Raw genomic sequence first — 55089 nt, 5'->3', positions numbered from 1 at the left:
CCGATGTGGGCGCTGCCATCAGCGTTCGCGCCAGCTATACCGATCAGCAGGGCACGGCCGAAGCGGTCACGTCTGCTGCCACGGAGAGCGTGGCCAATGTTAACGATGCACCGACAGGTGGCGTGGCCATCAGCGGAGATGCGGTAGAAGATCAGACACTGACCGCCTCTAACACACTGGCGGATGAAGATGGCCTGGGCACGGTAACCTACCAATGGCTGCGCGATGGCAACGAGATCACCGACGCCACCGGCGAAACCTACTCCCTGACCCAAGCCGATGTGGACGCTGCCATTAGCGTGCGTGCCAACTACACCGATCAGCAGGGCACGGCCGAAACTATTACATCGATGCCAACGTCTGCTATTAGTGCTAATCCTGATAGCGATAATGACGGCATTTCGAATGAAGATGAAAGTCGCGTACCATCGCTGGATGGAAGCACTATAGGTGATGGCAACGGCGACGGCACTCCTGACGCCGAGCAAAGCAATGTCAGTTCTATACCGTTTTTATTGACGTCGACGGCTGTCTCTAATCCCGCAGATGCCCCTGAAGCGTTTATCACCCTGACGTCGAACGGCAGCCGTAACGTCGAGAGCGATGATGACTTACTAACGTTGCGTAATGTGCGACAGTTGGATGCACCGAATGACCGACCAGATGACCTTGATATGCCATTTGGTTTAATCGCTTTTGAAGCGGATATAGAAACCGTTGGTGGGTCTCATGTGTTTTCTCTGTTCGTCGACGATGATGTTGAGGCCAATGGTTACTGGAAGCAGAACGCGGCTGGAGACTGGGTAAATCTGGCTAGTGCAGCCTTTGGCGGTAGTCTGACAGGTGAAGGTAATAAATTACGCTTTGATTTTGTCATTGAGGATGGCGGTGAGTTTGATTCTGATGGCGTCGCCAACGGCGTTATTGTTGACCCTGGTGCCATTGGATTCCGTTTACCGGAAACCCCCGAGGATCCAGAGCCTATACCGGATGTCGATGATGGAGGGGTAAACAGCGCACCTATTGCGCGTGACGATGAATTTTCGAGCCGGTTTGGTTGGTTATTGCGCGGGAACCTGTTGGAAGACAATGGCAACGGTATTGATCAGGAGATTGATGGTGATGATTTCTCAATCACTGATATTGATGGTCAAGAGGTTCTTTTTGATACCGCGCTTGTTTTGTCATCTGGTGCGACTCTCACCGTTCAGGAAAATGGTGATTTCCTCTACGACCAGAGGGGGGCTTTTGTGCCCTCACAAGTGGTAGACCGCGTCAGCGATACCTTTGAATACTCGATTGAGGACTCGCAGGGAGCATCAAGCACAGCGACAGTTTCTGTTGAACTGGGCAATGTCACGGACACGGTCGAGATCTCAGTGCTTCAAGCATTATATAAAGTCGCGTTTGATCGAGAGGCGGATGCTACAGGGCTTGATTACTGGTCTGGTGTGCGTGAAAAAGGTGTGAGTATGTTTGATATTGCTGATTTCTTCATCGAATCGGAAGAGTTTACCGATGATCACGGAAATCGCTTCAGTGATGATGACTATCTGACCCTGCTATATGCCAACGCCTTTGATAGAGCTCCTGATGCTGATGGCTTTGCGTACTGGTCAGATGTACTTGAAGAGCCGACGGTTGATCATGGTGATGTGATGACCTATTTCGCCACTTCTGAAGAGATGCAGGTGAAACATTTAGCGGAAGGTTTTATTTTCGCCTGATGCATTGACGTTAGGCTGAGCACTAGCGGCCACCCTTCGCCTTCGGGAGAGTGGCCGCTTTTTATGTGTATCCGTTTTTGATGCTTTTGGCAGTAATGTGCCAAGCCCGATACTCATGTCTCCGTCGTTGGTCCGATGACATCATAGAACGCCGTACCTAAATCACCTGACCAAGAAAGGGTAGGTCGCTAAAGGAATTGATACTGCTGACATGGGGACGTTAATTGTGCAGGGGATAGTGGAAGCGCAGCCGATTATCTATGAAGATTTTCTGCCGGTCAGCGCGGCGGGCATTTTTCAGTTGAACCTGGGCGGTGCAGAGCGCGAAAACCCCTCTAAAGCGAAGGTGCTGGCAAGTTTATAAGGTGAAATTTTCGCTTAAACCCTGAAAGCTGGCGGCACAAAGGTGTGCTACCAGCGATTTTTAATCCGTAAAAGCTAGAATGTGCGCCAGACTGATTTTTGGCGCACATAAAGCAATAACATGTTACCAATAACGTCTAGCAGTATACCCAATTATCTGAATCCTAAATTAGTATTACAATCTAGATATCTGCCTTGCTGTTGCTATTAATAAATCCGATAAATTCTGTTCCAGCTCCTCAGGCATGCTCCGTGCTCGAGACATTGAGATACTGACAGCTGCTCGCGGTCGGTTATGTCTATCTAAGATAGGCACCGAAATTGATATGTCGGATAGAAAATATTCCTCTACCGATATTGCATACCCTTGGCGCCGAAATCTTTCTAAGCGATCCATTATCGCAGGTACTTCGGAGATGGTATTGGGTGTATAAGCCTTTCGCTGAGTTTGCTCCAACAGAGTAAGGGCCTCTTTTTCATCTAATTGCGACAGCATTGCCAGCCCTGGTGCCGTGCAAAAAGCCGGGAGTCGCGATCCGATAGTGATATCGGTATCGAGCATGTTTCGGCTCAGCAGGCGAGATAGATACACCACATCCTGTCCATCCAAAATCGTAAGGCTGACTGAGCCTTCTGTTTCTTTGCTCAGGTTCAGTAAGTAGGGGCGAACCTTATCGACCAATGGATGCGCATGAAGGTAGTGCGCGGCAATATCTAGTGTGCGCACGCTAGGTTCGATCAGTTGTGTTTCCTCGTTGCGCTGCAAGTAGCCTAGCTGCATCAACGTGTGTACAAAGCGCTGTGTTGCGCTTCTGTCCATGTCACAGCGTTCTGCAAGGTTCTTGATGCTCATCGCTGGATGCTCTGCATCGAAAACCTCAAGAATCCGAAACGCTTTAACCACGCTCTTGACCATTAAATGGTCCACCTTTTTCTTTTCGTTCAATTTTTCACCTTTTAATTGAATGGTCTCTGCGCAAGAAAATCATTTTTGTATCTTGATAGCTTTACAGTGAGCATATATCGGCTATATTGATTGTATATTGATCATTGATGATCGCATTGTAATCATTCTAAGGGCAAATAGAGAGATAATCATGTCTGAACATATTCTCACCAGCAAGCAAGGTCGCGTAGGTGTCATCACTTTGAACCGTCCAGAAGTTCTTAACGCCTGGCATAGTGAAATGCGTCAGCAACTTATCGCCGCGCTTGAGGAATTAACAAATGACGATTCGCTCGGCGCAATCGTGCTGACTGGGGCGGGCGAGCGAGCCTTCAGCGCTGGTCAGGACCTCAACGAGACCCGATCTTTTGACTCCGAGCGGGCCAAAAGCTGGGTTGGCGAGTGGGAGATGCTCTACGACAAACTACGCAGCAGTCCTAAGCCCATCATTGCTGGCCTCAACGGAGTCGCGGCTGGTTCGGCCTTTCAGGTAGCTCTACTGTGTGACTTCCGCATCGCCCATGCCGACGTTCGTATGGGGCAGCCCGAAATTAACTCGGGAATCGCTAGTACTACCGGCCCCTGGATCATGCGCGAACACCTGGGGCTAGCTCGAACCATCGACCTGACCCTAAGTGGTCGCTTGATGAATGCCGACGAGTCTTATGCTCTCGGTTTGATCAATCGACTGGTCGCAGCCGATCAGGTTATGGCTGAAGCGCTAGCGCTGGGTGAAGAGCTCGCCGGCAAGCCTCCTGTTGCAATGCGCCTGGATCGTCAGCGTTTTCAAGAAATCACCGAGCCTGGTTTCCGCGACTGCCTTGAGGCGGGGGTTCGCATTCAGGGGGAAGCTTACGCATCGGGAGAGCCGGCACGCATGATGGAACTCTTTCTCAAGCGTTAAGACGGTAGAAAACATAGGCGGTAGAAAACATAGATTGAACAACTGTCGCTTGAGCGACGCGTGAGAAGCAAAGGACATTCGGATTGCTATGATATTCAACCTCAACGATCCCAGTTTTATTCTCGCGCTGCGCGATATCGCAACGCGTGAGCCAGAACGCTTATTCGGGAACTTCGATCAACGTCCCTTGACATTTGGAGAGCTCGATCGTCAGGCCGAGGCTCTCGCCGTCCATCTTCGCAGGGAGCTGGGCATTCACCCTGGTGAGCGTGCCGCGGTAATGATGAATAACGGGCCGGAAGCTATCGCTATCCTGTTCGCACTGGCCAAAGCTGGCATCATTTGGGTGCCAGTCAATGCCCGTCAACGCGGCAATGGCTTGAAATATATTATCGAGCATTGCGCCCCTGCGGTCCTGTTCACCGATGCTGATCTGTGGCCTGTCGTTGTCGACAGTGGAGCGGACTTCACGGGCAAGACGTTGCTGCTGGGCGGCGCTAAGGACACAGTATCAGAGCACTTGGAAGGCGAAAAAAGACTAGACGCACCGGCGCCTGCCATGCGGGAACTATATGCTTTGATGTACACCTCAGGCACGACGGGAAAGCCAAAGGGAGTACGCGTTACGCATGCGATGATGGCGTATGCCCTGAAGAGCGTTGAGCTACTTTGCTCAATCAAACCGGGCGACGTCTTCTTCCAGTGGGAGCCCTTCTACCACATTGGCGGCGCCCAAATGCTGTTGCTGCCGCTGTTCTTCGATGTACGGCTCAGCCTGACCGAGCGCTTCAGCGCCAGTCGTTTCTGGGAACAGGTTCATGTAAGCGGTGCGACTCATATCCATTATCTGGGTGGCGTCCTGCAGATCCTGCTGAAGCAGCCGCCTAGTAAACTGGAGTCTACCCACAATGTACGTATCGCCTGGGGTGGGGGATGTCCAAGCGACCTCTGGTTAACCCTTCAGGATCGTTTCGGCTTCGAGATCCGTGAGTGCTACGGAATGACGGAAGCCTCAAGCCTAACCACCTTCAACGCGGCAGGAAAGCCAGGGTCGGTGGGGCACGCCGTTCCCTGGTTGGACGTCGCTATTCACGATGATAGTGGGAATCCGTTAGCGCCAGGCGAGCCGGGTCAAATCGTGGTCCGTGAAACGCAGCCAGGTGTGCTATTCGATGGTTACTTCCACAATGCTGAGGCTACTGAGAAGACACTAACGAAGGGCTTGCTGCAAACCGGCGACCGCGGCTGGCTCGATACGGACGGGTTTCTCTACTTTCTCGGACGTATCACCGATAGTGTGCGCTGCCGAGGAGAGAATGTCTCGGCCTGGGAGGTGGAGTCGGTCACCCAGCAGCATCCCGATGTTGAGGAGTGCGCGATGATAGGCGTTGCCGCTGAGATTGGCGAGCAGGAAATAAAGCTTTTCCTGAAGCCGAAGGCTGGTCGTGATATCAAACTACGTGAACTGCACCTTTGGCTGAAAGAGCGCTTAGCCTCCTACCAGTGCCCTAGGTACCTTGCCATCGTGGAGGAGTTCGAGCGGACTCCCAGCCACCGCATCGTCAAGCATTGCCTGCCTAAGACCCTACACGAAACTTGGGATAGTCAACGTCTTCACTAAAAGTGATCTTGAGGAAAATATGAACAATAACGACAAGAGAAAAGTTCCGTCCACCGTTCCTACAACTAGAAAAAAGGAGACCAACAGCATGATCCATGTATTGCACAAGACTGCTTCTATTACGGCGTTATCTCTAGCAGCCAGTGGCATTGCCTACGCCGATGTCTGGGATTTACCTTCCCCGCAACCGGCGGACAACTACATTACAGAGAACGTAAGCTGGTTCGCCGATCAAGTACGCGAAGTTACCAATGGAGAGTTGGATATACGCGTTCATCCGAGTGGATCGCTATTTCCTGGCGATCAGATCAAGCGCGCTGTCCAGCGTGATCAGGCTCAGATCGGTGTTCACGTACTTTCCGCCCATCAGAACGAAAATATTCTTTATGGTATAGACTCAGTACCTTTTTTGGCAGATTCCTTCGAAGAGTCCGCACAGCTCTGGGAAGTGACTAAGCCAGCACTGGATGAGTTGATGGCGGAGCAAAACTTGCAGTTGCTCTATCACATCCCTTGGCCTCCTCAGGGTATTTTCTTTGACCGAGAGATCGACACACCCGAGGATGCAGAGGGGTTAAATTTCCGAGCCTATAATACGGCTACGGCGCGTTTTGCAGAACTGATGGGTATGACGCCAACCTTGATTGAGGAAGCCGAACTTTCACAGGCAGCCGCCACTGGCATGGTGCAATCACTGATATCTTCTGGAGACCCCGTTTACAACCACCAGTTATGGGACTACCTCCCTCACTTTTACGATGCCAAAGCGTGGCTCGTGCTTAGCCACGTCTTCGTCAACAAGGACCGCTGGGAAGCTCTTGACGAGGAAATCAAAGAGGATGTTCTGGCCATTGCCACAGAAGCCGAGCAGCGCGGCGAAGAGCAGGCCAGAGAGCTCACCGATGAACTCAAGAGCCGGCTGGGCGACAAGGGGGTTGCGATCAACCAGCCCAATGAAGACCTGCAAGCGGAATTTAACCGTATTGGCGAAGCTATGCAGGAGGAGTGGCTAGAGAAGGCTGGCCCGCAAGGCCGGCAACTGGTAGAGGAATATCGTGCCATGCAATAACGGTACGATTCACGTCCTCATTCCGAAGAATGGGGACTTCGCTTGGCTGGTTGAACTGGGGGCTGCTCCTATGAACACCTTCTCTTTCCGTGCAGCCAGATGTCTGGAAACGCTCTATCGCGTCTTCGGCTATCTTGCCGCGCTATGTATTTTTATCATGCTGATAGTGATCGTTGCTCAGGTGGTACTGCGTTGGAGTGGCACGACTCTGCCTGGCGCTACCAATTACGCTGGCTACCTGATGGGTGCCAGCACGTTCCTTGCTGCGGCCTATACCTTTCACGAAGGCGGGCATATCCGTGTTGGTCTTCTGGTGGAGCGACTCGGGCGCTTTCGCCTCATTGGCGAGCTGTGGTGCCTCTTGGTCGCAAGCGGCATTGCTGGCTTTATCACGTGGCACGCTTTCGATGCGGCCTACTGGTCCTATCGGTTTGGTGACGTCTCATCAGGGCAGGATGCGACTGCGCTTTGGATACCTCAGTCGCTGCTCGCGCTCGGTTCCACAGCATTTACGATTTCAATTCTTGACCATTTCGTGCGTACCCTGGCCACGCTGTTTTGTTCTTCGGCTGCCAACCGCCACGGAATTCATCCCATGAGGAGTCTCTGATGGACTTCACCGAACTGGCCATTGCGCTGCTGCTCATTCTCTTCTTGCTGCTGGGCTCTGGCGTCTGGGTGGCCCTGTCCCTGGTCGGGGTAGCCATCGTATGCATTGCGTTTTTCACTGGTCGCCCTATCGGGGCCTCAATGTACAGCACTTTGTGGACGTCTTCGACGAGCTGGACGCTAACGGCCCTTCCACTATTTATCTGGATGGGAGAAATCCTGTACCGCACACGGCTCTCCGAAAGCCTTTTTCGAGGTCTGAGCCCCTGGCTCAGTTGGCTGCCAGGTCGGCTAATGCATACCAATGTCATCGGTTGTACTTTGTTTGCCGCAGTCTCAGGCTCTTCTGCTGCTACCCTGACGACGGTAGGCAAAATGTCTATGCCGGAACTCAAAAAGCGTGGCTACTCAGATTTCATGAGTGTAGGGACTCTGGCAGGCGCTTCTACCCTTGGCCTTATGATTCCACCTTCCCTAACCATGATTGTCTATGGCGTGATTACCAATCAATCAATACCGATACTATTTATCGCGGGCATACTTCCCGGGCTGATATTGGCCACGTTATTTATGGGATATGTCGTTGCATGGGGGATATTGAAAAAGCCTAATATTGACCAAGAGCCAGCTATGACAATGAAGCAGCGTCTTTATGAGTCGCGACTACTGATACCCGTTGCGTTGCTGATAATTACCGTGATTGGTTCGATGTACTCTGGTCTTGCTACTGCGACTGAAGCAGCTGCACTCGGGGTTGTCGGCGCTTTGTCACTTGCGGCAATACAGCGCAGCCTGACCTTCTCCTCGCTGGTGGAAAGCCTAATTGGAGCCGCTAAGACTTCTTGTATGATTGCGCTCATTTTGGCAGGAGCGTCGTTTCTAACTCTAGCAATGGGATACACGGGGTTGCCTAGAGGTTTGGCTGAATGGGTGGGCACACTCGATCTAACGCCTTTTATGCTTCTGATGGCATTAATGGTTGTTTACATTGTGTTGGGATGCTTCTTGGATGGTATTTCAGCCGTGGTGCTGACTATGGCTGTGGTCACCCCCATGTTGAACGAAGCAGGTATCGATTTGATTTGGTTCGGTATATTTGTGCTAGTCATGGTAGAAATGGCTCAGATTACTCCACCAGTGGGCTTTAATCTCTTTGTAATGAAAGGCCTAACAAATCATAGCCTCGGCTTTATTGCCAAAGCAGCCGCCCCAATGTTTTTAATTATGGTTTTTATGGCGCTATTGCTAATTATATTCCCTGCACTTGTAACCTTTCTACCCAGCTATATGAACGAAGCAAAAATGTAAACGGGGAAATTTAGTTGTAGCCAACTACGGTCTGAAATGGTATCAATGCAGGCTTTTAGGCCTGCATTGATGGATTTTTTTGTCTTAGTTAAATTATTATTTTCTCAGATCTTGTTTTGTTTAAATGCCAGGATGTTAAATGATATTAGTTTACGTGTTAGTTTCATTTAATATCCAACTGAGGCTGATAGCCAAAATTTTTAAGGGGCACTGGGTGCCCAGGTGACCGATGAGCTATCGCTCTATGCTGAGCGCGAAAACGCCTCTAAAGCGAAGGTGCTGGCAAGTTTAAAAAATAATCCATCGTTAATTAAAGAACGGCAGCACAGGAATGTGCTGCCGTTTTGTTAAGTAATAACACCGTGATTAGATCAGCACTCGGAGGCACTGACCTGCATGATACAGCGAGAAACCACTCTCATAGGCGCAGCTCCACAGTGGGCGGGCTTTGATGGGGGTGGGCTGTGACAACGGCAGCGGCAGTAGGCTGTCATCCTCGTTTGCAATGTAATGGGCAAAACCCTGCCCAACCACCGTGCCGGTAGTGATGCCGCGTCCGTTATAACCAGTGGCTGACAATATTCCAGGGGCCGGTTCAAAAATACGTAAGGTGTGGTCCGGTGTGAATGCGATCTTGCCGGTCCAGGTGTATTCCCAACGCACGTTGCCAAGCCCAGGGAAGTAGTGATTTTTAATGGTATCGGCCCAGCGGGTTAAGTAAGCTAACGGCTTGCCTTCACCTTTCCCCAGGCTGCCCAACAGTAAGCGGCCTGCCTTATCTCGGCGTATGCTGCTAAGCACCGTGCGGGTGTCCCAAGCGCCTTGTTTTTCTGGAAGAATTGCATCGGCGGCTTCACCGGTTAGGGGTTCTGACGCCAGCTGATAATAATGGCCGGTAAAGAAGTGTTGTCGAACGTGGTTCCAGTCGTCTTCGGTATACGCATTGGTCGCCATGACGACTTTGTTCGCGGTTACGCTGCCATTTTGAGTTAACACCCGCCAGCGGTCTTCCTGTCGCTCGATGCCTGTTACGGGGCTTTGGCAGTAGAGAGTGGCGCCTAAGTTTGCAGTAGCGCGGGCGAGTCCTTGTGTATAGGCGCATGGGTTGATAGTGCCCGCGCGCTTATCAAGCAGCGCTGCATGTATCTGAGCGGTTCCCGTCATCCGCTCGCATGCTTCGCCTTCGATTAACGTCACCGGCGCCCCACGGTTTTGTAACTGGTCCCGGCGGCGAGCAAGCTCTTGGCAGCCTTTGGTGTTATGACCAAGGTGCAGGGTGCCCGTACGCGTTGCCTCACACTCAATGGCATAGCGCTCAATAATGTCGAATACTTTTGCCGGGGCGCCGCCTAAAATAGTATTAACGCGTTCGCCTTTTTCTTCACCTAGTGCGGCCACAATGTCGTCGGGTGGAATCCAAAGCCCAGCATTAACCAAGCCAACGTTGCGGCCTGAAGCACCCGTGGGGATATCTCCCGCCTCCAGCAACATTACCTTGATGCCTTTCTCGGCCAAATGTAACGCGGTGGACAAGCCCGTAATACCGCCACCAACAACACAGACTTCGGCCTCTTCCTGGTTCGCTAACGCAGGATAGTGCAATGGGGCTTCCGCGCTCGTTTGCAGCCAAAGGCAGCGCTCGGAGAGGGTCGTTTGCATCTTTATAGTACCTCCTGAAAAGAAGCGCAGGCCGGCCATAGGCCGACCTTGAATGGCTATGAAGTAAGTTGGGAAGAGTAGGTGGTTTGGGGAGTGTGGGGCGGATTTTTAGCCGCTTTCTCAGGGGCTTCACGGGGAATGAAACGGCCGGTGAGCGCCCACAGCAAACCAAATAAAGGGGATAGCCAGCAAGCAAATGCAAAGGGCGCATATGCTAGCGTGGGTACGCCAATTGTCGAGGACACAAATCCACCGCCCATGTTCCACGGAATCAATGGAGAGGAGAGCGTGCCATTGTCTTCAATAGTGCGTGACAGCGTCGAAGTCTTATAGCCCATGGCTTGATACTGGCCTTTCAGCAAGCGACCGGGCAGCACCAGCGTTGTATACACATCGCCAATAATAGTGCTTACCGCCAGCGTAGTGCCGGAGCTTGTTGCTACTAAGCTGAAGCGCCCTTTAATAAGCCGCATCAGCTGCTTAATAATCGCATCAACGGTGCCATAGGCTTCCAGCATGCCAGCAAAACCCAGCGCGAAGAACGTTAGCGTTACTACCCAGGTCATGGAGAGCACACCACCGCTGCTGAGCAGAGCATCAATCGCCGGATTACCGGTATCACTGTTAAAGCCATTTTGCATGGCATCAAACACTGCATGAACGGTCTCGCCCTGAATGCCGATAGCCACTAAGCCGCCTATCGCAGCGCCGGTAAAAATAGTCGGGAAAGGCGGGAATTTGGCAAGCGCTAATCCGATCACAACAAAAGGCGGGATCAACGTTACCCAGGAGAGCGTAAAGGTGTCATCAAGTGCCTGACGGAACGTTGCAATATCGGTACTTCGTTCAAGCTGGCCGCCATAGCTAGTGCCGAGCCATAAATAAAGTATCAGCGCGACGATCATAGCGGGCACCGTGGTGGCCATCATGCTGCGTATATGGCTCCATAAATCGGTTTCACACACGGCAGGAGTTAAGTTGGTAGTCTCTGATAAGGGCGACATTTTATCGCCAAAGAACGCCCCGGATACCAGTGCTCCGCCCGTTAGATACATGGGGATGCCCAGCCCTTCCCCGATGCCCATTAGGGCAAGCCCGAGGGTTCCTACTGTGCCCCAGGATGTGCCTGTGGCAAGGGATACCAAAGCACTAACGACGCACGTTGCGACGAGAAAGTAAGAGGGGGAAACCAACTGAAAACCGTAATACATCAGCGTGGGAACGGTGCCGGAAAGAATCCAGGTGCCAATGACCATACCGACCGCTAATAGAATAAAAATAGCGGGCATTCCCAGCTTAACCACCTCAAGCATCGAGGCTTCCATTTTTTGCCAGGGTACGCCACGGATGCGTCCGCACAGGGCGCAAATCATTATTCCGAAGGCTAAAGGAATATGCGGGGTAAAATCAGAGAATATAAAAAATTGCAGAATTAGAATGGCAGTAGTGGCCAGCAGTGGTAATAGCGCCATCGCGAGGCCCGGCGTCGGGCCGATTTGGACATCGTCACGCATACATCACCTTAATTTTTTTATGTTTTTAGTAAGGGCCCTACAGGGAAGGGCCCTTATAGAGGGGAAGGGTTAGTCGAACTTAATGCCTTGAGCTAGTGGGAGTTCACGAGAGTAGTTCACGGTGTTAGTTTGGCGACGCATATAGCTCTTCCAAACGTCGGAGCCAGACTCGCGACCGCCACCGGTTTCCTTCTCGCCTCCAAACGCACCGCCAATTTCAGCACCGCTAGGGCCGATGTTGACGTTGGCGATGCCGCAGTCACTACCAACCGCAGAGATAAAGGTTTCGGCTTCGCGAACATCGGTGGTGAAAATGCACGATGACAGACCCTGGGGGACGTCATTATTGGTAGCAATAGCCTCATCCAGCTCTTTGTAGGTGAGGACATAGAGAATGGGCGCAAAGGTTTCGTGCTTGACCAGCTCGTTTTGCTCGGTCACTTCAACAATGGCGGGCTCGACGTAGTAGCCTTCACCACTGTTGGCGAACTCTACACGGTTGCCACCGAACACTTTTGCACCTTGCTCACGCGCTTTAGCCAGCACACTTTGCATCGCATCAAAGGCTTGGTGATCAATCAGCGGACCAACCAAGTTACCTTCAAGCGGGTTGCCGATAGATATTGCGCTATACGACTTCTTCAGACGCGCTAAGATTTCGTCTTTAATGGATTCATGAACAACTAAGCGACGCAGTGTCGTGCAGCGTTGCCCAGCCGTACCTACCGCAGAGAACAGGATGGCGCGAGTCGCCATATCAAGGTCGGCACTGGGCGCTAAGATCATGGCGTTGTTGCCACCCAGCTCAAGAATGCTGCGGCCGAAGCGTGCAGCGACTTGTGGGCCTACTTCGCGACCCATGCGAGTACTGCCGGTAGCGCTGATCAGCGCAACGCGGGCGTCATTGACCAACTGCTCGCCAGCGGCACGCTCACCAATAATCACCTGGCTCAGGTGCTCGGGGGCTTCATCGCCGAACTCTTCAATGGCACGCTCCAACAGCGCTTGGCATGCCAGTGCCGTTAACGGTGTTTTTTCGGACGGCTTCCAAAGCAAGCTATTGCCGCATACCAGCGCTAAGGCTGAATTCCATGCCCAAGGGGCGACGGGAAAGTTAAACGCCGTAATTAGGCCAATCGGGCCTAACGGATGCCAGCTTTCGCGCATATGGTGACCGGGGCGCTCGGAAGCGATGGTCAGCCCAAACAGTTGGCGAGATTGACCAACGGCGAGGTCACAGATGTCGATCATTTCCTGAACTTCGCCAAGCCCTTCCTGGAGAATCTTGCCGCACTCCCAGGTAACCAACTCGCCAAGTGCTTCTTTGTGCTGGCGCAGTTGATCGCCAAACAGGCGAACCAATTCACCACGACGGGGGGCAGGCACGCTTTTCCAAGCTTGAAAGGCTTTTTCTGCGTTCGCGATAGCGGTTTCAACGTCGCTGCTAGAAGCCGTTGTAAGACGGCCAATTTCGCTACCATCAATCGGTGTGGTAACAACTAGATCGCCGCCTTGATACAGCTCTTTTGCGACACCCATTTTTTCCATCAGGGAATGAATCATTGCTTCACCAAATATTGAATTGTGAGTAAATTGGTTACAGGGGCAGTATTGCCAAGCATGAGGCAGCTCATCAAACGATGTTTGTGAAAAACATCATTCCTTAATTTCACCAAGTGGGAGTGCTATGCGTCGTCGAAACTTACCTTCTTTGACCAGCCTGAACTGTTTCGAGGCCGCGGCAAGGCATCTCAGTTTTACGCGGGCTGCGGATGAGCTGAGCCTGACGCAAAGTGCGGTGAGCAAGCAGGTGTCACAACTGGAAGTTACCCTGCAGCATCCGTTATTTAGGCGGGTGAGAAAGCGTCTGCACCTGACGCCAGAGGGAGCGGTATATCTCGGCGAAGCGCGTAAAATATTAGCCCAAGTCGAAATGTCCACGCGTTATATGCAGTCTTACGGCGTAGAGGCAGATGTGCTGAATATCGCCACCTTGCCCACCTTTGGGGCGCGGTGGCTTATCCCCAGACTCAACGGGTTCCGCTTTAAATATCCCAATATTAATCTCAATATTGCTAACCGCACCGAACCGTTTGATATGCAAAAAGAGCGTATAGAGGCGGCGTTCTTTTTTGGTCATGGCGTATGGCCGCGGGCGGAATGTATTAAGTTGCTGGATGAAGAGGTGGTGCCTGTCTGCTCGCCTTCCGCTATGGAGCAGACAACCGTTCGCGATCCATTAGATTTAACAGACATGGTGCTGTTACAGGTTTCTACTCGGCCCGAAGGGTGGCATGACTGGTTTGAAGCACAAGATCTCTATACGGAACACAGCTATCATGGCCCAAGATTTGATACGTTCTATATGGCGTTAAGAGCGGCCCGCGCTGGCTGTGGCGTCGCCCTAGTACCAAAGTTTCTTGCTCAGGAAGAGCTTGATGAGGGGAAGTTAGTCATTCCTTGGCAGTTCTCACTTAAGAGTCAAGATGCTTATTATATGGCGTACCCAGAGCATATGGTTGAAGTTTATAAACTGCGCGCTTTTATTGAATGGATTCGTGAGCATTTAGATTGATAACGATTAATCTAAATGCTTTGTTGACGGTGGTTTAAGGATGGCTGCTTTTTTATAGAGTCATCTAAAAATAATATGCTAAGTCATTAACCGCTATCTTATAAAGAGGGCTAAAATGTCAGGCTTAGCCTAAGCATATCTTTGTGCTGAATTCCATTTTCAATGATAGGCTCGGGATAGTTCTTCAAGAAAAAGTCTTTATCGATGTAATCAACCCTAAAGCCCTGGCGTTGGTAGAAGGTCAGTTGATAGCCGAATGTACCCGTTCCCACCTCTAGGCGCTGTGCGCCTGATTCCTTCACTTTTTCGATAACATATCCGAGCAGTTGGGTGCCAACACCATGCTGTTGAACCGCTGGTGAAACGGCAATGTTCATCAGTTCCAGTGCTCCCTTATAAATAGGCTTGATAACACAAGCGCCGACTATCGCCCCTTTGTCGTGGGCTGCGAAGCACCTTGATTGATATAGGTACCTTTTAATGGCCTCCTCGGACGGGTCCGCTAAAAGAAGTAGCTCCATTGGTACTTCAGAGGGTGTTATCTCAGCGATTTGCAACGCAACCTACTCCTCTCGTGTTCAGAATAATTTACATTCTATTTTTGTATGAATGTCTTTATGTGAGCGTTTGGGTGATTTTGACTTTAGGGCGTGTGTTCTGATTTGGATAGGCACACGTGGCCTGTCACTATAAAATTAAAGTATTTATGTAACATAAAAAGCCTGAGTGCAAGCTGCCTTAGGTAGGGGGCATTTTGTTGCTGTTGGTTTGAAAAAGCTGATGTACGGGCTCATCGGCGCGAAGTTATTCACACGAGATCATCATGACCCTACTGGATAAACGTGCATTGTACTTATTTGAGGTAAGCAGCTGCGGAGGCATTCGTGCGGCGGCGGAGCATTTGCATACCAATCCTTCCGTAGTAAGCCGCCAAGTACGGGGGTTAGAGCGGGAATTGGGCATGGCCTTGCTGGAGCGTCAAGGGCGGCATGTGACGTTGACCGAGGCAGGCCAATTGGTAGTGGAAGGGTTTCTTGCTCAGCGGCGGTTGAATTCAGAGCTGGGAGATACGTTGTCTCGGTTACGCAATTTACAGTCGGGGAAAGTGGTCGTCTCGGTAGGTGATGGCTTTGTGGATAGTTTTATCAACCATGTGATGCGCCGTGTTTCCGAGCACTACCCCGATGTGCTGATCGAGATTAAAACAGGGATTTATTACCCCCGAGAACCCCATGAAATGGTGGCCAGCGACGAGGTGGATATCGCGATTACCTACGGCCCCATTTCAGACCCACGGTTAGTGGTGCACTCCTTTGAACGAGGGCCATTGTGTGCGCTGGTAGCACCGTCCCACCGGCTTGCTCGCCAAGAGAGCGTGTCGATCACAGAGTTATTACAGCACAAGTTGATTTTTTTACCGGATGTCTCGGGCTCTCAGCAGTTCGTCAATGCGCTATTTGGTGCTGCCGGGCAGTTGGCTACGCCTGCCTATCGCTGCAACCTGCATTCGGTGTCTCGAAGGATGGCTTGTGCCGGGATTGGCGTGTCGTTTATGACGGCTGCTGCTGCACGCAGTGAAATAAATGCGGGTTTGCTGAAGGCGATTCCCATTGATCACCCTATGGCGGCTAGCAGCCAGGGCAATTTGGTGCGTAGAGTCGGCAGAAGACTTTCGCCCGCTGCCGACTATTTATGGAAGTTAATGATGGCGATGCAGTGATGTGCTGGTGTATCAGTTAGCCATCATGTACACGCCTGGACCAATTGGCCAGCCCATCGCCAGCCAGAACATCAAAAACGTTGACCAGGCGAGCAAAAAGCCTATGGCTAACGGCAGCATGGTGGCTATCAACGTGCCTAGCCCCATATCTGGCTTATAACGCTGCATATACACCAGTGCTACCGAAAAATACGGGCTCATAGGGGAGATAATGTTAGTGCTGGAATCGCCTATGCGGAACATTGCCAACACAAAGGCTGGGTCGAAGTCGATCATCATCAGCATCGGTACGAATACCGGAGCCATTAACGCCCACTGAGCGGAGCCACTGGTCATAAAGACATTCAGTACTGCGCTCATCGCAATAAACGCGCCTACCAGCGGCAGTCCGGTAAACCCGGTGCTTTGTAGAATGTTAGAGCCTTCGATAGCAATAAACTGCCCCAGTTCTGACCAGCGGAAATAAGCAATAAACTGCGAAATGGCAAAGAACAGTACTAGAGTCGGTGCCAGGTCACTGGCAGACTCCGCCATGCGTTGTGGTACATCGCGACTGCTGGTGATCTTGCCGGTGGTTATGCCATAGACCAAGCCAATAGTGACGAAATAGCCAAACATCAGTGGCACGAGTGAGCGCAAAAAGGGTGACGGAATCAAGCCGCCTTCTTCATTACGCAGTGGTGATGCTTCGGGAACCACGGCAATTAAGATCAGCGCTAGGTAAATCAGTGTGGCAACGCCTACCCGCTTTAGGCCGCGCTTTTCTGCGTCGGTTAATGTCGGTTTTATGATGTCAGTTTTAAAGTCTTTACTTATCGGTAAGGTGCGTTGCAGCCTCGGCTCTACGATCTTATCGATAATTAACGTGCCAATAATTGCCAGTACAAACACTGAGCAGGCCACGAAGTAGTAGTTATCAACAGGTGAAACGTAGGCGTCTGGGTCTACCAAACGTGCGGCTTCCGTGGTTATGCCAGCAAACAGCGCATCCCCGACGGTAATGAATAGGCTGGCATCAAACCCGGCGCCTGCCGCCGCGTAGGCAGCGGCGGCACCGGCGATTGGGTGGCGGCCCACCGAGTAGTACACCATAGCGGCTAGCGGGATCAGAATCAGGTAGTTGGCATCAGAGGCAATACTGCCGCAAATACCCGCCATAAAAACGCAGAAAGTAAGCAGCGCGGGTGGTGCTTTCGCCACGCTCACCTGCATCAACGTCGACATCAAGCCCACCTTGTCGGCCAAACCAATGCCGAACATCACCACCAAAATAAGGCCGAGGGGTGGGAAGTTAACGAAGTTACTGACCACGCTGGTCAGCATGAACTCAATGCCATCGGCCGAGAGTAGACTGCGTACCTGAACCACCGCGTCGGTTTGCGGGTTAACCGCTGAAACGCCGAGTGAAGAAAGCAGGGTTGAGAGGATTACAACCGTGCCTGCTAAAATGACAAAGAGAATAAATGGGTGTGGGAGCTTGTTACCCACACGCTCAATAGATGAAAGAACACCTTGCATCGTATTAATCCTTTTTTCTTAACGTTATTTTTTTAATCGTAATGAGAGGCCTGCAGAGAATTAAGTGCGTGATAACAGCTCTTTTGCTAACGCCACAAACATCCCGCCTGCAACTGGTAGAACAGCATCGTTAAAGTCGTAGTGCTCGTTGTGCAGATAGGCGCTATCGCCATTACCGACAAAAAAGAAGCATCCCGGTACTTCCTGTAGGTAGAACGCGAAATCTTCCGCCCCCATGGTGGGCATATAGTCCAACTGCTGAATGTCGTGACTTACTGCGTGCTTGTTGGCAATTGTTAGCACGCGTTCTGACCACGCAGAGTCGTTAACCAGGGGGGGCACCTGGTGGAGGTGTTCCAGATGAAACTGCGCACTGTGGGCTGCGCATACGCCCGCGGTTACCTGCTCAAGCTTGCCTGCGAGCGCATCGCGTGACGAGGGCCGATCGCTGCGGATATTCACTAACAGTTCGGCTTGGCCAGGAATCACATTGGCGGCGTCGCCAGCATGAAAAGCGGCTACCGTGATGACGCCTGCTTCCAGCGGTGATTTGTGGCGGCTCACTAACCCTTGCAACTGCTGTATTAGTGACGCCCCGACATAAATAGGATCTACCGCCAAGTGCGGCATGGCGGCATGGCCAGAAGTGCCTTCGATAGTGACTTTATAAGTGTCGTTACCACCCATGGCCGGCCCGGGTTTAACAAACAGTTGACCTGTTGGGAAACCAGGACGGTTGTGGTAGCCAAATATCGCGTCCACCTTGGGGTTTTCCAATACCCCGGCCTTGACCATGATGTCGGCACCATTGCCACCTTCTTCGCCAGGCTGAAATAGCAGTTTAATGTGGCCACATAGCTCATCACGCTGCGCCATGATGGCTTCGGCAGCCAACAGCAGCGTGGCGGTATGCCCATCGTGACCACAGGCATGCATCAAGCCTTGCCGTTGGGAGCGATGCTCAAACGTATTGACTTCCTCGATGGGTAACGCATCCATATCAGCGCGAAAGGCAATCACTGGGCCTTCGCGACCGGTCGCTAGCTCAGCCATAACGCCTGTAGTAGCAATACCTTCGGTCACGTGATAGCCGAGCGCTTTTAGCCGCTCTGCGACCAGTGCGGCAGTATTATTTTCTTGAAATTTAAGCTCAGGGTGCTGGTGTAGTCGATGCCGCAAAGCGGTGGCTTCACCAACTTGTTTATCTGAAAACATTTCCTATCCCACTGTTGTCGGTATCTTTATTTGGCTTTTTTAAGCTAAGCGACTTGGCGGGTAGATAAGAGTCGTTTTAATGACGAATTTGTTGCTTTCAAAGCAACGATGATGGGTTGATACAACCGAAGCGACTTCTTAACGATGTTATCAACCCCCTTGGCAGCTGGCGGTGAGATTGTCAGTGTCGCCTTCTTTCATGCTTATTTTTAACTTAAGCACTCTGTATATCGACTAGATCATACCTCTTTGCGGCAGCCGCACAGCAGGAGATTGCAATCACCCAGCGAAGTAGGCTATTGGTGGCGCAGTTGATAGATCAGCTTGTTGCACAAGACACACACGGCCGTGGAGTGCTCGGTATGAAGACCTTGTCGAACATGGGGTTTGCCCTATTTGGTGCAGCGCTGGTCGCGATTAGTTATGGACTTGCGCGCTTTGCGTTTGGTTTGTTTGTACCTTCTATTAGCGCCGAGCTAGAGCTGACAGCGTACTTGGTTGGCATTATCGGGGCACTGCCGTTTATTAGTTTTGTCTTGGCGACGTTGTTTGCACCGCTTGCAGCCGATCGGCTTGGTGCGCGTAATTTAGCAGTGTTATCCGGTGGGTTCGGTGTGGCCGGGCTGGTCTTTATCAGCCAGTCGTCTGGTGCCTTATCGCTCGGCGTAGGCGTGTTTGTCTGCGGCATTTGTACTGGCTTGATGATGCCCGCTCTGACGGCTGCTATGCAGGCATTGGTGAGCCGAACAATGCATGGCCGCGTTAGTTCTATCATGAATGCTGGCACCAGTATTGGCATTATCGTAGCAGTGCCGACGGTCGTGTTCCTGGCCGATGCGTGGCGCTTTACCTACACAAGCTTTGCTGTTTTGGCGGGTTTAGGGGTGATTGCTGCCTGGTACTTTATTCCTTCGGTCTCTCGGGTTGTGCCAGCCAATGCGGCACCGCCACCGCCAATCACGCGGCTACAGTGGTCGCGCCTTACCCGGCTATCGCTCTTTGCTTTCGCGATGGGGTTTGTGTCTTCGCCGTTCTGGCTTTTTGCGCCTGATTTGGCCGTTACCCTTGGCGGATTGCCTGCTCATCAAGTCGGTTGGCTTTGGTTTGCCGTAGGAATTGCTGGGCTTGGAGGCGCCGTAGTGAGTGATTTGGCTGACCGTAATAACCCTCCTATTACGCAGGCATTAATGCTAATGATGCTGTCTTCAAGCTTGGCGTTGCTTGCTGCCAGTCCCAGCCAGTTAGCATTGGCGATATTTTCCGCCATGGTATTTGGACTTGCTTACATGAGCTTAACGGGACTGTATCTGATGACGGGCATTCGGCTATTGCCGGGGCGGCTTTCCATGGGGCCCGTCTTACCTTTTATGGCCTGTGCGCTTGGGCAGGCAGTAGGGTCGCCGGTTGTTGGTATGCTGGTGGACGGTTTTGGGTATGCCTATGCATTTTCGCTATTTTCGGTTGTCGGCATTGTGGTGGCGATTATATCGCCAGCTTATCCCGGCCACATTGATTACTGGGCAGACTTGGTGGAAGAATCCGTGGAAGAAGAACCACTGCAAGAAGAGCTGCCCGCTGCTGAAGAAACGGGTCTCCAGGCGGCGTACGACCATCAGCTGCTGGACGAGAATGGCGAACCCTTTGAAGAGCCCGTTATTAAAGAGGATAACGTGTCCTAATGCGCTGCTGTTTGGCGTTATACGGTCGAACGCTAGCGAGACGTTGGAGATGCCAGGGGGGCGCAATTTGCCGCGAGGGTTTGCCATCACCGGTAGCACCGGGGCGGCTACAGGCAACGGACAACTAGCGGCATCGGCGATAAAAAACGACAACGCCAGCTGAACTCAGAGGCTAGCGTTGTCGGACGAACAGCGATCAGGCGAAGGCGTTCAGGCACCAAGTAATGGCGGGGATGGCGACAATATCGATCAGCACGGCGCCGCACAGCGGGACGATGATGAAGGCCTTATGCGACACCACGCGATAGTGCTCGCACACCGCACTCATATTTGCCACCGCATTGGGCGTCGCGCCTAGGCCGTGGCCAATAAAGCCCGCGGTAAGCACTGCGGCGTCGTAGTTACGGCCTAGCAGACGGAACATCACCACCACGGCCAGTAAGACGATGGCCAGGGTTTGCACCAGCAGGATCAACAGTAGTGAGCCGCCCATCTCCTGGAGCTGCCAGATCTTGAGATTCATCATTGCCATGGTCAGGAACACACCCAAGGCCACGTCGCCCAGAGTGGCGAGGGCGTTGTCCGGCATGCTGACCCAGTCGAAGCGATCATTAAGATTGCGTAGCAGGATGGCGACAAACATGGCGCCCACATAGCTCGGTAGGATGATCCCCAGATGGGTCGACAGAGCCTCTTTGAACCACACGCCCAGCACCATGATCGGTACTATGACGGCCAGCACGCGCAGCAGGGTGCGGCTGTCGATGGGCGCTTGAGTGGGGCGCTCCTCGGCTTGCAGTCTCTCCAGGTCATGCACGTCTTCGGCGACAACCGGGATCTGCCGACGGTCGATGATCCAACGGGCGATGGGCGCGCCGATCACACCGCCGACAATCATGCCGAAGGTGGCAGAGGCAATAGCGGCAGTAGTGGCGCCCTGGGCGCCTAGGGCTTCTGCCTCGGGGCCAAAGGCCGCTGCTGCGCCGAAGCCACCCTCTAAAGAGGTGGCTCCGGCCATTAGGCCGATCAGCGGGTCGAGGCCTAGCAGGCTGGCCATGCCAATGCCCACGCCGTTCTGCATCAGCGCCAACAGCCAGCAGGCCACTAGATAGATACCCAGCGCCTTGCCACCTTTTTTGAGCAGCGCCAGGCTTCCGCCCAGGCCGACGGTGGTGAAGAAGGCGATCATCAATGGGCTCTGCATCGCTGTGTTAAGTTCGAAGGTAACCAAGCCAAGATCGCGCAGCAGCCAAGCCAGCAGAGCGAAGCCGAAACCGCCGATCACTGGGGTGGGGACGCAGAAGTGTTCCAGCCAGTTGAGCCGGCGCTTAAGTCCGGCGCCAAATGCAAGCAATATCAGCGCCAGTGCCGTGGTGGACACGGCATCCAGAGTAAAGTGCATGTTGATGCTCCATGAGTTGTTATGTGCCGCTCAGGGCGGCCGGATAGGGGTGGCCGTTGATGACCGGTTAATCGTTGGCTAGCGTGCCAGGCGCTCGACCAGACGGGCCGCCACACGGGCCGTTCGCGCGTCTATATCCAGGCTTGGATTGAACTCGGCGACGTCTACCACTGGCAGCGCAACGCGTGCGGCTAGGTGATCAATAACATCCTCAACCAGGGACAGCTCGATGCCCCGGGCGGAAGGCGCGCTGACACCCGGGGCAATCCAGGCGGGTAGGGCGTCTAAGCAGATAGTGAGGTAGAGCCAGTCAACCCGTGCCAGCAGCCGCTCCAGAGCTGCTTTTAGCGCGGGGCTCTCCAGCGAGCGACACTGCTCGTCGAGCACCCACTCCACTCCCAGCGACTCGGCGCGGGCGAAAAGCGCTGGTGTATTGCCGCCACGACTCACGCCAAGGCAGGTGTAGTGGAAGTCGATGCCCGCCTCTTGGCACAGCTCGGCGCACTGCCGAAAGGGCGTGCCGGAGCTGGCGCGCTCGGCCTGGCGTAGGTCAAGATGGGCATCCAGGTTGAGAATGCCTAGGCGCGGCATTGTCGCCTGACGTTGGGCGTGAGCCAGCAGCCCCGAAAAGCTAGCGAAGGCGATCTCGTGGCCGCCGCCTAAGCCGATAACCCGATGCCCCTGTTCGAGCAGTTCGGACACCTGCCCGGCGAAGGCTTGCTGGGCGCTCTCTAGGTTGTCGCCTTGGCAGACCACATCGCCGGCATCATACAGCGGTGCCGTTAGGTGATACGCCTGGTTAGCTAGCTGGCGACGCAGCGCCAGGGGGCCTTCACTGGCCCCCGTCCGTCCTTGGTTGCGGGCGACGCCGGCATCAGAGCAAAAACCTAACAAAGCGCGCCCCGGCGCCTTGGCCTGAGAAACCGGACGCATCACCTGATGCCAGCGCCGTGCGTCACCTGTCTCCGTGTTATCGACCCGGCCTTGCCAGGGCGCCATCAGCGCCGCCTCATTATCTGCTTGTGTCACTGCAGGAGTTCTCCTAATCGTTGTGCACTGAGGCGCGTGGCCTCGCTCAGGGCCTCGGCTCGGTCTTGAGCCCGGGCGCTGGGGGCCATCACACTGATCACAGCCTTAAGGCGACTGCGGCCGTTGAACACTGGCGCGCTGGCGCCCCACACCCCTTGATCTATTTCGCCCAGACTGATCGCTACGCCCTGCTGGCGAATAGCCTCAAGGCCGATCAGGGCATCGTCCCGCTCCGCCGCCGAGCGAAGCATCAGTGCCATTTGACGCTCTTCTTCGCTCATCCAGGCCAACAGCGCCCGAGCGCTGGCACCCTTGAGTAACGGTTGCACTTGGCCCCGGTGGTAGCAGCAGCGCAGCGGCTGTGGGCTATCGATCATCTCTACGCAGAGGGCGTGGTCACGTACTGCTATCAGCAGCGCTGAGCTCTCCTGGGTGGTCTCAGTCAACTCGATCAGCACCGGGCGAGCCCAGCGAAGCAGTTCGTTGTGGTGTTCGAAACCTTGGTGCAGACGCACCGCCTGAGGGCCTGGCGCATAGGTGCCACCCTCGCGCTCGCTGACTAGGCCCCAGGCCAAAAGTTGGCGCAGGTGGCGGTATGCAGTCGAGACTGGCTGAGCGGTTAGCTCGGCCAGCGACTTCACCGTCATTGCTTCTCCTTGATTGGCTAGGCAGCACAGCAGCGCCAGCATGCGGTCGGATGGCCCCATCGAAATTACCTCAAATTTTGATAAACGATACGCAGTAAAATAAGCAAAGGAAAAAAAAGTTATCAATTTTTGATAATTGTAATTCTTATACTTTGGTCTTGATGAAGGCGAGTGGGGAGTTGGAGGCGTGAAAGAGTAAGGGAGCTGCGCGATTTTTCGGCGGCATCAACAACGTCGGATTTTGTACAGCGGTGAATATTGTTCAGTGGCAGGCACGTTGCCATAGAGCATTCATAACCTATGACCCCATGCCTAATACGTTGACCAGACAAAGTCAGTCGTTTAGCTGGTTAAGCCCACTAGCCCCATCATGAGCTTAATTCCCAGTGAAAGCAGTAACAGAACACCAACACTCGACAACCAAAGGGTCATTAACCAGCCTAAACGCTTAGCGAGTGATTTCATTGCATTGCTCCTGTACGTTCCTTAATACCAGTACGTTGATCAACATCAGCTTGTTCAATGGTAGGCATCACCCGGCTTCACCTTGCCGCGGAAGACGTAGTAGCTCCATGCGGTGTACATCAAAATAATTGGTAAAATAAACAGTGTTCCCACTAAGGCAAAGCCTTGACTTTGGGGCGGAGCGGCAACCTGCCAGATAGATGCATTCGGCGGAATAATGGTTGGCCACAAGCTAATGCCCAAACCGCTATAGCCTAGAAAAACCAGCCCCAGTACCAAAATAAAGGGAAGCGCGTTGCGCTGATAAGTAATGGCACGCCACAGCCACCAGCCGGTGATAGCTACTAATAGCGGCACCGGTAAGAACCACAGTAGGTTGGGTAACGAAAACCAGCGTGACGCAATGTTTGGATAGGCCAGCGGTGTCCATACGCTTATCAGGGCGATCATAATGAGTAGCCCGATGATTAACGGTTTGGTGATCTGGTACATCCGTTGTTGCAAGAGCCCTTCAGTTTTCATAATCAGCCAAGTGCTGCCAAGCAGAGCATAAGCAAACAGCAAGCCGATACCGCAAAATAGCGAGAATGGCGTTAGCCAATCCAGCGCTCCTCCGCTGTAGTGAGTGCCGTCGAAAGCGATACCTTGAATATAAGCACCCAATGCAATGCCCTGGGCTGCCGTTGCCAGCAGCGAGCCGCCAATGAAAGCTTTATCCCATACATGCCGTCGCTCGGGGGAGGCCTTGAAGCGAAACTCAAAGGCGACGCCGCGAAAAATCAGCCCTAGCAGCATCACGATCAGCGGAATAGCCAGCGCTTCCAACACGACTGCGTAGGCGAGGGGGAACGCAGCAAACAACCCTGCTCCGCCTAGCACCAACCACGTTTCGTTACCGTCCCACACCGGCGCAACGGTGTTCATCATAATGTCTCGGTCTTGCTCGTTATGAACATGCAGAAAGAGCAAGCCAATGCCCAAGTCAAACCCATCCATGACTACATACATCATCAACCCAAACAGAATGATAATGGCCCAGGCGAGTGATAGATCAATTCCCATAGTGCACCCCGTTCTAATTAGTGAGTTGTGCTCAGCGTTTCATTGGCCGCCGAGAGAGGGCGAGCTGGCGTGCGATGATGGCCCGGGCCGCCTAGCGTAGGTGTGGAGGGCTCGCTTGGGCCTTTGTTTACCAAGTGCATCATGTACACAACGCCGGTGCCAAAAACCGCCAGATACACCACCACAAAAATAGTTAAGCTAATGCTGAGGTGAACAGCACTGTGCGCTGATGCTGCATCGGTGGTTCTTAATAACCCGTAAACTACCCAGGGTTGTCGGCCTACTTCTGTGGTAAACCAGCCCGCTAGCAGTGCCACCAGACCTGCTGGCCCCATGCATAGGGTGCAGATAAGAAATTTATGGGAGCCATAAAGTTGACCTTTGAGGCGCAGGATGTTGCCCACGATGGCAAGCAAAATCATTAACACCCCCAGCCCCACCATCAAGCGAAAGCTCCAAAACACGATGGTCGAATTGGGTCTGTCTTGTGGGGCGAACTCTTTAAGGGCGGGCACCTGCTCGGTCAAACTATGTTTTAACAGCAGGCTCCCCAGCACGGGGATCTCCAGCTTGAAGCGGGTTTCTTCGCGCGCCATATCGGGCCAGCCGAATAGAATGAGTGGGGTGGGCTCTCCGCTGCTGTTATCCCAATGCCCTTCGATGGCGGCGATTTTGGCAGGCTGGTGCTTAAGCGTATTGAGGCCATGAAAGTCGCCCACCACGGCCTGAAGCGGAGCGGTGATCGCCAGCATAATCAGCGCCATGGAGAGCATAGTGCGCACCTCGGCGGACTGCTTGCCACGTAGCAGCAGCCAAGCGCCAGAGGCGGCGACGAATAAGGCTGTACTCAAAAAGGCGGCTAGGGCCATATGGGCAAGTCGATAGGGGAACGAGGGGTTAAAGACAATCTTCATCCAGTCAACTGGAATCACCGCGCCATTAACAATTTCGTGCCCTTGAGGAGTCTGCATCCAGCTGTTGGAGGAGAGAATCCAAAACATCGATACGATGGTGCCGAGTGCAACCATACAGGTAGCGAAAAAGTGTAAGCCTCGGCCGACACGTTCCCAGCCAAATAGCATTACGCCTAAAAACCCGGCTTCAAGGAAGAAGGCGGTAAGCACTTCATAGGTGAGCAAGGGCCCTGTGATACTGCCTGCAAAGGCGGAAAAGCCGCTCCAGTGGGTCCCAAACTGGTACGCCATCACAATGCCGGATACCACACCCATCGCAAAATTAACGGCGAATATTTTTGACCAGAAATGGTAAAGAAGGCGATAGGTATCCCGTTGGGTTTTAAGCCAGAGACCCTCTAATACCGCTAAGTAGCTGGCTAGCCCGATGGTGATGGCGGGAAAGATAATATGAAAGGAAATCGTAAAGGCAAACTGAATTCTGGCCAGGTCAACGGCCTCAATTCCGAACATGGTGCTTCCTCCGGTGACAGCCACCCTCTTTAACTCAAGTGGGCCGGTATAGCCGCTGTGTGGCTTCATCGGAGTAGTCTATTGTCTGCTGTATTTCATAACAGACTCAGATTTTTATTAAAAAACCATATCAGTTGAGAGGTGTTGGAAGGTAAGCAACATAACAGCAACGAGGTGGCGAAGGGCTGCTAGAACCGCGTTGTTAAAACAGAGTTAATAACTGCCCCAGAGTTTCCATGCCCCGCTCGCTGCGTGCTGTCCACGGGTGGCCATAGCTTAAGCGTACACAGTGTCGGAACTGCTGGGTTGCAGAAAAAATGGGGCCTGGTGCTAAGCTAACACCGTGGTCGAGCGCCATGTTAAATAAGCGTAGTGAGTCAACTTTTTCAGGAAACTCTACCCATAAAAAGTAGCCGCCATCAGGGCGGGTAATACGCGTTTGGGTGGGAAAGTAGCGGTCTGCAGACGCCAGCATACTACCTTGTTGGGCTTCTAGAGCGTGGCGGAGCTTACGTAAGTGACGGTCATAGCCGCCGTGCTGTAAATAGTCGGCAATGGCTGCCTGTGCGGGAATGGAAGGCGAAATAGTCGTCATTAACTTCAGTCGTGAAATAGCTTCGGCGTAACGCCCCCCGGCTACCCAGCCAACGCGATAGCCAGGCGCCAAGCATTTCGAGAAAGAGCTGCAGTGAATCACTAACCCCTCATCATCAAACGCCTTCACTGGGGCAGGTGGCGTGCTGCCAAAGTAAAGCTCGGCATACACGTCATCCTCTAGCATAGGGACTTGGTGCTGCTTTAATAGCTGGTAAAGGGTCTGCTTACGCTCATTGCTTAGGCTGGCGCCGAGCGGGTTTTGCAGATGACTCATAAACCAGCAGGCTTTGATAGGTAACGATGCTAGCCGCTCCGCTAACACATCAAGGTCGATACCCTCGCGCGGATGCACTGGAATCTCCACTGCACGCAGTTTTAGCCGCTCCAATACTTGCAAGCTGGCATAAAACGCTGGGGACTCGACGGCAACCAAATCGCCAGGTTGGGTCACGCACTGCAGGGCTAAGTTGAGCGCTTCCATCGCACCATTGGTAATCACCAGCTCTTCCATTGGAAGCTGGATTCCCCCCAGCATGTAGCGCAGGGCGATTTGTCGGCACAGGTCGACATGTCCGGTGGTCATGTCGGCGACGACCTGCTGAGGAGAAAGCTCGCGCAGGCCACGTGTCATGCTAGTGCTCAGCCGCGAAAGTGGAAAAAGTTCAGGGCTTGGGAAGGCCGACCCAAAAGGCACCGTTCGATCATCTTGTAGTGAATCGAGCACCGAGAACACTAGCTCACTGACTTCTACTTCCGCGGGGTCGGTGGGCTGCAGCGTCACACGTGGCTCACCCAGCAAGCGCCGAGCATGTTCACGCACAAAATAGCCTGAGCGTGCTCGTGCGGTGATGAGACCACGGTTTTCGAGTAGGTAGTACGCCTGAAACACTGTGGATGGGCTGATCCCATGGTGACGACTGGCCTGGCGAACCGACGGAATTCGCTCCCCAGGGCCAAGCACGCCCTGACGAATCAACGTGGCGATCTCATCGGCAAATTGTTCGTAACGTTTCATGGGATAAACCGTCGGTGCGTTGAGGATAGCCCCAGGATACTCCATCACAGTTTTAAGTGGCACAAGTGAAACTCTCTGCTTTAGGGAAATGCCACTGTGATGCATGTGGGAAATTTAAAACAGGATCAAATCGATTAATAAAAAGCATATCAGAAGGTGAGTTAATAAACTTTTTCGACGCAACTGATATGCAATATTTCTCTAAAACTGCGCCTGTTTGCTAGTCAGTATAGTGGGGATAGTAGTGGTTAATAATCGGCGACGCCCCTCGACCGTATGACCTCCACCCCTCTTTTCTGGATATCGGTATGACGCAACGCATTCCACTGCAAAATCTAACCACTGAGGCAGCGGTTGAATACCACTCGCCTTCTGATAATGATTCCCGTCACCAGCCTGCTAGTAACAAGCCACCCAATAGTAAGCCATCCAAGCTTGGGCATATTTATGTGCGAGAAATTGGCGGTTTCTTTCAACGCATCCGGCGTTACTCAAACTGGTTGTTAATGGCGCTGTATTTTGGCTTGCCATGGATTAATTGGGGGGACCGGCCGCTGGTATGGTTTGATCTTGCTGCCCAAGAGTTCCATATTTTTGCGGCGACGTTTTATCCACAAGACTTTATCTTGCTCACCTGGATCTTGGTGCTGTGCGCATTCGGCCTATTTTTAATTACGGTGGCGGCGGGGCGCGTGTGGTGTGGCTATAGCTGCCCGCAAAGCGTTTGGACTTTGCTGTTTATCTGGTTTGAGCATCGCTTGGAAGGACCTCGGCACCGTCGCATACGTCGTGATAACGCATCACGCACTTTTGACACGCTGTGGCGCAAAACCGCTAAACATGCGGCTTGGCTGCTAATCGCGCTGGCAACGGGGATAGCCTTTGTCGGCTACTTCACGCCGATTAGAGCGTTAGTGGTGGACTTTGTCAGCTTGAATGCGCACCCCTGGGCGCTATTTTGGATTGGCTTCTTCGCGGTTTTTACGTACCTGAATGCGGGTTGGCTACGCCACCAAGTATGCCTCCATATGTGTCCTTACTCGCGTTTTCAGTCGGCAATGTTCGACGCTAATACACTGATTGTTTCTTATGATGCTGCGCGTGGTGAGCCTCGCCGTAACCATCATCAAAAAGCTGCTAAGGCATCCAGTGTTGGTGACTGCATCGATTGTGAGCTGTGTGTTCAGGTATGCCCAACAGGTATCGATATTCGTGATGGACTGCAGTACGAGTGCATTGGCTGTGCCGCGTGTATTGATGCTTGTGACAGCGTCATGGCCCGGCTTAATAAACCGCTTGGCCTCGTACGCTATACCACGGAGCGCGCGCTGGAGGGGAAAGGCACCCGTTTCTGGCGCCCTCAACTGATCGCCTATGCTGTGGCGTTGCTCTCTATGGTGGCGCTACTTGTTGGCTTCTTGAATACTCGAGTACCCATTGATGTTGATATTGCGCGAGATCGCCAAGCGTTGTTTAAAGGCACCGAAAGTGGACGCATCGTCAACTACTACAACGTAACGCTGCGCAATCAAGATACCGATCCTCACCGCTATGTGTTGACGGCATCCGGCTTGCCAGGGCTGCGCTTACAAGGCATGGAAACCATTGACGTAGAGGCTAACGAGACTCGTCGCTTACGGGTTGCTCTCAGCGCCGATGAGAGTGTTTTGACTCACCCCAGCCACCCCATTGAGCTGCGCTTTACATCGCTGGAAGAGCCATCGGTAACGCGTGTGAGTGAAACGCGTTTCCTGGGGCCGTCGAGCAAATAGTAATTAAAATGCATAGAGTTCTGAGTGACTACTTACTCAGAACTCTATAAAACTTACTCTGCGAACTATTTGTTAAGTATTACTAGGCAGTCAGTTGCTGAGCGTCACTACGCATATGTCCTGGCGGTGCGTTTAATGGCTAACGCTACCTGGGATAGATGCAGTTCATCTTACCCACGTAACATCTGCCAGTGGCACAGACCGTTAGCAATTAAAGACGACCCCCTGCTTTGGCCGCTCATCGACGGTTAGCTCGAATACATCAGGGCGGGAGTAATGCCCAACAACATCAAAGTCATAGCGTGCCTGAACGAGTTGGGCGGTATCTACCTGCGCTGTTAGCAAGCCTGCCTGTTCGCGCATCGGTCCTGCAAGCACGTCTCCTAACGGGCCAACGATCAGACTGCCGCCGCGAATCAGCGGGCGATTGCTGTCCCAATCTGCTACTTCAATGCCAAGCTCGGCGGGAGAGGGTTGGATCTGACAGGCGCTAACGACGAAACAGCGCCCTTCGTGGGCGATATGGCGCATGGATGCTTGCCAGACATCGCGTTCATCTACTGTGGGGGCGCACCATATTTCAACCCCCTTGGCGTACATAGCGGTGCGCAGCAACGGCATATGGTTTTCCCAGCAGATAGCGGCACCTGCAGTCCCTGCCTGGGTATTCACAGTGGTTAGGGTGGAGCCATCGCCTTGAGCCCAAATCAATCGTTCTGTGCCTGTTGGCATCAGCTTGCGATGCTTGCCGATTAGCCCCTGTTCAGGGTCGAAGAATATCGCTGAGCAGTAGAGCGAGCTGCCATCACGCTCAATAACGCCTACCACGAGGGTTGCCCCGGTACGCGCCGAGAGATCAGCAAGAGCTTCTGTTTCAGGGCCAGGAACATCAATTGCGTTAGCAAAGTAAGCAGCGAAAGCGTCACGGCCCTCGGGCAGCCGGTAGCCAAGTCGAGTGCCGAAAATCTCCCCTTTGGGATAGCCACCGAGTACGGCTTCGGGCAACACCACTAAGGTGGCACCCGCTTCAATAATGGCAGACTCATAGGAGAGGATGAGATCGAGTGTAGCGGCTTTGCCTGAGGGGAGTGAGCCGATTTGGAGAGCGGCAACGGTCGTTTGCGTCATGCTGGGTACCTTTGGAAAAAACGCGTCAAAAGTTGATAACAAAAAATGCTATAAGCTATAGCGATATTAATGAAGATAGGCTTGTTTCTGTTTGTTATGAATAAAGTTGATATCGCAAAAACGGACCTGAACTTACTCAAGGTATTTGAAGCACTCTATGAAGAGGGCGGTGCGAGTCGCGCAGCAACGCGGCTAGGGTTGACCCAATCGGCGGTGAGTGCGGCATTAAAGCGCTTGAGAGACGTTTATGGTGATCCGTTGTTTCTGCGCACCGGGCGCGGGCTGGCGCCGACCCTGCTTGCTCAACAGTTGAAGCCCGTTGTTTCAGAGGCGCTGCAAAAAATCCGCCAAAGCCTTGCCATGGTGTCGCCATCAGGACGCAGTTTTGAGGGTCGGTCTGTGACAGTTGGTCTTTCCGATGACTTTGAAATCGCTATTGGATCACGTCTGATTGAGCGTGCGGCGCACGCAATGCCCGGCTTACGCCTGGTTTTCCGGCAAGCTCACAGCCAAGTGGTCGCTGATGCCCTGGCAGGACGAAACTTGGACTTGGCGATTAGCTCAGGAGGATTGGCAAGAAGTGGCTTGAGCCGATGCCTACTCGGTGAGGCAAGTTACGCCTGTGTAGTGGATCCTGAACACTGGGCGACAGCAGTGCTAGATATCGAAGGCTTCGTTTCCGCTGAGCATATCCTGGTGTCATCGGGTGGTTTTGTGGGTATCGTCGACGAAGTATTGGCGGAGAGAGAGCTGTCGCGCCGTGTCGTTGCTGCCACAACACATTTTGCTGCCTTGCCCTACTTACTGAAAGGAACGTCGGCGATTGCCACCATACCGGCGCACGCGGCCGTTTCAATTGCTGCCATGACAGGACTGAAGGTGCTGCCCTGTCCGCTGCCGTTGGGCCATTTTTCGGTTGAGCTAGGCTGGAGAACGGCTGATGGGAATGATGTGCTACTAAGGACAATACGCCCATTGGTAGAGGAGTGTTTTCATTCTATTTAGTCAATGCGACTTGTGCTGGGGTGTCCACCTGATATGTCTTTTTGCTTGTTAACTGAGCTTGTCATAGCGCTTGGCTGGCGCTGATTGTAATACATTATCGCGGGAGTTCATCTGAATGATGAGAGATGGCTGAGATCACACAAAGAGGGGAAGCATGTATTAGCATGACAGTGCTCTGATGAACGAGCGAGTAGCGCAGTTTCGTGACCAGGTACAATGACATCTCTGTGGTGAGCTGAGCAAAGGGGAGTTTTTGCAGTTACGCCTTCAAAATACTGCTATTTCACCTCCCGCGTATGCTGATATGGAAAACGCAAAACTAGCATTTGGTACGGCGATATCGAAGGGTTCAGAGTTCGCTCGCTGGGCTAGCCGCAATCTGCAGCGATACAAGCTGCTCGGTTACACGGCCGTAGTATTATCCACAAAGCCACGCCCTGTTATCACTAGTGAGCCTTGATTAGCCTCGTTATCGACAACAAACACTTTACTTTTTTATTTTGTTAGTTAGGCTTACTAATTAGCTGGTGAGATGAATAGGCAAAAGCATTATGAATTTACGGCAAAGCTTGCAGCGGCTTGAATGGCACCTCTGGAACCAGTGGCGCGAACAAGCGCAGCATAGTGAGCATCTGGAACTAAGCACTAGTGAGTTGCAGTACCTGTATACCCTATTGGCGTGGGATGAGACAGGCATGCGTCTGACTGAGCTGGCTGAGTGCATGCATGTCAGCAAAGCATCTGCTAGCACTATGGTGAGAAAATTGGAGCAGCGGGGATACTTGCTGCGTCGTTCTTGCCCAGAAGATGCCCGTGCACAGCGCTTGCTTCCAAGTGCTAAAGCCCTGACTTTGAAGCATAAAGAGCCTGAAATATATCAGGCAGCGCTGCAACACTTTAAGCAGGCACTGACTGAGGAGGAGCTTGAGCAGTTTACTGTGCTGATGGGCAAAGCCTGCAGTAACCTGAGCTTAGGTGCGCTGACTCCACCCAAGCCTTCTGGCCAGCCTTACAAGCACCTATGAACTTACATCAATCTACTGTGACCAGGGCTTTCTGGCACTATACTTTGCCTTCTGTCGCGGCTTTGATGGTCAGCGGCACTTATCAAATTGTTGACGGTATTTTTGTTGGGCACTTTGTCGGCGGCAACGGCTTAGCCGCTACTAGTCTTGCTTGGCCATTAATAGGCGTGTTGCTTGCCGTTGGGATGATGATTGGCATCGGTGCTGGAGCGCACGCATCCATGCAGTTAGGTGCAAAGCAGCCAAGCAAAGCTCTAGAATATCTTGTTCAAGCACTGTTTTTACTGTTAGGGCTCAGTGTGCTCCTGGGGGTAGTACTGTTCTTTTTCAGCCCGCTGTTTTTATCGCTTCAGGGGGCAGAGGGAGAAGTGCTGCTTTTCGGGCAGCAGTACCTTAATTGGATGCTGGCAGGCACTCCTATTGTACTAGGTAGTATCGCGTTGCCGTTGCTGGTGCGTAATGCAGGGGCGCCTCGCTTGGCAACGCTCGCGATGGGGATAGGGGCAGTAAGTAATATTGCGCTGGATGCGCTGTTTTTGGGCTATTTAGGCTACGGGTTGGAAGGTGCCGCTTTAGCCACTTTACTGGGTGAGCTGCTCTCTGTTGCGCTGTGCTTGGGCTATTTGTTTAGCAGTCGTAGCATGCTGGTTATCTCCGTGAAACAGCTAGTATGGCAAAGAAAAAAAGCTTGGGACCTGCTAAAAACGGGCTTTTCAAGCATGCTGATGTATCTATACCTCAGCGTTTCCATCGTGTTGCACAACATGCTGCTGTTACAGCATGGGACATCGTTACACGTGGCCGCCTTCAGCATCGCCGGTTATTTAATGACGTTCTATTACTTGTTAGCTGAAGGTGTTGCAGGCGGTATGCAACCTATTACCAGCTTCTATTATGGAGCGGAGCAAAAGCGAAAAATTCAGGCGTCTTATCGGTTAGCGTGTTTGATTGTGCTGGCGGTGGGGCTGTGTTTTGCTTTGGCAGTGCAATGGTCTCCGGGTTTTTTTGCGCAGTTTTTTATTAGCGAAACAGACACGGCTTTACTTGAAACCACCAGCCATGCGCTGCGACTTTTCATGTTTGCTATGTTTCTTGACGGCTTTTTGGTGATCACCGCTACCTGGTTTCAGTCTTTAGGCCAAGCACGCCCAGCGACAATGATTACACTGGGAAATATGGCCATTCAGGTGCCTTTCTTGCTTCTTTTGCCACTGTTATTGGGCGTTAATGGTGTCTGGTTAGCAGTGCCCGTTTCCAATGTGGTGTTGTCGTTGCTGGTGTTAATCATGGTGATGCGGCAGTGGCGTCGACTAAGTAATGATTGATCGAGTCACAATTGAGAGCGTGTGTAGCGACGTTTAGCATATTGATGTCGCTGACCCCGGTTGGGCTCTTCTGCAACCATTTTGATGTCAACAGGCAATAGGCAAGCCCTCCCAGAAATCCAGAGGCGAGGACTTGCCGTTTGACCATAGCCTGAACCATCTTAAGCATTCATTTTGGTTACACACTCACCGATTGGCGAATGAGCTGAGCTTTTTCCATCAATAACGGCCGGTAAGTTTCGAGCAACGTAGGCATATCCACGCGGGCGGCATTGGTACTGATATTCATCGCGCCGACCAGTTTCCCATGGGTATCAAACACGGGGACAGCAATCGAGCGCAGGCCAGAATCCAACTCTTGATCGGTAATCGCATAACCCTGTTCCCGCGCTTGCTGAATCGCCGCTTTTAGTGATGCGCTATCGGTAATGGTTTTGTCGGTATAGCGCGTTAAGGTGAGCTGGCTCAGGTAATTATCCAGCTCGCTATCCGGCAACTGGGCAAGGAGCACTCGACCCATGGATGTGTATGCTGCTGGTAGGCGGGTGCCGACGGAAAGCGTGATTGCCATTAAGCGGTGCGGAGCAGCTGAGCGGGCCAGATAGATAACGTCGTCACCATCGAGCACTCCAAGCGATGAAGACTCACCACACTGGCGGGTAATATCCTCCAGGTACTGCTGAATGACGCCTCGGTAATTATTAGACGCTAAATAGGAGTAGCCCAGCTGCAGTACTTTGGGGGTTAGCTCGAAGTAGCGTTGCTGTTTGCGTACATAGCCAAGGGCGTGGAGCGTCAGTAAAAATCGCCGTGCTTTCGCGCGGTTCATGCCTGTGCGCTCGGCGACTTCGCTGAGCGTCATCCGCGTGTGCGTCTCATCAAACGCCATCACGACTTCCAGCCCGCTGGCCAGCGCGGCCACAAAATCACGATCCGTCGGTTTTAAAGCATCTTCTGGTAGGGCATTACTCATGAGTGTCTCGGCTGCGTCGATGTGGATACGAAGCGAGAAAATAACATTTTGTTCGAATGGCGAACAACAAGAGACGTTTCTTTGTGGAGAATTGGAGTTAACTTACGGGGGCTTCTTAAAGACCTAAAAGCAAGTCTCAAGAGATTGATAGCGAGTAGTTGCATCTATGCAGAGGGCATCAGTACTCATACACCGCTCTTTCCATCGATGAAAAAGGTGGACCAAAAGGCCCACCCATTAGCAAATTCCTGATTTGGGAAGGTTGCTGATTACTTCGAATTTCTAATCGGTAACTCAGCAGCACTGAACGTGTTCTCACCGGCTTGGTGTTGCGCTGATGAATCAGGGTAGGAGATCTTATTGGCTTCATCGGAGCCGCGCTCGGCAAGTGCTGCACCAGAGAATAAAATTAGAGCGGCGGCGGCTACTGTATTGATTAACTTCATAACTTTTAACCTCACGTTAAATAAAAAGTCGCTACATTTGCGATGATTGTTCATCGCTATATCGACGACGAGATATATTGTAAGCAGGCTAACATAATTATAAAATTGATTAAAAATACTCGAACCTTTCTATTATTTAGAATGATTTTTGAGGAAAACATTTTTGAGAAAAACTAAGAGGGGGCACTACCACAAAAATAAGGCGCGACCGGTGAAATGCCATGTGGCTAAAGTGGGGCTAAACGACTACTTAGTGTTAGGTCGTGGATGGTAGAAGGTAAATGGTTGCGAATAGGCTAATGCCGTTGCCAAGCAAGGCCGAGAGGCGCTTACTTGGCAAGGCAATCAAGTAGTGAACGGTGAAGTAATACGTGGTAAAGCAGTACGCTATGCTTAGTTTAGCGTAGCTTCAAGGCGCTCGGCTCGTTCACCCGGGGCGGGGTGGCTGGAGAAAAAGCTGCTGTTGTTGCCGTATGCTGCTTCCAATTTGCGTAGCGCAGTCAGGGAGGCTTCAGCGTTCAGGTTGTACTGCTGCATCAGCTCAACAGCGTAGTCATCAGCTTCATTTTCCTGACGCTGGGAAAACTGGGCATTCACCAACTTTTCGCCTAGCTCACCAAGTTGAGAGCTTGATAGTGCTGCCGCAGTCTTACTTCCGCTAGCAGCGGCGGCTTCACGGGCAGCCGATGCTGCGTAAGCAACTTGGAAAGCACGCTTAGAGTGTCCCAATGCTACGTGGCCAATCTCATGGGCGATAACGTAACGTACTTCATCGTCTGTCATTGCGTCCATTAGGCCGGTATGCAGTCGGATAGAGCCGTTGGGTACTGCAAAAGCGTTGATGTCATCCAACTGATAGACATTGTACTCAAGGTCGTTTCCGTCGATGTTTTCCCAACCCTGGGTCAGGCTTGCCAGCCGCTCAGCATATTGGCTGTCACTAGCGACAAGCTGGTTTTCGGCATCAAGCTGGGCAATTGTCTGATCGCCCAGTTGTTGCATCTGCTCGTCGCTCATCGTGGCAGCGCCTGCTAAGCCGGTGCCCGCAGAGATCATGCCGCCTATATCCGCGCCTGATTGACAGCCGCTGAGGGTGAGTACCGCAGCGAAACCTAAGGTGTAGGATGTTTTAAGTACTAGGGGCGTTGTTTGCATCGCCAGTTCCTTTGTCGATAGGTATGAATAAGTGGTGGACGTCGTAAATCTAACATAACGCTTATTTGTGCCAGGCTAATTATACTGTATATCAATCGGTGGCTCTATACTCCTAGCAACGTATGGAGATAGATATGGGGATAGATAAGTGCGATATCTGGCATATCAGGCTGATTACCTCGACTAAACGACGTTGGCCTTCAGCGTGGCGCTTGTTTAGGATCAAGGGGATCCTTCATCAATCAGCGAGCTGTTGTTATGAAACCTGAAACTATTGCCCTCCACCATGGCTATGCGCCTGATTCACAAAACGCAGTTGCTGTGCCGATCCACCAGACCACGTCGTTTTCATTTGATAGCGCCCAGCACGCGGCGGATCTATTCGATCTAAAAGTGGAAGGGAATATTTACTCGCGCATTATGAACCCAACCTGTGCGGTGCTGGAGCAACGGGTGGCCGCGCTAGAAGGTGGCATTGCAGGGTTGGCAGTGGCGTCTGGTATGGCGGCGATTACCTATGCGATCCAAACCATCGCTGAAGCAGGCGATAATATCGTCTCGATTAGTGAGCTGTATGGCGGCACTTACAACTTGTTTGCCCACACTTTGCCACGCCAAGGCATCCAAGTGCGGTTTGCCGATAAAGATGATATCGACGGCATCGAAGCGCTAATTGATGAACGTACAAAAGCGGTATTTTGCGAGAGTATCGGTAACCCATCCGGTAGTGTAGTAGATCTGCAAAAGCTAGCTGACGCGGCACATCGCCATGGGGTGCCGGTGATTGTTGATAACACCACCGCCACGCCGTTTTTATGTCGTCCCATCGAGCACGGAGCGGATATTGTCGTTCACTCGGCCACTAAATATATCGGTGGCCACGGCACCACGGTGGGCGGTGTGATTGTCGATTCAGGCACATTCCCCTGGGCGGAAAATGCCAGCCGTTTCCCGCTGCTTAACGAGCCAGACATCTCCTATCACGGCGTTAGCTATACCCGCGATGTGGGCGACGCCGCCTTTATTGCCCGTGCCCGCGTGGTGCCGTTGCGCAATATGGGGGCGGCGCTTTCTGCCCAGGCGGCCTGGAACCTGCTTCAGGGGCTGGAAACGCTGTCACTGCGTATAGAGCGTATTTGTGCCAATGCGTTAGCCGTTGCTAAGCATTTGGAAAACCATCCGCTGGTGAAGTGGGTGCACTACGCGGGCTTGGAAAACCACCCTGACCATACGCTGGCCAAGCATTATATGAACGGCCATGCCTCGGGAATTCTTAGCTTTGGTATTGAGGGGGGGCAGGCTGCCGGTGAGCGTTTCTACGATGCCCTGGCGCTGATTCTGCGTTTGGTTAATATCGGTGATGCTAAAAGCTGCTCTTCCATTCCTGCCTCCACCACACACCGCCAGTTAAACGAGCAGGAGTTAAAAGCCGCTGGTGTTACGCCGGATATGGTGCGCTTGTCGATTGGCATTGAGCATATCGACGACCTGTTAGCAGATATTGATCAAGCGCTAGCGGCTTCTCAAGGGTAACGCGCCTCGAATTCGGGTGCCGTCCGCGTTTTCTAACGCTAGGTGATAGGTAGTTAACTACTTGGTTGCCTAGCGTTATTACGTTGTGTCACGCAACTTTTAATCGCTACTTTCTTTGCGCGCCCCTTCGGTTAAGTGCATGACGTTAGAGGCTTTGATCCGGTTCAAACAAAAGGGTAAGGAGCTGTTGTTAGGCACACCTCAACGTTAGATATCACTTTAAATTTGACGATATTGCTAATGCTATCAAAACTAAAGCTAGCACCATGAAGCTAATTCCATAAGTAATGGCAGCGATGCAGGCGCTTTCCCATAGAATGGGATCACAATAACTAACAAAACCTATCAAAGAGGGAACGGTCATGGAGTTGAATCACAGCGTATCGACACATCGTCTCAAGGCTGTTGCACTGGCTAGCGTCCTAATGCTTCCAGCCGCACAAAGCGCACTAGCGGATGAGGTGGTTGAACAAATCGAACTAGGTCTTGAACTCTATCAAGAGCAAGAGTACGGCGCGGCAATTACCGAGCTGGAATTTGCCATTGAAGACATGCGCAAGATGATGTCAGGCCTAATTGCCCAAACCTTCCCTGATGCCCCCGAAGGTTGGACGGCACATGAAGCAACCTCCGGTAGCGCAGGAGGGGGAGCCGCCATCATGTTTGGCGCTGGTGGTACATCGCTTGAGCGCTCCTATCAACAAGATGGTGGCGATGGTCAACTGACCGCTAGCATGATGATTGATAGCCCGCTGATACAAAGCATGGGAGCTCTGTTTAATAATCCGGCAATGATCGCTGCGCAGCCTAATATGGAGCGGGTTCGTTTGGGGCGTGAAGCAGCAGTGGTGAAGTGGGAACCTGAGTACTCCCGAGCCGAAGTAACGTTATTACTCGATGGTCGGATTATGATGCAGGTGAAGGGAGAAAACCTGGAGTCCCAGGATGTCGCCGTCGACCTAATGCGTGACTGGGATCTTGCTGCTGTGCGTGAGCAAAGCGCGCGTTAACATCGCCTCACACATGTTACTCCACGTGACCAACAGTAACCGTCTACTGCTCAACGATTTCTCAACCTTGTTCCGCCTCAACGCTATAAGCGAGGAGGCGGTAACGTGGCAACGCGGAGCGAGACTTACACGCCTAACCTTTCAACACGCTTAGACGCGGCCAGCGTATATAAAAATTCTAGCCCCAACGTGGCTGCGGCGAGTGACGTGATATCGCCATGGTCATAAGCAGGGTTTACTTCAACAACATCCATACCTATTAACTGCATGCCGACCATGCCACGGATCACTTTTAGCATCAGGTCAGTAGACATGCCGCCACATACCGGTGTCCCGGTGCCTGGCGCGTAGGCAGGGTCTAAGCCATCAATGTCCAGGCTGATATAAGCCGGATGATGGCCAACACGGGCACGGATGCGTTCCAGTACGGCGGCAGGGCCGTGATCATTTACCCAGTCTGCGTCCAGCACTTCATAAGGGTGGTTGTGGCGGTCATAGCTGGTGCGAATACCAATTTGCAGCGAGTGTTCCGGCACTACCAAGCCCTCTTTTAAGGCATGGTGGAAAATAGTGCCATGGTCAAAACGCGTGCCTTGCTCGTAGGTGTCGGTGTGGGCATCAAAATGAATCAATGCCAGTGGGCCATGCACCCGAGCATGAGCGCGTAGCAGGGGCAGGCTGATATAGTGGTCACCGCCCAGTGTCAGCATTTTTTTATCGGCTTTTAGCCACCGCAATGCGTGGGTCTCAAGGTTATCGACCAAGCTTTCCGGCTCACCGTAGGCGTAGTCCAGGTTGCCCGCGTCGCATACCCGCAGCCGCTCTTCCAGGGCGAAGTCCCAAGGCCAGCGTTTGCCTTCCCAGATCAGGTTAGCAGTGCTTTGGCGAATAGCGTTTGGGCCCATGCGGGTGCCTGATCGTCCTGAGCATGCTAGATCAAAGGGCACACCACTCACCACGACCTCAGCATCGGTCGTTTTAGGATCGCTGGCCTTCGGCACGCCCATAAAGGTCGAAATAACATCACCAAACAGGCTTGGCATGATCTGAGATGGGGTCACCGAGCGGGTACTCCTATGGTGTGCACTAGCAATAAAACCGGGGGATAGGGCTTGAAGTAGCGCGACGATAAGGAATTTTTAGCGATGAATGAAATGAATGTTTAGAATGAAATCATTCACTGGGTAAATAGTGAGGCGCTATGCGTTCGCTTCGTCATTTTGATTTGAATCTTCTGCTGGTATTTGAAGCGCTAATGCGTGAGCGCCATGTGACACGAGCAGCGGAAAAGCTGCATTTAAGCCAGCCCGCGCTGAGTCATGCGTTAAAACGGCTGCGGGACGCATTGGACGACCCATTATTAATACGTACCAACAATGGTCTGCAGCCAACGCCTCGTGCGCTGGCGCTGTTGCCAGTCGTGCAGCAGGCACTGGCCATGTTGCAGGAAGGCCTCGCCCCACCGATCAACTTCTTACCCGCCACCAGCGAGCGGCATTTCACTCTGGCCACCACGGATTATTTTGAAGAGGTGATGTATCCGGCGTTTGTTAGCCAATTGTTGGCTTACGCGCCGGATATCAGCTTTTCCATTGAGCTGATCACCCCCAACGTACTGAGTGAAGGGCTGGAACAGCGCCAAGTAGATATGGTGGTCGGGTTGGATAGCCAAAGTGTGCTGCCCAGTGGTGTCATTCAGCATCTGTGGATGGATGAGGAGTTGGTTTGTTTGGCAGCAACTGACAATGACCGCGTAGGTGATGCACTGACTATTCAGCAGTTTGCCTGTGAGTCTCATGTGGCACTGTCTGATATCAGTGGGTTAAGACCCAGTAACATCGATAATTGTTTAGTGCAGCACGGCTTAAACCGCCGGGTGATTTCAAAGAATCTAAACTATATTGCGGCAGCGCGGGTCGTGGCGCTCACTGATGCGATCATGACGTTGCCACGCCAAATGGCTGAGCGATTTATCACCATGCTGCCGGTGCGGATCGTCGCGCCACCTAAAGAGTTACCTGCACTTAATATGACGCTGATTCAGCATGGACTGTATGCTAACGACCCAGCACTCATTTGGTTGACGCAATCGCTGATCGAATTCGCTAGCACCTTTAAGCTGAGCGCCGCTGAACAGTAGCCGAGCTCTGCATGCTGATAGGGAGTTGCTTCACTAAAGGCGGATGACCCCGTAGTGGTGACTTAATAGAGATGACTTAGTAGAGTGTTATAAAAGACACCGTAAGCAGGATTTAGCTAAACCACAGGCAACCATAATAATGACAGCAACATATAAACTCCTGATTGCCGACGATCATCCCCTGGTACGCGATGCCATGGCACGAGTGATCCGTGAAGCTTACGCAGATGCTGAGGTTATCGAAGTAGAAGACTTTGATGCGGCCCTCGCCCATGCCCAGCAAGATCCTGATCTTGACTTGATATTGCTAGATTTAAATATGCCCGGCATGAACGGGTTAACAGGGCTTTTGCAGTTGCGTAATGAGCAGCCTACGATTCCAGTGGTGATCGTGTCTGCGGAAGAGGATAAGCAGGTTATTCTGCAGGCTGTCTCTTGTGGGGCGGCGGGGTTTATCACCAAATCGCTACCCCGTGACCAGATGCGCCACGCGATTGCCCAGGTGTTAGAAGGCAATATCTTCCTACCGGCTGATGCCATGCGTGCACCGGACAGCATCCGTAAGCGTCGCCATCAGGATCAAGGATTTACCGCGGAACAACTGCGCCTGCTGACCCGCAAGCAGCTACAAGTGTTGGAGCATATGACGCGCGGTGAATCTAACAAGATGATTGCCTATCACCTTAATATTGCGGAAACCACGGTGAAAGCCCACGTGTCAGCGATCTTACGTAAGCTGGGGGTGACCAGCCGAGTACAGGCGATTTTATCCGCCAACGATATCGATTTTTCCCAGTTCCTCAATCGTTGACAAAATAATGGCCAGCGCTATCCAGCCAGTGGGTTTGCCAGTGGCCCAGGGTGCTTATCTGGGAGAGTAAATTGGTAAGGGCCTGTGAATCGATGCGTTGTTGTCCGAGGCGATGCAGAGGTTGATGGGTGCCTGCCAAGAGACTTTGCCACTGCAGAACCAGCGCCGCGAGTGGCGTTTCAGGCGCTGTTAGCGCTGGTTGTGCCTGCAGAACGCTATCAGACTCTTGCCAGAGGGCGTCGGTGATCGACCGTAGCTTTTCCGCTATCTGTTTTTCCTCTCTCAGCTTCTTCTCTGCCGAGCCCGTGTTTTTGCTGACTTGCCCTGCATGACTAACCTGCACGACATAGCCAAGTGAACAAGGCGCGCCGTCACCCCTGCGAACCGCCGCTACATAGCCCAAGTGATGGTCATAACGTGCCTGCTGAAAAAATGCTGCGCTGTGGTGCTGCTCCGCAAGTGCCAATAGTAATCGCTGGCTGGGAGTGCCCGGTAGGCTCAGTGTCCGCATGATGGCGGTACTGGTCGCTGGGCTAGCAGGAGGAGGCTGCTCAGCGCGTATTGCGACTCGGCGCGCCAGATTTGCTAGCGCGTGGCAAACGGCATCGGCGCCTGTGTTATGGGAAACCCATACCACAGGCTCGGCAGGCAGTGGTGTTAAGCGCTGTATCAACTGCTGTGCCAGCAGCCCTTGTTGAGCCTTAGAGGCAGCTAACACGGCGTCTTCCAATAGCGTCACCATAGCGTGATTGGCTTGACTACCCATCGCTATCACCCAACTGCCGTGGGGTGAGTCCTGTTGCTTGAAGACAATGTCCTGAAGCGCCAGCCGCTGAGCGGTAAGCGGGCTGGGGGCAATCACTGCGCCGGGCACAAAGCAGGCCGCCCAGGCGGTGGTGGCAAGTGCCGCGAAATCATCACTAACACCGTACTGACCGCACCAGCGCTGCACGGTGGGGTAAGCCGCTGGTTGTCTATCAAAAGCATCAAAAGCGGGTGGTGAGGGTGATGGAGACGCGTTACCTAATAGCCAACGGGCATTGTTAGCGGCAAACGGGCTTGTGCCTGACTGATGCTTAGGGGGCTGCGCAGTAAAGCGACGAGCTAGCGCTTGGTGGCGGGCGTGTGCAAACCAAGCTGGGGCTAACTGCACCGTATCAGCGGGTGGCTGCCAGCGGTTGCCATGATCGTTAGGTGTTGTTCCGGACAGGGTTGCGAAGAAGGCTGCTAAACGCTCACTAAGGTCAGCCGCAAGAGCTTTCACCTGCTCCTGTGTTGCAGTGCCGCTTAACATTAAGCTAAAGGCGTCTGTCGCTCCATTCGGGGACAGCGCTGCGTGGTAGTCGGTAATCGAGTCAGGTAATTGCCCCACTAGGAAGCCTTGATTTAACCGATCAGCAGTGTCGCCAAGGGCGGTAAGTTGATGACGAGCGATGGCCGAGGGCAGTGGCCACAGTAGCTCAACGGCGTTGCCCATCCTGGCTACCTTCGCGTGGGGCAGGCGGTTCCAACGGGGCGTAATGGCAAGCGAAGGAGCGCTGGGGGTTGGTGGGCTAAACAGCGTTGCCATGCGTTTAATCAGCCGAGCCATCGTTTCCGTGTCCCAAGGGCTAATTAGGGCGATGCTCATGCGGCCGCTGTGGTAGTAGTCGTGATGAAACGCGGTGAGCGCCTCAAATAATAGCGCCATGTCGCTGCCTAGGGTTTGCGCGTTACCGTGACGGCAGCCAGCACCGATATGTTGAGGGTCGCTGAGCGTAGCGATGGCCGACAGCCGTTGCATCGCCGGACTGTGTTGGCGAGCCTGCCACTCGGCGTCGATGGCGGCGACTTCGGCACCAATGACGGATGGCGAGAATGCCGGCTTGGCGAGCTGGCTGGCAACCGTGAGCGCCGCGACTTCTAGTTTGTTTGCGGGTATCGAGAAATGTACATCGGTGACGTAGTCATCGGTATGGGCGTTCAGGCTGCCTTGGTGTTGGGCAAACCAAGTAAGCAGGCTGATGTTAGAAGATGCTTCCAGCGGCGCGGTAGTGAGCACGTGCTCAAGCAAATGAGCCAGCCCTGGCAGGGTGCGCGACTCATCCAGATAGCCCGCCGCAATGGCGATGCTAACGTGAGCGCGGGTTAAGTGGGGCGCCTGGGCCAGCACTCCCTGTGCTCCGTTAGGCAGGGAAATAAAGGTTGGCTGGAAACGAAGCTTAGCCATTGAGCAGGCTGCGCAGCAGCGCGCGTAGTTTGCCGGGACGAACGGGTTTGTTTAACTGCGGCACGCCAGCATGGCGTAGTCGCCTTTGCCAGTGGTCAGAGCGGTCGGCGCTGAGAATAGCGGCTGGCAGGTGCGGGTCGTGCCAGTGCTGGCGAAGTTGGCGAATAGCCTCCAGGCCGGTCATATTGTCATCTAAGTGCAGGTCGACCAGCAGCATATCCGGTGCTTCCTGACAGGCTTTAGCGGTATCGACATCCAGGGCAGTATCGCAACTGATCTGCCATTCACTTAACAGCAGCGCCATGCCTTGCAAAATCGTTGGTTCATTATCCAGGATCAGCACGCGAAGCCCTTCAAACTCATCGCCAGCGGAGAGCGGCGCGCTGGGAGCGGGGGCTTGGCTAAAGGAAATAGCGCTGGCACGCGGCACCGTAACAGCAAAGCACGAGCCTTGGCCGGGGGCAGAATGCACAGAGAGCGGATGTTCAAGGCGCTGGCTAATCCGTTCGACAATGGCAAGCCCCAGGCCAACGCCCTGGCGGTCCCGTGCACGGGTAGCGTTAAGTTGGTGAAACTCGCGAAAAATAAGCTGATAGTCACTTTCGGGAATACCAATACCACTATCGACAACCTGCACGGCCAGGCTGTCGTCGTTATGGCGGCGGACACCTAGGCAGATGCCACCGCGGTGGGTATAGCGGCAGGCGTTAGCAAGAAAGTTGCGCACAATGCGGCTGAGTAGATAAGGGTCGCTGGTTACCGCTTGATGAGAAGGCACGTAGCGCAGCGTTAGCCCCTTACGTTGCGCCACCGGGGAAAATTCATCCGCCAGACTGCTGAGGATATCGTCGATTTTAAAGTGGCGTAGTTGTGGCTGCACTTGGCCGTGATCTAGCCGTGAAATATCCAGCAGATCGGAAAGAATCGCTTCGGCGCCTTCCAATGAGTTTTGCACACTCTCAATCAAAGACAGGTTCTCGCTGTCGGTCAGCCGTTCCTGTAGCGAGGCCACCAATAAGCGTGCAGCGTTCATGGGTTGAAGCAGGTCATGGCTAGCGGCGGCTAGATAGCGGTCTTTACTTTGGTTAGCAAACTCTGCGGCATCGCGAGCGCTTCTAAGCTCCTCGTTGAGCCGTTCAAGCGCTTGGGTGCGGTCAACGACCCGGGCTTCCAAATGGGCGTTGAGGGTTTCTAAATGCTGGCGCGCGCGCTCGCGCTCGGTAATATCCGCCACAAAGCCTTCGATCAGGTCTTCGTCTCCGGCAAGCTCGGCGGGCTTACGTATTAGGGTAATTGCCACGGGTACCTGATGCCCGGATGCGCCCTGTAGCCAGGTGGTTTGGCCGGTTACGTGGCCTTGCGCAAGTAGCAGGTCGCGTAGTTGTTGCCCAGTAGATGCGTTAACAAACAGCGCGTCAAAGCGCGCGCAGCGCTCAAGTGTATGCTCCACGCTACTATCATCAAGCATGGCGGATAGCGCCGGGTTAGCGGCGCGCAGTTTGCCGGATAGCGATGCCTGAAAAATACCGTGTAGCGCGTTTTCGAACAGCCATTTATAGCGGTTGCGCTCCACCTCAAGCTCTTCTAAGCGTACGGAAAGCTCGCGATAGTAGCTTTTACGCGCCGACTGCTGGCCAAGCCCAAGCAGGTCACTGACCGAAAAGCCCGAGGGATCGCTGGCTTTTTTCATAGTGCCTCTTCGTAAACCACCGCCACGTCTCTTGAGCTGGAACGCCGTGGATTGGTCAGGATGCAGGGATCACCCAGCGCATGGTTGGTGAGAAAAGGCACGTCGCTACGCGAGACGCCCATCACGCCAAGGGTTCCGCCTAGGCCAACGGCATGTTTTAAGTCGACTAAGTACTGAAACAGGGCTTTTTTGATCTGCTGCTGCGACAACCCCCGACAGTCGATACCTACGGCCTCGGCAACCCGCTTAAAGCGGTCAGGGGCGGCTTCGTAGTTATAAGCCACCACGTGCTCTAGCAGCATGGCATTGCATAAGCCGTGGGGTAAATCCAGGAAGCCACCTAAACTATGGGACATCGCATGTACCGCGCCCAAAATGGCGTTTGAAAACGCCAGCCCTGCTTGCATACTGCCCAGCATTACCTGGGCACGCAGCTCGCCGTCGGCCGGGTTCGCCACCAGTGCTTCAAGATGGCTGCTGATTAAGCGCATGGCTTCTAAGGCATGGGCATCGGTAAGCGGGCCGCTACCGGTTGAAACAAACGCTTCGATAGCATGCACCAGCGCATCGACCCCGGTACACGCAGTGAGATAGGGCGACATGGTCATGGTGACTTCTGGGTCGATCAGCGACACATCCGGCACCACGGCTTTGCTGATGATTGAGAATTTCATGCGTCGCTGTTGGTCGGAAATAATCGCAAACTGGGAAATATCCGCCGACGTGCCCGCAGTTGAGGGAATGAAAATTAGCGGCGGAATGGGCACGCTAATCGTATCCACACCTTCAAAATCAAGAATGTGGCCACCGTGGGCGGTGACGATGCCAATCCCTTTGGCGCAGTCCATGGGGCTGCCGCCGCCCACTGCCACAATTGCTTTGCAGCCTGTTTCACGGTAGACCTCGGCACCGGCCATAATCTCATCGACCCGTGGGTTAGGTGATACGGCGGTAAAGCGCTCAACGGCAATATTGGCTTCCAGCAGCTTGGCTTCAATATCGGCGACCCAACCCGCCAGCAGCACGCCGGGGTCGGAGACCAGGAGTACCTTTTCTGCCCCGAATGTCGTGGCGTAGTTGCCCGCCGCGTGGCGCGCCCCGTCGCCAAAAATAATTTCAGGAGCGACAAACTTACGAAGTTGTGTGAGCGGCGAAGTCATGGGGCGGTCTCGTTTATCGTTGTTAACCATTATCTTAAGCACCTTCAGGGATTGTTGCGCTACGACCTTGGTGCTGTCGTTAGGTGGCTAGATTGATAAAAGGCTAGCTCGCGGGCCAGCATGGTTTGGCGAGCGTTGGGGTGGCGAATGCCGTGATACTCGTTATCAAACAGCAGTGTTTGTGCCTCGCCACCGTGGAGTTCGATATGCCGCGCCATGGCATGAGTTTGTTCTGGCACCACGACGGCGTCTTTGCCACCCTGGATAAACAGTGCCCGTAATGGGCGCTGGCAACGGGCGACGTGGTAGCTAGGGCTGCGCTGGGCGAGCTGGGTCTCGTCTCCGATTAGCCAGCCCAGGTAACCGGATTCAAAGCGGTGTGTTTGTGCCGCTAACGTTAATGCATCGGTGACTCCGTACAGGCTAGTGGCCGCAGCAAATAGCGGCGTGGCCGCCAAGGCATTAAGAGCAGTCAACCCGCCAGCGCTTTGGCCACGAATAAAGCAGCGCGCTGTATCGACCGCAAATCTTGCGCAGGCGGCGTTAACTAGGGCGATGACATCGTGGGTATCGCTGATGCCCCACTGGCCGGCTAAGCATTCGCGATAGCGGCGGCCAAAATTGCCGCTGCCACGGGGGTTGATATCCAATACGTGAAAGCCCTGCTGTTGCCAATAGGCTACCAGTGGGTCGTAAATAGGGTAGGCGGCGGCGGTGGGCCCGCCATGAACGCGTACAATCAGCGGCGCAGCGCGGTTGGCTAAGGCTGTGTAGAAAAAGCCGTGAACCGTTTCGCCTTCGTTGCCAACAGGGGTTTCCAGCCATTGTGCGCTGGCAGCGTTTGCAGTCGCTAGGCTTCCTGTTACGTTACCCTCGACCTTACCCACTAGGCAGTTGCGTGAGCCATTGTCATTGAAGCGTATCAGCTGAGCGCCGCTGGTGGCGCTTTGCACAATGGCGTAGTCACCGTGCTTGGCTAACGTGATGCTTGCCACGCGGCCGGGGGCTGGTAACAGGGTTTCCACCTGCTCGCCGCAACGGCGATAAAGCTGAGCTGCCCCCTGGTGCAGTTGGCAGTAAACCTGCCGATTGTCTCGCCATAGATGCTGGCGCTCACCCAGTTGCCACGGTGTGGTGATGTGGTCAACCGGGGCACTGCTCAGGCACACAGGGGTGGCCAAATTTACCTGCCAGGGTTGCCACCAGCCAGCGTGATCGCTCATACAGATCAGCGCGTTGCGGGGCCCAAACTGTGGCTGGCTAATCGCTGCGCCAAAATCCCAATGCTCCAGTACTTCAAGCTGACCTGTCGTGGTCACCCGTGCGAGATGTAGCTGGCTGCGTTGCCAAGGCATGTGTGGCAGCGACCAACTGACCCAGGCGAGGTAGTTGCCATCATCGCTTAATACCGCTGCGCCATAGAAGTCAGCGCCTTCAGCCAACACTTGCCTGTTATCGCCTATTCTGCTGCTGTTAGTAAAGGCGACCAGCCGTTGACCTTGATGATCCTCTTCTACCGCAATCACTCGCTGACGCTTAGGGTCGGCGCATAGCCCGCCGTAGGCTGTTTGCGGGCGCTGTTGCCAGCAGTGGCTTACAGCGTGGCGGTCGAGCTGCATGATGGCTTGATCGTGCTGGCGAACCCATACGACATCCGCTAGCAAGGGCGTGTAGCTGCCGCCGCCGTACTGATTTACACGGCTACCCACGGCATCTTCTACTACACAGCGCGGCGTCTCGTTGCTGTCGGCGCGCCACTGCCAAAGTTGCATGTCGCCCGTTTTCGGGGAGCGTGCGAGCCAGTAAATAGCTTGGGCGTCGCTATGTAACTCGGCCAAAGTGTCAGTGGGCTCGGCGGCATCTGCCAGGGTAAGCAGCATAGGCGTGCTCCTTAGTGTGGGGCGCCCCACAGCAACCGTGCTTCGTAGCGTGGGTAAAGCTGCATTACGCTGCGGGTGAACTCATATTCGCTGAGTGCCATGGTGCTAAACATGTCGGGAATTTCAACGGCCAAGGCATGATTGGCACCGAGCCCTTCGCTAGCCACATCGCTGAGACGTTGGTCTAGCCATTCCAGGTAATGCGAGGTTTGACCAATGATCGTTTCGGGCGGCGCACTGGGGCCGTGACCCGGTACTGCGGTGCTGGCGTTGAGCGCGCGCAGATCATTCAGTTCTTCCTGCCACTGTTGCAGGCTTGGTGTGTGTGCGGTGGCGGCAGCACGTTGATAGAAGCCCATGTCGCCTAAAAACAGCACGCCGGTGGCATGGTCCATAATCACCAGATCACCACCGCTATGGCCACTCATGGCGAAAAGCGTGAGCGGGTAGTTGCCAAGAGTTATCTCACCTGCTTCGATCGCGCTGGGTAGGGTAATAGACGAGTGCTCTACACTAAACCCAGTCAGCCGCGCTACATTATCGATCAGTGCGTCCCGGTCGCGAGCCATCAACGCACGAGTGCTGGCTAGGGTGAGGTGCTGGGCCTCGTCGAAGGCGGCATTACCAAAAAAGTGGTCAGGATGGTGATGGGTATTCAGCACCCAGCGTACGGGTTGAGCGGTGTGCTGCGCAATCAGTGTCTTGAGTGCTTCGCCGAAGTGTGGGCTGCTGCCGCTGTCGATAAGGATGACACCACTGGGCGTAGCAATAAACGCTTGGTTGCCAATATGGCCGCAGTTGCTGGTGGAGAGCTCTTCTCTTACGCCTTCCACCATCCAGGTGTTTTCCGCGACCGCTTGGGCGGTTAGTGGACGTTCGCAGAACATCACCGGTTCGCTGGCTGCCAGCGGCGTGATTAGCAAGGAACTGAAGGTGGCCAGAAAACAGGCTTTCATGGCTGCAGACCAATAGAAAAGCGGTTGCCATTGTTATCCCGTGCGCCAATCACATAACCACCCGGTGAGGGGCGCATATGCAGCCCTAAGGTGGGGTTGGCGCTCACCGATGCTTCAATATCCAGAGCGGCTACTTGCTGGCCCTGCTGATCCAACAGTTCAAACGACTGCACATAAAAGGCAGGCTGGCTGGGGATTAAGCCGCTGTCCATGGGGTGAGAAAGGCGCACCCGCAGGCGCTGTTCGTCCTCATTGGCAAACAGCCGACCCTGCAGCTCGCCGAAGGTGGTTTCCCAATCGGTGTCAGCGCTGGCAATGCCGGGTGTGGTGCAGCCACCGCCTTCCGCTTCAATGTAGGTGCCGCCCACATGCCAGGTATCGCCCTGTTTCACTGCTACGCGCACCGCGGAGGCCTGTTCCAAGCGAATATTTAGCGACAGCTTGGCTAATCCATGGCTCATCGGGGAGTAGCGGAACAGGCGGGGAATCGGGTTGAGATCCACCCAGGCAATAATGTCAGTGATCGGCTCGCCGCTGGCTTCTAAGGCGCTGGCGTCTAGTTCAAGGGGCACTTGTCCTGAGTCTTCGGCGAACCCCGGCGCGTTAACGATGACGCGATCATCAAACACCACGGGGGCATCGCCCAGAAAGCGCTCGCGGTACACAGGCCACATAAATGAGTTAAATGGATCCTGTTCAATCGTGCTCGCAGTGGCTAGCGCGGTGGTCGGCAGTACGAGCAGCAGCCAGCAAAGCGCCGCGAGTGGAAGGGCAAGTGGGGCGGCGAACGTCGCGGCGAGCCGTTGTAACGTGATGATGGCGGTTAGGGTTGCCATAGTGCCTCCCAGCGTTGGGGTTATTGTCCGGTAGTTTCCATGCTGACCGTTTCTAACCAAGTGCGAATGGCCCACAGCCCTTCTTGGCTAACGTAGTCGGACATGCGCGGCATTAGCACTCGGCCGTTGCGTTCGGAACCATTGGTGACCAACTCTTTGAACCACTCATCGCCCCATGGGCCATTTTCCAGTTCGCGTAGGTCGGGAGCGATGCCGCCGGATTTCGCTTCTAGCCCGTGGCAAGCGGCGCAGTTGCTATTGTAGGCGCGGGCACCGATATCGATGGCAAGTTCTTGCTGGGGGTGATCACGGTAGGGGTTCTCTTCCCGCCATTCGTCGCCTAAGCGTTCGAGGTCTTTAATATCAACGGCTTGAGGAGTCACGCTGCCGTGAGACCAGGCCAACGGTGAGGCCAGCAACGCGGCAACAGCGATAGCGCCCACTTGGCCACTGAGGCGTACGGGCAATGTTGCGGAGATTGTTTTTGCCAGTACGGTTTCTTTAAGTGCGGTTTTTGTAATGGTCATGGGAAATGCTCCTCAGGGGATCAATGTATCGTCACTTGAGTGAGCTTAGGCAGGCAGGCCTTCCGAACCTATAGCACCTTAGGCATCGCTAGGATCATCCTTTGGAAGTAGTGCTAAATCAGGATGAGAACGCGACTGGAGGGGTAGATTGGTTTGTTATCCGAGCTTCTAAGCTGGACTTAGTCTTGCTGGCACCACGCAAGCAGCAGCTTGGCCGCTTTGCAGCCATTGCATTGTGATCATTACTCGGATGGAAAACCCATGACAGACGCTATCAATAACAACACGTCAGCCCGCAAAATTTCGTGGCCCTTTCGCCTGCGTACACTCACCGCCGCCGTTGCTTACGCTTCTGCCTTAGGCGTCGGGGGCATTGCGCTGACAGCCCACGCCAGCGAGGTGACCTGGGACGATATTCTCAATGACCATAACAACACTGAAACGGTGTTGATGTACGGCATGGGCGTGAAGGCGCAGCGCTATAGCCCGCTTGATCAAATTAACGCCGATAACGTCGAGATGCTGACCCCCGCGTGGTCTCACTCGTTTGGCGATGAAATGCAGCGTGGCCAGGAGTCTCAGGCGCTGATTCATGAAGGCGTTATTTATGTCACCGGCTCCTATTCACGTATTTTTGCAATTGATGCGCGCACCGGCCAGCGGCTGTGGTCCTACAACCATCGCCTGCCCAGCGATATTCGCCCCTGCTGTGACGTGGTGAACCGCGGTGCGGCTATTTACGGCGATAAGGTGTTCTTCGGCACGCTGGATGCTGGCATCGTGGCGCTGAATAAAGATACCGGTGAGGTGGTGTGGCGCGAGCGCTTTGGTGATCACCGCGCGGGCTACACCATGACCGGTGCGCCAACCATTGTCGAAGATAGCGAAACAGGTCGCGTATTGCTGATTCATGGCTCTTCGGGAGATGAGTTCGGCATTGTGGGTAAGCTGTATGCCCGTGACCCTGATACCGGCGAAGAGATTTGGATGCGGCCCTTTGTTGAAGGCCACATGGGACGTTTGAACGGCGAAGAGAGCACGCCGACAGGCGATGCCAACGCACCTTCATGGCCCGATGACCCCGATAGCGAAACCGGCAAAGTACAAGCCTGGAGCCAAGGTGGCGGTGCGCCGTGGCAGAGCGCCAGTTTCGACCCTGAGACCAATACCATCATCATTGGTGCCGGTAACCCCGCTCCCTGGAATGGCTGGGCACGCACCTCGGAAGACGGCGACCCGTCTGACTACGACAGCCTTTACACCTCTGGCCAACTGGGTATCGACCCTTCGACTGGCGAAGTGAAGTGGTTCTATCAGCACACCCCCAACGACACCTGGGACTTCTCAGGCAATAACGAAATCGTCTTGTTTGAGTACCAAGATGAGAATGGCCAAACGGTGAATGCGGGTGCCCACGCTGACCGTAATGGCTTCTTCTATGTCACTGACCGAACCAACGGCGAGCTGATTAACGCCTTCCCATTTGTCGATAACATTACCTGGGCCACCCATATCGACCTGGAAACTGGCCGTCCGGTTGAGGCTGAAGGTCAGCGCCCGCCGCGCTTAGAAGAGGGACAAACCCGTTCTGAGCCGGTTGAAGTTTCACCACCGTTCCTGGGGGGTAAAAACTGGAACCCAATGGCTTACAGCGAAGACACCGGGCTGTTCTACGTGCCGGGTAACCACTGGAAAGAAGACTATTGGACCGAGGAAGTTGAGTACGTGGAAGGGGCGGCTTACCTGGGTATGGGCTTCCGCATTAAACGTATGTACGACGACCACGTCGGTATTCTGCGTGCCGTTGATCCGGTTACCGGTGAGTACGCCTGGGAGCATAAAGAGCCTATGCCGCTGTGGGCAGGCGTGCTAGCGACCCACGGTGATCTGGTGTTTACCGGTACCGGCGATGGCTACTTAAAAGCATTCCATGCAGAAACCGGTGAAGAGCTTTGGAAGTTCCAGGTAGGCACCGGCATCATTTCACCACCGGTTACTTGGGAGATGGACGGTGAGCAGTACATTGGTGTTACTGCAGGCTATGGCGGTGCAGTTCCACTATGGGGCGGCGACATGGCTGAACTGACCCGGCCGATTGCTCAGGGCGGCTCGTTCTGGGTCTTCAAATTGCCTTCCTTCGTTCAAGACTTGGCTAACCGTTAAGTTACTGACACCTCTTGGGCGGCTTTTGCCGCCCTTTTTTGAATGGAGATAACGGTAATGGAAAGAATAACAATGATAACTGGCAATGCTCTGCCTTTATGGAGCCGCCAAGCAACGGCGGTTTTTCTCTGCCTTAGCGCGATAAGTAGCGTTGTTGCCGACGATTATGTTGAAGCGTATCAACCGCCAGTGCATAACGGCTGTGAGTTAGTGTCAGGTACTCAGTGCGCCAATATGGATTTATCCGGCGGTGACTTTTCCAATCTTGACCTACAGGGCGCTAACTTTGCGGGCAGTAACCTAGAAGGCTCGGATTTCCGCCACAGCAACCTACGCAGCGTTGATTTTGAAGGCGCATCACTGAGAAATGCCAACCTCAATCGTGCGCGCATGCCCAACACGCATTTACGCGGTGCCGATCTTTCCCATGCCAGTTTGGTTGGGCTGGATAGCTGGAGTATTTATGCCCAGGGAGCGACATTTGATTATGCTGATTTGACTGGCGCTAACCTTGAGTTTGCTCGGCTTTCTGGGGCCAGCATGCAAGGAGCAACATTGATGGGCAGCAATCTGGAAATGGCCTGGATGAATAAGGTCAACCTGATCGGTGCAGACCTGCGCGATGCTAATTTGCAAGAAGCCAAAATGAACATCACGCGCCTCAATGATGCTGATATGACTGGTGCACGCATCCACTACGGCAACTTCCAAATGGCCCAAATGGAGGGCTGTACCGGCTGTCCGTTTGATTGGGAGTAATGTCACCATGACGACACAACCTTCGGCGCACTCTGTGTGCCGCTACCTCCTCTGTTTGGTGTGGGGAGGTGGCGTGTTCAGCGGGGTGGCAGGCGCTGAGGCGCCCGCTGCAGCATTTAACCAAGAAGGCTATCGCCTGCCGCCTTTTAAAGCGCCGGTTACTGCACCGCTTCCAGGGGTGACCACGTTAGATGAGCGTGCTTTTCAAGCGTTGCTGGCGTCACCGCCAGTGATCCTAGTGGATGTCTATGCGCTGCCCTGGCATAACGGTCTTTTTCTGCAGGACAGTTCGCACTTAACGATTCCAGGTAGTATTTGGCTGCCGAATGTGGGCGCGGCTAGTTTGGAAGAGGAGTGGGTGAATTATTTCACCACGGCACTGGATGCGCAGCGTGAGCGCGCTGACGCCGCGCCGCTAGTGTTTTTCTGCCGGGCTGACTGCTGGCTTTCCTGGAATGCTGCACGGCGCGCTGAGGCAATGGGCTATGAAGAGCTCTATTGGTACTCAAATGGGG

General features: G+C 53.6%; 48 protein-coding genes and 1 pseudogene (1 of these 49 cut by a window edge). 23 read left to right on the top strand and 26 right to left on the bottom strand.

The features are described 5' to 3' along the window. On the top strand, positions 1-1727 hold a 1727-nt coding region (locus HVE01_RS12620), incomplete at its 5' end, for a DUF4214 domain-containing protein (RefSeq protein WP_146944495.1). Positions 1728-1938: 211 nt separating this feature from the next. Then, positions 1939-2091 (top strand): annotated as a pseudogene (locus tag HVE01_RS12615) (2-oxoadipate dioxygenase/decarboxylase family protein); the annotation flags it as partial. A 174-nt stretch (positions 2092-2265) separates the two neighbouring features. Here HVE01_RS12615 and HVE01_RS12610 read toward each other — a convergent pair. Then, complete coding sequence (locus HVE01_RS12610) at positions 2266-3036, bottom strand: IclR family transcriptional regulator (RefSeq protein WP_125752318.1); 771 nt, start codon at positions 3034-3036, stop codon at positions 2266-2268. A 151-nt stretch (positions 3037-3187) separates the two neighbouring features. Here HVE01_RS12610 and HVE01_RS12605 point away from each other — a divergent pair, with 151 nt between their 5' ends. From HVE01_RS12605 to HVE01_RS20130, 6 genes are all read left to right on the top strand, one after another. After that, a complete protein-coding gene (locus tag HVE01_RS12605; RefSeq protein ID WP_146944493.1) occupies positions 3188-3940 on the top strand; it encodes an enoyl-CoA hydratase/isomerase family protein in 753 nt (250 codons plus the stop codon). Between the two features lie 88 nt (positions 3941-4028). Beyond that, on the top strand, positions 4029-5561 hold the full coding sequence (locus HVE01_RS12600; RefSeq protein WP_125752312.1) for a class I adenylate-forming enzyme family protein: 1533 nt from the start codon (positions 4029-4031) through the stop codon (positions 5559-5561). 88 nt (positions 5562-5649) lie between these two features. Continuing rightward, a complete protein-coding gene (locus HVE01_RS12595) occupies positions 5650-6630 on the top strand; it encodes a TRAP transporter substrate-binding protein (protein WP_164517116.1) in 981 nt (326 codons plus the stop codon). Further along, on the top strand, positions 6617-7240 hold the full coding sequence (locus tag HVE01_RS12590; RefSeq protein WP_125752306.1) for a TRAP transporter small permease subunit: 624 nt from the start codon (positions 6617-6619) through the stop codon (positions 7238-7240). Before HVE01_RS12595 ends, HVE01_RS12590 begins: the two co-directional genes overlap by 14 nt. Continuing rightward, positions 7240-8547, top strand: coding sequence for a TRAP transporter large permease (locus HVE01_RS12585; protein WP_146944491.1), 1308 nt, complete (start codon positions 7240-7242; stop codon positions 8545-8547). The genes HVE01_RS12590 and HVE01_RS12585 overlap by 1 nt, the downstream gene beginning before the upstream one ends. Before the next feature lie 222 nt (positions 8548-8769). Then, positions 8770-8898 (top strand): hypothetical protein, encoded by a 129-nt coding sequence (locus tag HVE01_RS20130; protein ID WP_277395552.1) that lies wholly within the window; start codon positions 8770-8772, stop codon positions 8896-8898. A 15-nt stretch (positions 8899-8913) separates the two neighbouring features. On the opposite strand, the gene amaA is transcribed toward HVE01_RS20130, so the two are convergent. From amaA to amaB, 3 genes are all read right to left on the bottom strand, one after another. Further along, on the bottom strand, positions 8914-10206 hold the full coding sequence (amaA, locus tag HVE01_RS12580) for an L-pipecolate oxidase (RefSeq protein ID WP_146944489.1): 1293 nt from the start codon (positions 10204-10206) through the stop codon (positions 8914-8916). A gap of 56 nt (positions 10207-10262) precedes the next feature. Continuing rightward, positions 10263-11720: a Na+/H+ antiporter NhaC gene (gene nhaC / locus HVE01_RS12575; protein WP_125752297.1), complete on the bottom strand. Its 1458-nt coding sequence runs from the start codon at positions 11718-11720 to the stop codon at positions 10263-10265. Positions 11721-11789: 69 nt separating this feature from the next. Next, positions 11790-13283, bottom strand: a complete 1494-nt coding sequence (amaB, locus tag HVE01_RS12570; protein ID WP_125752294.1) for an L-piperidine-6-carboxylate dehydrogenase — start codon at positions 13281-13283, stop codon at positions 11790-11792. Between the two features lie 124 nt (positions 13284-13407). Here amaB and gcvA point away from each other — a divergent pair, with 124 nt between their 5' ends. Further along, on the top strand, positions 13408-14295 hold the full coding sequence (gene gcvA, locus HVE01_RS12565; protein WP_125752291.1) for a transcriptional regulator GcvA: 888 nt from the start codon (positions 13408-13410) through the stop codon (positions 14293-14295). A gap of 110 nt (positions 14296-14405) precedes the next feature. On the opposite strand, the gene HVE01_RS12560 is transcribed toward gcvA, so the two are convergent. Further along, positions 14406-14852 carry a GNAT family N-acetyltransferase gene (locus HVE01_RS12560; protein WP_240645121.1) on the bottom strand — a complete coding sequence of 149 codons (447 nt, stop codon included), beginning with the start codon at positions 14850-14852 and terminating at the stop codon, positions 14406-14408. A gap of 266 nt (positions 14853-15118) precedes the next feature. On the opposite strand from HVE01_RS12560, the gene HVE01_RS12555 reads away from it, so the two are divergent. Continuing rightward, the gene (locus tag HVE01_RS12555; RefSeq protein WP_125752288.1) at positions 15119-16015 is read left to right on the top strand and encodes a LysR family transcriptional regulator; all 897 of its coding nucleotides are present in this window, start codon (positions 15119-15121) and stop codon (positions 16013-16015) included. 12 nt (positions 16016-16027) lie between these two features. Here HVE01_RS12555 and HVE01_RS12550 read toward each other — a convergent pair whose 3' ends face one another. Both HVE01_RS12550 and HVE01_RS12545 read right to left on the bottom strand, forming a co-directional pair. Next, positions 16028-17533: an AbgT family transporter gene (locus tag HVE01_RS12550; protein ID WP_125752285.1), complete on the bottom strand. Its 1506-nt coding sequence runs from the start codon at positions 17531-17533 to the stop codon at positions 16028-16030. 60 nt (positions 17534-17593) lie between these two features. Then, positions 17594-18748 carry a M20 metallopeptidase family protein gene (locus tag HVE01_RS12545; RefSeq protein ID WP_125752282.1) on the bottom strand — a complete coding sequence of 385 codons (1155 nt, stop codon included), beginning with the start codon at positions 18746-18748 and terminating at the stop codon, positions 17594-17596. A 362-nt stretch (positions 18749-19110) separates the two neighbouring features. On the opposite strand from HVE01_RS12545, the gene HVE01_RS12540 reads away from it, so the two are divergent. After that, a complete protein-coding gene (locus HVE01_RS12540; RefSeq protein WP_146944488.1) occupies positions 19111-20427 on the top strand; it encodes an MFS transporter in 1317 nt (438 codons plus the stop codon). Between the two features lie 196 nt (positions 20428-20623). On the opposite strand, the gene gltS is transcribed toward HVE01_RS12540, so the two are convergent. The 7 genes from gltS to mapR form a co-directional block, all read right to left on the bottom strand. Further along, complete coding sequence (gene gltS / locus HVE01_RS12535) at positions 20624-21829, bottom strand: sodium/glutamate symporter (protein WP_146944486.1); 1206 nt, start codon at positions 21827-21829, stop codon at positions 20624-20626. Between the two features lie 78 nt (positions 21830-21907). Next, positions 21908-22858: a formimidoylglutamase gene (gene hutG, locus HVE01_RS12530; protein ID WP_244973757.1), complete on the bottom strand. Its 951-nt coding sequence runs from the start codon at positions 22856-22858 to the stop codon at positions 21908-21910. Next, positions 22855-23565 (bottom strand): IclR family transcriptional regulator, encoded by a 711-nt coding sequence (locus HVE01_RS12525; RefSeq protein WP_146944484.1) that lies wholly within the window; start codon positions 23563-23565, stop codon positions 22855-22857. The genes hutG and HVE01_RS12525 overlap by 4 nt, the downstream gene beginning before the upstream one ends. A gap of 282 nt (positions 23566-23847) precedes the next feature. Continuing rightward, entirely contained in the window at positions 23848-23970 is a 123-nt protein-coding gene (locus HVE01_RS12520) for a DUF2474 family protein (protein WP_089040505.1), read from the bottom strand. A 54-nt stretch (positions 23971-24024) separates the two neighbouring features. Next, positions 24025-25032: a cytochrome d ubiquinol oxidase subunit II gene (gene cydB / locus HVE01_RS12515; RefSeq protein WP_146944482.1), complete on the bottom strand. Its 1008-nt coding sequence runs from the start codon at positions 25030-25032 to the stop codon at positions 24025-24027. Positions 25033-25049: 17 nt separating this feature from the next. After that, entirely contained in the window at positions 25050-26459 is a 1410-nt protein-coding gene (locus HVE01_RS12510) for a cytochrome ubiquinol oxidase subunit I (RefSeq protein WP_146944480.1), read from the bottom strand. A gap of 202 nt (positions 26460-26661) precedes the next feature. Then, positions 26662-28071, bottom strand: coding sequence for a GntR family transcriptional regulator MpaR (gene mapR, locus HVE01_RS12505; RefSeq protein ID WP_038486353.1), 1410 nt, complete (start codon positions 28069-28071; stop codon positions 26662-26664). A gap of 308 nt (positions 28072-28379) precedes the next feature. Here mapR and ccoG point away from each other — a divergent pair, with 308 nt between their 5' ends. Beyond that, complete coding sequence (gene ccoG / locus HVE01_RS12500; protein WP_146944478.1) at positions 28380-29843, top strand: cytochrome c oxidase accessory protein CcoG; 1464 nt, start codon at positions 28380-28382, stop codon at positions 29841-29843. Positions 29844-30047: 204 nt separating this feature from the next. Here ccoG and HVE01_RS12495 read toward each other — a convergent pair whose 3' ends face one another. After that, positions 30048-30971 (bottom strand): carbon-nitrogen hydrolase family protein, encoded by a 924-nt coding sequence (locus tag HVE01_RS12495; protein ID WP_146944476.1) that lies wholly within the window; start codon positions 30969-30971, stop codon positions 30048-30050. Between the two features lie 96 nt (positions 30972-31067). Between HVE01_RS12495 and HVE01_RS12490 the strand changes: the two genes are divergently transcribed. From HVE01_RS12490 to HVE01_RS12480, 3 genes are all read left to right on the top strand, one after another. Further along, positions 31068-31976: a LysR family transcriptional regulator gene (locus HVE01_RS12490; RefSeq protein ID WP_146944509.1), complete on the top strand. Its 909-nt coding sequence runs from the start codon at positions 31068-31070 to the stop codon at positions 31974-31976. Positions 31977-32527: 551 nt separating this feature from the next. Beyond that, complete coding sequence (locus HVE01_RS12485) at positions 32528-33001, top strand: MarR family winged helix-turn-helix transcriptional regulator (RefSeq protein ID WP_213017536.1); 474 nt, start codon at positions 32528-32530, stop codon at positions 32999-33001. Beyond that, positions 32998-34326, top strand: coding sequence for an MATE family efflux transporter (locus HVE01_RS12480; RefSeq protein WP_146944472.1), 1329 nt, complete (start codon positions 32998-33000; stop codon positions 34324-34326). Before HVE01_RS12485 ends, HVE01_RS12480 begins: the two co-directional genes overlap by 4 nt. Positions 34327-34504: 178 nt before the next feature. On the opposite strand, the gene HVE01_RS12475 is transcribed toward HVE01_RS12480, so the two are convergent. From HVE01_RS12475 to HVE01_RS12470, 3 genes are all read right to left on the bottom strand, one after another. After that, entirely contained in the window at positions 34505-35299 is a 795-nt protein-coding gene (locus HVE01_RS12475) for an IclR family transcriptional regulator domain-containing protein (protein WP_089040521.1), read from the bottom strand. A 269-nt stretch (positions 35300-35568) separates the two neighbouring features. Then, positions 35569-35745 (bottom strand): hypothetical protein, encoded by a 177-nt coding sequence (locus HVE01_RS19865; protein ID WP_164517114.1) that lies wholly within the window; start codon positions 35743-35745, stop codon positions 35569-35571. A gap of 393 nt (positions 35746-36138) precedes the next feature. Continuing rightward, positions 36139-36900, bottom strand: a complete 762-nt coding sequence (locus HVE01_RS12470) for a M48 family metalloprotease (protein WP_146944471.1) — start codon at positions 36898-36900, stop codon at positions 36139-36141. Between the two features lie 258 nt (positions 36901-37158). Here HVE01_RS12470 and HVE01_RS12465 point away from each other — a divergent pair, with 258 nt between their 5' ends. Both HVE01_RS12465 and HVE01_RS12460 read left to right on the top strand, forming a co-directional pair. After that, the gene (locus HVE01_RS12465; RefSeq protein ID WP_146944469.1) at positions 37159-38433 is read left to right on the top strand and encodes an O-acetylhomoserine aminocarboxypropyltransferase/cysteine synthase family protein; all 1275 of its coding nucleotides are present in this window, start codon (positions 37159-37161) and stop codon (positions 38431-38433) included. A gap of 362 nt (positions 38434-38795) precedes the next feature. Then, complete coding sequence (locus tag HVE01_RS12460; RefSeq protein ID WP_125752210.1) at positions 38796-39443, top strand: hypothetical protein; 648 nt, start codon at positions 38796-38798, stop codon at positions 39441-39443. A gap of 125 nt (positions 39444-39568) precedes the next feature. Here the strand turns inward: HVE01_RS12460 and speB are convergent, their stop codons facing one another. After that, on the bottom strand, positions 39569-40504 hold the full coding sequence (gene speB / locus HVE01_RS12455; RefSeq protein WP_422822489.1) for an agmatinase: 936 nt from the start codon (positions 40502-40504) through the stop codon (positions 39569-39571). 140 nt (positions 40505-40644) lie between these two features. Here speB and HVE01_RS12450 point away from each other — a divergent pair, with 140 nt between their 5' ends. Both HVE01_RS12450 and HVE01_RS12445 read left to right on the top strand, forming a co-directional pair. After that, a complete protein-coding gene (locus HVE01_RS12450) occupies positions 40645-41583 on the top strand; it encodes a LysR family transcriptional regulator (protein ID WP_146944467.1) in 939 nt (312 codons plus the stop codon). Positions 41584-41722: 139 nt separating this feature from the next. Beyond that, a complete protein-coding gene (locus HVE01_RS12445; protein ID WP_125752205.1) occupies positions 41723-42394 on the top strand; it encodes a response regulator in 672 nt (223 codons plus the stop codon). Here HVE01_RS12445 and HVE01_RS12440 read toward each other — a convergent pair. From HVE01_RS12440 to pedF, 7 genes are read right to left on the bottom strand one after another with little or no spacing between them, the layout of a single operon-like run. Next, positions 42384-44603 (bottom strand): insulinase family protein, encoded by a 2220-nt coding sequence (locus HVE01_RS12440; RefSeq protein WP_146944465.1) that lies wholly within the window; start codon positions 44601-44603, stop codon positions 42384-42386. The two genes, HVE01_RS12445 and HVE01_RS12440, sit on opposite strands and share 11 nt — an antisense overlap. Then, positions 44596-46293, bottom strand: a complete 1698-nt coding sequence (locus HVE01_RS12435) for a PAS domain-containing hybrid sensor histidine kinase/response regulator (protein WP_125752199.1) — start codon at positions 46291-46293, stop codon at positions 44596-44598. Before HVE01_RS12435 ends, HVE01_RS12440 begins: the two co-directional genes overlap by 8 nt. Continuing rightward, positions 46290-47453 (bottom strand): alcohol dehydrogenase-like regulatory protein ErcA, encoded by a 1164-nt coding sequence (gene ercA, locus HVE01_RS12430; RefSeq protein ID WP_146944463.1) that lies wholly within the window; start codon positions 47451-47453, stop codon positions 46290-46292. Before ercA ends, HVE01_RS12435 begins: the two co-directional genes overlap by 4 nt. Before the next feature lie 59 nt (positions 47454-47512). Next, positions 47513-49333, bottom strand: coding sequence for an alpha/beta hydrolase family protein (locus HVE01_RS12425; RefSeq protein ID WP_146944461.1), 1821 nt, complete (start codon positions 49331-49333; stop codon positions 47513-47515). Positions 49334-49344: 11 nt separating this feature from the next. Further along, entirely contained in the window at positions 49345-50289 is a 945-nt protein-coding gene (locus HVE01_RS12420) for a quinoprotein relay system zinc metallohydrolase 1 (RefSeq protein WP_146944459.1), read from the bottom strand. Then, a complete protein-coding gene (locus tag HVE01_RS12415; protein WP_213017537.1) occupies positions 50286-51125 on the bottom strand; it encodes a quinoprotein dehydrogenase-associated SoxYZ-like carrier in 840 nt (279 codons plus the stop codon). The genes HVE01_RS12420 and HVE01_RS12415 overlap by 4 nt, the downstream gene beginning before the upstream one ends. A 20-nt stretch (positions 51126-51145) precedes the next feature. Continuing rightward, positions 51146-51652, bottom strand: a complete 507-nt coding sequence (gene pedF / locus HVE01_RS12410; protein ID WP_240645116.1) for a cytochrome c-550 PedF — start codon at positions 51650-51652, stop codon at positions 51146-51148. Between the two features lie 101 nt (positions 51653-51753). Between pedF and HVE01_RS19860 the strand changes: the two genes are divergently transcribed. The 4 genes in view from HVE01_RS19860 to HVE01_RS12395 are tightly spaced (at most 57 nt apart) and all read left to right on the top strand, a layout consistent with a single transcriptional unit that may run on beyond the window. Then, positions 51754-51891 carry a hypothetical protein gene (locus HVE01_RS19860; RefSeq protein WP_009722998.1) on the top strand — a complete coding sequence of 46 codons (138 nt, stop codon included), beginning with the start codon at positions 51754-51756 and terminating at the stop codon, positions 51889-51891. Between the two features lie 22 nt (positions 51892-51913). Next, positions 51914-53815 carry a methanol/ethanol family PQQ-dependent dehydrogenase gene (locus tag HVE01_RS12405; RefSeq protein WP_240645115.1) on the top strand — a complete coding sequence of 634 codons (1902 nt, stop codon included), beginning with the start codon at positions 51914-51916 and terminating at the stop codon, positions 53813-53815. A gap of 57 nt (positions 53816-53872) precedes the next feature. Further along, positions 53873-54574: a pentapeptide repeat-containing protein gene (locus HVE01_RS12400; RefSeq protein ID WP_244973755.1), complete on the top strand. Its 702-nt coding sequence runs from the start codon at positions 53873-53875 to the stop codon at positions 54572-54574. Between the two features lie 7 nt (positions 54575-54581). Further along, positions 54582-55089 carry the 5' portion of a rhodanese-like domain-containing protein gene (locus HVE01_RS12395; protein ID WP_146944457.1) on the top strand. 89 nt of this gene lie beyond the right edge of the window, so the window shows 508 of its 597 coding nt (coding positions 1-508); it begins with the start codon at positions 54582-54584; the stop codon falls past the right edge of the window.

Source organism: Vreelandella venusta, from assembly GCF_007989605.1.
Classification (GTDB): domain Bacteria; phylum Pseudomonadota; class Gammaproteobacteria; order Pseudomonadales; family Halomonadaceae; genus Vreelandella; species Vreelandella venusta.
The sequence above is the reverse complement of the archived record's forward strand: the minus strand, read 5'-3'. Positions and strand labels throughout refer to the sequence as shown.

Coding starts and splice junctions, on each gene's coding strand:
- HVE01_RS12450 (WP_146944467.1), top strand. CDS start 40,645: ATGCGTTCGCTTCGTCATTTTGATTTGAATCTTCTGCTGGTATTTGAA.
- HVE01_RS12420 (WP_146944459.1), bottom strand. CDS start 50,289: ATGAAAGCCTGTTTTCTGGCCACCTTCAGTTCCTTGCTAATCACGCCG.
- HVE01_RS12525 (WP_146944484.1), bottom strand. CDS start 23,565: ATGGGGCCATCCGACCGCATGCTGGCGCTGCTGTGCTGCCTAGCCAAT.
- pedF (WP_240645116.1), bottom strand. CDS start 51,652: ATGACCATTACAAAAACCGCACTTAAAGAAACCGTACTGGCAAAAACA.
- HVE01_RS12470 (WP_146944471.1), bottom strand. CDS start 36,900: ATGCAAACAACGCCCCTAGTACTTAAAACATCCTACACCTTAGGTTTC.
- HVE01_RS12555 (WP_125752288.1), top strand. CDS start 15,119: ATGACCCTACTGGATAAACGTGCATTGTACTTATTTGAGGTAAGCAGC.
- HVE01_RS12400 (WP_244973755.1), top strand. CDS start 53,873: ATGGAAAGAATAACAATGATAACTGGCAATGCTCTGCCTTTATGGAGC.
- ercA (WP_146944463.1), bottom strand. CDS start 47,453: ATGACTTCGCCGCTCACACAACTTCGTAAGTTTGTCGCTCCTGAAATT.
- HVE01_RS12595 (WP_164517116.1), top strand. CDS start 5,650: ATGATCCATGTATTGCACAAGACTGCTTCTATTACGGCGTTATCTCTA.
- gcvA (WP_125752291.1), top strand. CDS start 13,408: ATGCGTCGTCGAAACTTACCTTCTTTGACCAGCCTGAACTGTTTCGAG.
- HVE01_RS12585 (WP_146944491.1), top strand. CDS start 7,240: ATGGACTTCACCGAACTGGCCATTGCGCTGCTGCTCATTCTCTTCTTG.
- HVE01_RS19865 (WP_164517114.1), bottom strand. CDS start 35,745: ATGAAGTTAATCAATACAGTAGCCGCCGCCGCTCTAATTTTATTCTCT.
- HVE01_RS12425 (WP_146944461.1), bottom strand. CDS start 49,333: ATGCTGCTTACCCTGGCAGATGCCGCCGAGCCCACTGACACTTTGGCC.
- nhaC (WP_125752297.1), bottom strand. CDS start 11,720: ATGCGTGACGATGTCCAAATCGGCCCGACGCCGGGCCTCGCGATGGCG.
- gltS (WP_146944486.1), bottom strand. CDS start 21,829: ATGCACTTTACTCTGGATGCCGTGTCCACCACGGCACTGGCGCTGATA.
- HVE01_RS12440 (WP_146944465.1), bottom strand. CDS start 44,603: ATGGCTAAGCTTCGTTTCCAGCCAACCTTTATTTCCCTGCCTAACGGA.
- HVE01_RS12485 (WP_213017536.1), top strand. CDS start 32,528: ATGAATTTACGGCAAAGCTTGCAGCGGCTTGAATGGCACCTCTGGAAC.
- HVE01_RS12545 (WP_125752282.1), bottom strand. CDS start 18,748: ATGTTTTCAGATAAACAAGTTGGTGAAGCCACCGCTTTGCGGCATCGA.
- ccoG (WP_146944478.1), top strand. CDS start 28,380: ATGACGCAACGCATTCCACTGCAAAATCTAACCACTGAGGCAGCGGTT.
- HVE01_RS12510 (WP_146944480.1), bottom strand. CDS start 26,459: ATGTTCGGAATTGAGGCCGTTGACCTGGCCAGAATTCAGTTTGCCTTT.
- HVE01_RS12495 (WP_146944476.1), bottom strand. CDS start 30,971: ATGACGCAAACGACCGTTGCCGCTCTCCAAATCGGCTCACTCCCCTCA.
- HVE01_RS12550 (WP_125752285.1), bottom strand. CDS start 17,533: ATGCAAGGTGTTCTTTCATCTATTGAGCGTGTGGGTAACAAGCTCCCA.
- HVE01_RS12415 (WP_213017537.1), bottom strand. CDS start 51,125: ATGGCAACCCTAACCGCCATCATCACGTTACAACGGCTCGCCGCGACG.
- HVE01_RS12445 (WP_125752205.1), top strand. CDS start 41,723: ATGACAGCAACATATAAACTCCTGATTGCCGACGATCATCCCCTGGTA.
- HVE01_RS12405 (WP_240645115.1), top strand. CDS start 51,914: ATGACAGACGCTATCAATAACAACACGTCAGCCCGCAAAATTTCGTGG.
- HVE01_RS12600 (WP_125752312.1), top strand. CDS start 4,029: ATGATATTCAACCTCAACGATCCCAGTTTTATTCTCGCGCTGCGCGAT.
- HVE01_RS12475 (WP_089040521.1), bottom strand. CDS start 35,299: ATGAGTAATGCCCTACCAGAAGATGCTTTAAAACCGACGGATCGTGAT.
- HVE01_RS12605 (WP_146944493.1), top strand. CDS start 3,188: ATGTCTGAACATATTCTCACCAGCAAGCAAGGTCGCGTAGGTGTCATC.
- HVE01_RS12490 (WP_146944509.1), top strand. CDS start 31,068: ATGAATAAAGTTGATATCGCAAAAACGGACCTGAACTTACTCAAGGTA.
- HVE01_RS12520 (WP_089040505.1), bottom strand. CDS start 23,970: ATGAAATCACTCGCTAAGCGTTTAGGCTGGTTAATGACCCTTTGGTTG.
- amaB (WP_125752294.1), bottom strand. CDS start 13,283: ATGATTCATTCCCTGATGGAAAAAATGGGTGTCGCAAAAGAGCTGTAT.
- mapR (WP_038486353.1), bottom strand. CDS start 28,071: ATGAAACGTTACGAACAATTTGCCGATGAGATCGCCACGTTGATTCGT.
- HVE01_RS12460 (WP_125752210.1), top strand. CDS start 38,796: ATGGAGTTGAATCACAGCGTATCGACACATCGTCTCAAGGCTGTTGCA.
- HVE01_RS12435 (WP_125752199.1), bottom strand. CDS start 46,293: ATGAAAAAAGCCAGCGATCCCTCGGGCTTTTCGGTCAGTGACCTGCTT.
- HVE01_RS12480 (WP_146944472.1), top strand. CDS start 32,998: ATGAACTTACATCAATCTACTGTGACCAGGGCTTTCTGGCACTATACT.
- HVE01_RS12465 (WP_146944469.1), top strand. CDS start 37,159: ATGAAACCTGAAACTATTGCCCTCCACCATGGCTATGCGCCTGATTCA.
- cydB (WP_146944482.1), bottom strand. CDS start 25,032: ATGGGAATTGATCTATCACTCGCCTGGGCCATTATCATTCTGTTTGGG.
- amaA (WP_146944489.1), bottom strand. CDS start 10,206: ATGCAAACGACCCTCTCCGAGCGCTGCCTTTGGCTGCAAACGAGCGCG.
- HVE01_RS12540 (WP_146944488.1), top strand. CDS start 19,111: ATGAAGACCTTGTCGAACATGGGGTTTGCCCTATTTGGTGCAGCGCTG.